At 37.3% G+C, this 57,671-nt stretch carries 56 protein-coding genes, 1 pseudogene and 1 riboswitch (1 of these 58 cut by a window edge); of the genes and pseudogenes, 43 read left to right on the top strand and 14 right to left on the bottom strand.

Annotated elements, in window-relative coordinates:
- Nucleotides 1-1,350: the 5' portion of a DUF2075 domain-containing protein gene (locus HMPREF1477_RS02905; protein ID WP_016475761.1), read on the bottom strand. The gene continues 630 nt to the left of window position 1, outside the view; 1,350 of the gene's 1,980 nt are visible here — the first part of the coding sequence; the start codon lies at nucleotides 1,348-1,350; its stop codon lies beyond the left edge, outside the window.
- Nucleotides 1,351-1,586: 236 nt separating this feature from the next.
- Between HMPREF1477_RS02905 and HMPREF1477_RS02900 the strand changes: the two genes are divergently transcribed.
- From HMPREF1477_RS02900 to HMPREF1477_RS02875, 6 genes are all read left to right on the top strand, one after another.
- A complete protein-coding gene (locus tag HMPREF1477_RS02900) occupies nucleotides 1,587-2,036 on the top strand; it encodes a DUF4236 domain-containing protein (protein WP_016475760.1) in 450 nt (149 codons plus the stop codon).
- 33 nt (nucleotides 2,037-2,069) lie between these two features.
- Nucleotides 2,070-2,804, top strand: coding sequence for a peptidoglycan-binding protein (locus HMPREF1477_RS02895; RefSeq protein ID WP_016475759.1), 735 nt, complete (start codon nucleotides 2,070-2,072; stop codon nucleotides 2,802-2,804).
- A gap of 1 nt (nucleotide 2,805) precedes the next feature.
- The gene (locus HMPREF1477_RS02890) at nucleotides 2,806-3,135 is read left to right on the top strand and encodes a His-Xaa-Ser system protein HsxD (RefSeq protein WP_016475758.1); all 330 of its coding nucleotides are present in this window, start codon (nucleotides 2,806-2,808) and stop codon (nucleotides 3,133-3,135) included.
- The gene (hxsB, locus tag HMPREF1477_RS02885; RefSeq protein WP_016475757.1) at nucleotides 3,135-4,571 is read left to right on the top strand and encodes a His-Xaa-Ser system radical SAM maturase HxsB; all 1,437 of its coding nucleotides are present in this window, start codon (nucleotides 3,135-3,137) and stop codon (nucleotides 4,569-4,571) included. The genes HMPREF1477_RS02890 and hxsB overlap by 1 nt, the downstream gene beginning before the upstream one ends.
- 8 nt (nucleotides 4,572-4,579) lie before the next feature.
- Nucleotides 4,580-5,614, top strand: coding sequence for a His-Xaa-Ser system radical SAM maturase HxsC (gene hxsC, locus HMPREF1477_RS02880; RefSeq protein WP_016475756.1), 1,035 nt, complete (start codon nucleotides 4,580-4,582; stop codon nucleotides 5,612-5,614).
- A gap of 336 nt (nucleotides 5,615-5,950) precedes the next feature.
- On the top strand, nucleotides 5,951-7,246 hold the full coding sequence (locus HMPREF1477_RS02875; protein ID WP_016475755.1) for a hypothetical protein: 1,296 nt from the start codon (nucleotides 5,951-5,953) through the stop codon (nucleotides 7,244-7,246).
- Between the two features lie 122 nt (nucleotides 7,247-7,368).
- Here HMPREF1477_RS02875 and HMPREF1477_RS02870 read toward each other — a convergent pair.
- The 3 genes and pseudogenes from HMPREF1477_RS02870 to HMPREF1477_RS02860 form a co-directional block, all read right to left on the bottom strand.
- Nucleotides 7,369-8,345: pseudogene (locus tag HMPREF1477_RS02870) on the bottom strand (MFS transporter).
- A 91-nt stretch (nucleotides 8,346-8,436) separates the two neighbouring features.
- A riboswitch (ZMP/ZTP riboswitch) is annotated at nucleotides 8,437-8,524 on the bottom strand.
- A gap of 107 nt (nucleotides 8,525-8,631) precedes the next feature.
- Nucleotides 8,632-9,864 carry a threonine/serine exporter ThrE family protein gene (locus HMPREF1477_RS02865; protein ID WP_016475752.1) on the bottom strand — a complete coding sequence of 411 codons (1,233 nt, stop codon included), beginning with the start codon at nucleotides 9,862-9,864 and terminating at the stop codon, nucleotides 8,632-8,634.
- Between the two features lie 14 nt (nucleotides 9,865-9,878).
- A complete protein-coding gene (locus HMPREF1477_RS02860; protein WP_016475751.1) occupies nucleotides 9,879-11,282 on the bottom strand; it encodes a hypothetical protein in 1,404 nt (467 codons plus the stop codon).
- A gap of 215 nt (nucleotides 11,283-11,497) precedes the next feature.
- Between HMPREF1477_RS02860 and HMPREF1477_RS02855 the strand changes: the two genes are divergently transcribed.
- The 4 genes from HMPREF1477_RS02855 (at nucleotide 11,498) to HMPREF1477_RS02840 (ending at nucleotide 13,810) form a co-directional block, all read left to right on the top strand.
- On the top strand, nucleotides 11,498-11,713 hold the full coding sequence (locus tag HMPREF1477_RS02855) for a hypothetical protein (protein WP_016475750.1): 216 nt from the start codon (nucleotides 11,498-11,500) through the stop codon (nucleotides 11,711-11,713).
- 210 nt (nucleotides 11,714-11,923) lie between these two features.
- Nucleotides 11,924-12,412, top strand: a complete 489-nt coding sequence (locus HMPREF1477_RS02850; protein ID WP_016475749.1) for a hypothetical protein — start codon at nucleotides 11,924-11,926, stop codon at nucleotides 12,410-12,412.
- Between the two features lie 380 nt (nucleotides 12,413-12,792).
- Nucleotides 12,793-13,077, top strand: coding sequence for a hypothetical protein (locus tag HMPREF1477_RS02845; RefSeq protein WP_016475748.1), 285 nt, complete (start codon nucleotides 12,793-12,795; stop codon nucleotides 13,075-13,077).
- Nucleotides 13,078-13,372: 295 nt separating this feature from the next.
- Entirely contained in the window at nucleotides 13,373-13,810 is a 438-nt protein-coding gene (locus tag HMPREF1477_RS02840; RefSeq protein ID WP_148529026.1) for a hypothetical protein, read from the top strand.
- A 198-nt stretch (nucleotides 13,811-14,008) separates the two neighbouring features.
- On the opposite strand, the gene HMPREF1477_RS09895 is transcribed toward HMPREF1477_RS02840, so the two are convergent.
- Nucleotides 14,009-14,059, bottom strand: coding sequence for a hypothetical protein (locus tag HMPREF1477_RS09895; RefSeq protein WP_353511575.1), 51 nt, complete (start codon nucleotides 14,057-14,059; stop codon nucleotides 14,009-14,011).
- A 243-nt stretch (nucleotides 14,060-14,302) separates the two neighbouring features.
- Here HMPREF1477_RS09895 and HMPREF1477_RS02835 point away from each other — a divergent pair, with 243 nt between their 5' ends.
- Entirely contained in the window at nucleotides 14,303-14,617 is a 315-nt protein-coding gene (locus HMPREF1477_RS02835; protein ID WP_016475744.1) for a hypothetical protein, read from the top strand.
- A gap of 17 nt (nucleotides 14,618-14,634) precedes the next feature.
- Entirely contained in the window at nucleotides 14,635-15,231 is a 597-nt protein-coding gene (locus HMPREF1477_RS02830; protein WP_016475743.1) for a hypothetical protein, read from the top strand.
- An 89-nt stretch (nucleotides 15,232-15,320) separates the two neighbouring features.
- On the opposite strand, the gene HMPREF1477_RS02825 is transcribed toward HMPREF1477_RS02830, so the two are convergent.
- The gene (locus tag HMPREF1477_RS02825) at nucleotides 15,321-15,794 is read right to left on the bottom strand and encodes an acetate uptake transporter family protein (protein WP_071600940.1); all 474 of its coding nucleotides are present in this window, start codon (nucleotides 15,792-15,794) and stop codon (nucleotides 15,321-15,323) included.
- Nucleotides 15,795-16,137: 343 nt separating this feature from the next.
- Between HMPREF1477_RS02825 and HMPREF1477_RS02820 the strand changes: the two genes are divergently transcribed.
- The 3 genes from HMPREF1477_RS02820 (at nucleotide 16,138) to HMPREF1477_RS02810 (ending at nucleotide 17,943) form a co-directional block, all read left to right on the top strand.
- Nucleotides 16,138-17,130, top strand: a complete 993-nt coding sequence (locus tag HMPREF1477_RS02820) for an AEC family transporter (protein WP_016475741.1) — start codon at nucleotides 16,138-16,140, stop codon at nucleotides 17,128-17,130.
- 188 nt (nucleotides 17,131-17,318) lie between these two features.
- Nucleotides 17,319-17,606, top strand: a complete 288-nt coding sequence (locus HMPREF1477_RS02815; RefSeq protein WP_005382706.1) for a hypothetical protein — start codon at nucleotides 17,319-17,321, stop codon at nucleotides 17,604-17,606.
- Nucleotides 17,596-17,943, top strand: coding sequence for a hypothetical protein (locus HMPREF1477_RS02810; RefSeq protein WP_016475740.1), 348 nt, complete (start codon nucleotides 17,596-17,598; stop codon nucleotides 17,941-17,943). Before HMPREF1477_RS02815 ends, HMPREF1477_RS02810 begins: the two co-directional genes overlap by 11 nt.
- 75 nt (nucleotides 17,944-18,018) lie before the next feature.
- Here HMPREF1477_RS02810 and HMPREF1477_RS02805 read toward each other — a convergent pair whose 3' ends face one another.
- Nucleotides 18,019-18,678 carry an HAD family hydrolase gene (locus HMPREF1477_RS02805; RefSeq protein ID WP_016475739.1) on the bottom strand — a complete coding sequence of 220 codons (660 nt, stop codon included), beginning with the start codon at nucleotides 18,676-18,678 and terminating at the stop codon, nucleotides 18,019-18,021.
- A 112-nt stretch (nucleotides 18,679-18,790) separates the two neighbouring features.
- Here HMPREF1477_RS02805 and HMPREF1477_RS02800 point away from each other — a divergent pair, with 112 nt between their 5' ends.
- Nucleotides 18,791-19,633, top strand: a complete 843-nt coding sequence (locus HMPREF1477_RS02800; RefSeq protein ID WP_016475738.1) for a hypothetical protein — start codon at nucleotides 18,791-18,793, stop codon at nucleotides 19,631-19,633.
- 348 nt (nucleotides 19,634-19,981) lie between these two features.
- Here the strand turns inward: HMPREF1477_RS02800 and HMPREF1477_RS02795 are convergent, their stop codons facing one another.
- Together HMPREF1477_RS02795 and HMPREF1477_RS02790 are read right to left on the bottom strand one after the other, a co-directional pair.
- Nucleotides 19,982-21,289, bottom strand: a complete 1,308-nt coding sequence (locus HMPREF1477_RS02795) for an APC family permease (RefSeq protein WP_016475737.1) — start codon at nucleotides 21,287-21,289, stop codon at nucleotides 19,982-19,984.
- Nucleotides 21,289-22,023, bottom strand: coding sequence for a gamma-glutamyl-gamma-aminobutyrate hydrolase family protein (locus tag HMPREF1477_RS02790; protein ID WP_016475736.1), 735 nt, complete (start codon nucleotides 22,021-22,023; stop codon nucleotides 21,289-21,291). Before HMPREF1477_RS02790 ends, HMPREF1477_RS02795 begins: the two co-directional genes overlap by 1 nt.
- A gap of 221 nt (nucleotides 22,024-22,244) precedes the next feature.
- Here HMPREF1477_RS02790 and HMPREF1477_RS02785 point away from each other — a divergent pair, with 221 nt between their 5' ends.
- Nucleotides 22,245-23,609: a hypothetical protein gene (locus HMPREF1477_RS02785; protein WP_016475735.1), complete on the top strand. Its 1,365-nt coding sequence runs from the start codon at nucleotides 22,245-22,247 to the stop codon at nucleotides 23,607-23,609.
- A gap of 109 nt (nucleotides 23,610-23,718) precedes the next feature.
- Here HMPREF1477_RS02785 and HMPREF1477_RS02780 read toward each other — a convergent pair whose 3' ends face one another.
- The 3 genes from HMPREF1477_RS02780 to HMPREF1477_RS02770 all read right to left on the bottom strand — a co-directional run bounded on the left by HMPREF1477_RS02780 (nucleotide 23,719) and on the right by HMPREF1477_RS02770 (nucleotide 27,273).
- Nucleotides 23,719-25,275 carry a polysaccharide biosynthesis protein gene (locus tag HMPREF1477_RS02780; RefSeq protein WP_016475734.1) on the bottom strand — a complete coding sequence of 519 codons (1,557 nt, stop codon included), beginning with the start codon at nucleotides 25,273-25,275 and terminating at the stop codon, nucleotides 23,719-23,721.
- 3 nt (nucleotides 25,276-25,278) lie between these two features.
- A complete protein-coding gene (gene fba / locus HMPREF1477_RS02775) occupies nucleotides 25,279-26,208 on the bottom strand; it encodes a class II fructose-1,6-bisphosphate aldolase (protein ID WP_005379166.1) in 930 nt (309 codons plus the stop codon).
- A gap of 144 nt (nucleotides 26,209-26,352) precedes the next feature.
- The gene (locus HMPREF1477_RS02770) at nucleotides 26,353-27,273 is read right to left on the bottom strand and encodes an RluA family pseudouridine synthase (RefSeq protein ID WP_016475733.1); all 921 of its coding nucleotides are present in this window, start codon (nucleotides 27,271-27,273) and stop codon (nucleotides 26,353-26,355) included.
- A 146-nt stretch (nucleotides 27,274-27,419) separates the two neighbouring features.
- Here HMPREF1477_RS02770 and HMPREF1477_RS02765 point away from each other — a divergent pair, with 146 nt between their 5' ends.
- The 13 genes from HMPREF1477_RS02765 to HMPREF1477_RS02705 all read left to right on the top strand — a co-directional run bounded on the left by HMPREF1477_RS02765 (nucleotide 27,420) and on the right by HMPREF1477_RS02705 (nucleotide 38,984).
- On the top strand, nucleotides 27,420-29,033 hold the full coding sequence (locus tag HMPREF1477_RS02765; RefSeq protein WP_016475732.1) for a WG repeat-containing protein: 1,614 nt from the start codon (nucleotides 27,420-27,422) through the stop codon (nucleotides 29,031-29,033).
- A 150-nt stretch (nucleotides 29,034-29,183) separates the two neighbouring features.
- The gene (locus HMPREF1477_RS02760) at nucleotides 29,184-29,900 is read left to right on the top strand and encodes a hypothetical protein (protein WP_016475731.1); all 717 of its coding nucleotides are present in this window, start codon (nucleotides 29,184-29,186) and stop codon (nucleotides 29,898-29,900) included.
- 272 nt (nucleotides 29,901-30,172) lie between these two features.
- Nucleotides 30,173-30,667, top strand: a complete 495-nt coding sequence (locus HMPREF1477_RS02755) for a YajQ family cyclic di-GMP-binding protein (RefSeq protein ID WP_016475730.1) — start codon at nucleotides 30,173-30,175, stop codon at nucleotides 30,665-30,667.
- 70 nt (nucleotides 30,668-30,737) lie between these two features.
- The gene (gene cbiD, locus HMPREF1477_RS02750; protein WP_016475729.1) at nucleotides 30,738-31,856 is read left to right on the top strand and encodes a cobalt-precorrin-5B (C(1))-methyltransferase CbiD; all 1,119 of its coding nucleotides are present in this window, start codon (nucleotides 30,738-30,740) and stop codon (nucleotides 31,854-31,856) included.
- On the top strand, nucleotides 31,832-32,458 hold the full coding sequence (gene cbiE / locus HMPREF1477_RS02745; protein ID WP_016475728.1) for a precorrin-6y C5,15-methyltransferase (decarboxylating) subunit CbiE: 627 nt from the start codon (nucleotides 31,832-31,834) through the stop codon (nucleotides 32,456-32,458). Before cbiD ends, cbiE begins: the two co-directional genes overlap by 25 nt.
- Nucleotides 32,455-33,042 (top strand): precorrin-6Y C5,15-methyltransferase (decarboxylating) subunit CbiT, encoded by a 588-nt coding sequence (gene cbiT / locus HMPREF1477_RS02740; RefSeq protein ID WP_005382722.1) that lies wholly within the window; start codon nucleotides 32,455-32,457, stop codon nucleotides 33,040-33,042. The genes cbiE and cbiT overlap by 4 nt, the downstream gene beginning before the upstream one ends.
- 1 nt (nucleotide 33,043) lies before the next feature.
- On the top strand, nucleotides 33,044-33,805 hold the full coding sequence (cobM, locus tag HMPREF1477_RS02735; RefSeq protein WP_005376252.1) for a precorrin-4 C(11)-methyltransferase: 762 nt from the start codon (nucleotides 33,044-33,046) through the stop codon (nucleotides 33,803-33,805).
- Between the two features lie 4 nt (nucleotides 33,806-33,809).
- Nucleotides 33,810-34,931 carry a cobalt-precorrin 5A hydrolase gene (locus HMPREF1477_RS02730; RefSeq protein ID WP_016475727.1) on the top strand — a complete coding sequence of 374 codons (1,122 nt, stop codon included), beginning with the start codon at nucleotides 33,810-33,812 and terminating at the stop codon, nucleotides 34,929-34,931.
- A 29-nt stretch (nucleotides 34,932-34,960) separates the two neighbouring features.
- Nucleotides 34,961-35,650 (top strand): precorrin-3B C(17)-methyltransferase, encoded by a 690-nt coding sequence (gene cobJ / locus HMPREF1477_RS02725; protein WP_016475726.1) that lies wholly within the window; start codon nucleotides 34,961-34,963, stop codon nucleotides 35,648-35,650.
- Nucleotides 35,647-36,435 carry a precorrin-6A reductase gene (gene cobK, locus HMPREF1477_RS02720; protein ID WP_016475725.1) on the top strand — a complete coding sequence of 263 codons (789 nt, stop codon included), beginning with the start codon at nucleotides 35,647-35,649 and terminating at the stop codon, nucleotides 36,433-36,435. Before cobJ ends, cobK begins: the two co-directional genes overlap by 4 nt.
- Entirely contained in the window at nucleotides 36,422-37,087 is a 666-nt protein-coding gene (locus HMPREF1477_RS02715) for a precorrin-8X methylmutase (RefSeq protein ID WP_005376263.1), read from the top strand. The genes cobK and HMPREF1477_RS02715 overlap by 14 nt, the downstream gene beginning before the upstream one ends.
- Before the next feature lie 119 nt (nucleotides 37,088-37,206).
- The gene (locus HMPREF1477_RS02710) at nucleotides 37,207-38,202 is read left to right on the top strand and encodes an iron ABC transporter permease (protein ID WP_005379268.1); all 996 of its coding nucleotides are present in this window, start codon (nucleotides 37,207-37,209) and stop codon (nucleotides 38,200-38,202) included.
- Nucleotides 38,202-38,984, top strand: coding sequence for an ABC transporter ATP-binding protein (locus HMPREF1477_RS02705; protein ID WP_016475724.1), 783 nt, complete (start codon nucleotides 38,202-38,204; stop codon nucleotides 38,982-38,984). The genes HMPREF1477_RS02710 and HMPREF1477_RS02705 overlap by 1 nt, the downstream gene beginning before the upstream one ends.
- A gap of 70 nt (nucleotides 38,985-39,054) precedes the next feature.
- On the opposite strand, the gene HMPREF1477_RS02700 is transcribed toward HMPREF1477_RS02705, so the two are convergent.
- Both HMPREF1477_RS02700 and HMPREF1477_RS02695 read right to left on the bottom strand, forming a co-directional pair.
- Nucleotides 39,055-39,996: an ABC transporter substrate-binding protein gene (locus tag HMPREF1477_RS02700; RefSeq protein ID WP_005379225.1), complete on the bottom strand. Its 942-nt coding sequence runs from the start codon at nucleotides 39,994-39,996 to the stop codon at nucleotides 39,055-39,057.
- A gap of 51 nt (nucleotides 39,997-40,047) precedes the next feature.
- The gene (locus tag HMPREF1477_RS02695; RefSeq protein WP_016475723.1) at nucleotides 40,048-41,049 is read right to left on the bottom strand and encodes a sirohydrochlorin cobaltochelatase; all 1,002 of its coding nucleotides are present in this window, start codon (nucleotides 41,047-41,049) and stop codon (nucleotides 40,048-40,050) included.
- A gap of 390 nt (nucleotides 41,050-41,439) precedes the next feature.
- Between HMPREF1477_RS02695 and HMPREF1477_RS02690 the strand changes: the two genes are divergently transcribed.
- The 13 genes from HMPREF1477_RS02690 to HMPREF1477_RS09820 all read left to right on the top strand — a co-directional run.
- The gene (locus tag HMPREF1477_RS02690) at nucleotides 41,440-42,321 is read left to right on the top strand and encodes a sirohydrochlorin cobaltochelatase (protein ID WP_016475722.1); all 882 of its coding nucleotides are present in this window, start codon (nucleotides 41,440-41,442) and stop codon (nucleotides 42,319-42,321) included.
- A gap of 209 nt (nucleotides 42,322-42,530) precedes the next feature.
- Nucleotides 42,531-43,385 carry a sirohydrochlorin cobaltochelatase gene (locus HMPREF1477_RS02685; RefSeq protein WP_016475721.1) on the top strand — a complete coding sequence of 285 codons (855 nt, stop codon included), beginning with the start codon at nucleotides 42,531-42,533 and terminating at the stop codon, nucleotides 43,383-43,385.
- 92 nt (nucleotides 43,386-43,477) lie between these two features.
- Nucleotides 43,478-44,185 carry a precorrin-2 C(20)-methyltransferase gene (cobI, locus tag HMPREF1477_RS02680; RefSeq protein ID WP_016475720.1) on the top strand — a complete coding sequence of 236 codons (708 nt, stop codon included), beginning with the start codon at nucleotides 43,478-43,480 and terminating at the stop codon, nucleotides 44,183-44,185.
- A 71-nt stretch (nucleotides 44,186-44,256) separates the two neighbouring features.
- On the top strand, nucleotides 44,257-45,630 hold the full coding sequence (locus HMPREF1477_RS02675; RefSeq protein WP_016475719.1) for a cobyrinate a,c-diamide synthase: 1,374 nt from the start codon (nucleotides 44,257-44,259) through the stop codon (nucleotides 45,628-45,630).
- Nucleotides 45,631-45,712: 82 nt separating this feature from the next.
- Nucleotides 45,713-46,255: a cob(I)yrinic acid a,c-diamide adenosyltransferase gene (gene cobO / locus HMPREF1477_RS02670; RefSeq protein WP_016475718.1), complete on the top strand. Its 543-nt coding sequence runs from the start codon at nucleotides 45,713-45,715 to the stop codon at nucleotides 46,253-46,255.
- A gap of 484 nt (nucleotides 46,256-46,739) precedes the next feature.
- Nucleotides 46,740-47,129: a class II SORL domain-containing protein gene (locus tag HMPREF1477_RS02665; RefSeq protein ID WP_016475717.1), complete on the top strand. Its 390-nt coding sequence runs from the start codon at nucleotides 46,740-46,742 to the stop codon at nucleotides 47,127-47,129.
- Between the two features lie 234 nt (nucleotides 47,130-47,363).
- Complete coding sequence (locus HMPREF1477_RS02660) at nucleotides 47,364-48,593, top strand: aspartate kinase (protein ID WP_016475716.1); 1,230 nt, start codon at nucleotides 47,364-47,366, stop codon at nucleotides 48,591-48,593.
- A gap of 8 nt (nucleotides 48,594-48,601) precedes the next feature.
- On the top strand, nucleotides 48,602-48,919 hold the full coding sequence (locus HMPREF1477_RS02655) for a hypothetical protein (RefSeq protein ID WP_016475715.1): 318 nt from the start codon (nucleotides 48,602-48,604) through the stop codon (nucleotides 48,917-48,919).
- Between the two features lie 222 nt (nucleotides 48,920-49,141).
- Nucleotides 49,142-52,048, top strand: a complete 2,907-nt coding sequence (locus HMPREF1477_RS02650) for an insulinase family protein (RefSeq protein WP_016475714.1) — start codon at nucleotides 49,142-49,144, stop codon at nucleotides 52,046-52,048.
- A 101-nt stretch (nucleotides 52,049-52,149) separates the two neighbouring features.
- Complete coding sequence (gene gluQRS / locus HMPREF1477_RS02645; RefSeq protein WP_016475713.1) at nucleotides 52,150-53,097, top strand: tRNA glutamyl-Q(34) synthetase GluQRS; 948 nt, start codon at nucleotides 52,150-52,152, stop codon at nucleotides 53,095-53,097.
- A gap of 53 nt (nucleotides 53,098-53,150) precedes the next feature.
- Nucleotides 53,151-53,525 (top strand): CoA-binding protein, encoded by a 375-nt coding sequence (locus tag HMPREF1477_RS02640; protein WP_016475712.1) that lies wholly within the window; start codon nucleotides 53,151-53,153, stop codon nucleotides 53,523-53,525.
- A 9-nt stretch (nucleotides 53,526-53,534) separates the two neighbouring features.
- Entirely contained in the window at nucleotides 53,535-53,855 is a 321-nt protein-coding gene (locus HMPREF1477_RS02635; RefSeq protein WP_005376372.1) for a co-chaperone YbbN, read from the top strand.
- Nucleotides 53,856-54,216: 361 nt separating this feature from the next.
- Nucleotides 54,217-57,671 (top strand): ESPR-type extended signal peptide-containing protein (locus HMPREF1477_RS09820; RefSeq protein ID WP_016475711.1); only part of this gene is annotated, 3,455 nt, incomplete at its 3' end.

The following is a 57,671-nucleotide window of genomic DNA, read 5'->3' as shown; positions in this document are numbered from 1 at the left end:
TTTGAAGTCATAATCACCTTCAAATCCATCATAGTTTGCAGTTTCTGCTATTTGTAGAGCATTATCAAGCCAAGCTAAATACCCATCTGAACCATTACAACGAAATTGAGATTCTAATGCGCCTTCATAGATTAAAGTGTTTTGTTTTTTACCAAAGTATCGTATTTTATCGATTGTACCGGCATCACTAAAGGTAACACGTTGATTTCTGTCGATAAAAAATACGCTAAAAACAGAGGCATTGATAATTTCTTTGATTTGATCTTCACCTTGGTTTTGGAACATTCCCGATTTTTCACGCAACCTATGTGCTTCATCTACTATTGCGATTTGAAGCTCATTCTTTTTACGTGTATGAAAGGTTCCACTACTTTGGAATAAGGCCTTTATTTCAGATTTTGTATATCCTTGTTGTAACATGGCACTATATACATTTCGTGGCGCTGCATTTGCCGTAATATATTGAGCCATATAGCCTTTATGGATACATTCAGCTAACAAGTTAATGGCAACTACACTTTTACCAGTGCCAGGTCCGCCACGTACTATATATACAGTTTTCTGATTATTCTTAATAGCCTCCAAAGCTGCTTTTTTTATTTGTTCAAACTCTACCTTTTGGTCATCGATTAGAACAAATTCTTTATTGCCTTTTAGCATATTTAAAATAGAATCTTGAAGTGATTTTGATGGTTTTAACTTACCGTGTTCAATGGACTCCATGATATTTGTAGTATCAGCTTTTGGAATATAAGTTTTGATAAAGTTACGTAAGCTATCCATTTGGCCTAGTGTGAACATCGGAGAGATATTTAAGATATCATTATAGATAGGATCACGGAGCTCAGGGGAGATGCTTTCATCAAAATTATGTAAAAAAGCACATGGATGTAGTTCAATAGGTCGAGTTTGTACATCTTCATTGAAATTTTCAATAAGGCTACAGTATGACCAAGCCTGATATGATGGGTGGGTTACTTCATGGATTCCACCACCAAGATAGGTAGATACAATATTATCTTTATCTGTTACTTTGAAAGCTTCGCCCCATTGTTTAAGCTCAACAATGACTACATGCTCTTTATCCTGTTGATCTAGTCCAGTAATAATAAAGTCAACCCGTTTTTGTGTATTTGGAACAATATATTCTATGGCAACACCAGCTAAGTCAGGTATAGCAAAGTCACGCATAACATTAGCCATATAAGATAATGAAGCTTGCCATGAATGAATTTCAGATTCGCCAACACGGCGATATTTTTCTGTTAATGTTTGATGTAACTTTTTTACCAAGACACCTTGTTCAAAGTCTTGGATAAAGGATTGTTTGTTGGATGAGTAAATAATCATAATAATGTCCTTTAAAAGATACTACTGATTGATAAATATATATCAATTCTATTTTACGCTATATTGATATGAATTTAAATTCAATATTTAAATTATCTGAATAGCTCTTTAACTAGTAGATGTTTAATGTTGATTAAGGATGTTTATAATCTATTGATTGTATTTTTACAATGAAAATTAGATAATATAATTAATAATGAATAATCAATGAAGTTGTGTTGTTGGAGTGTTATTAGATGGGTTTCTTTAGATTTCGCCGTTCTATAAAAATCGCACCAGGAATTAAAATTAATTTCAATAAGAAAAGTACAAGTCTTACTTTGGGGCGTAGAGGTGTACATACAACGATAAATAAGTTAGGTGTAAGAAACACTATAGGACTTCCAGGAAGTGGATTATCGTATACTTCATATAAAAAGTTTGATAACAATTCTGCGAACATGGCAGGCGTACCATATACTAAAGTCTGTCCTAATTGTGGTCATAATATGAGAAAGTCATGGATAAACTGTCCTAAATGTGGCTTCAATCTTTTATCTTTGTATAGTCAAACAGAATTAAATAGCCCTGTAAATTCTAGTGAGACGATTGCAAAAAACGATGTTAATCCTAGTAAAACAGAGACTGGGTGTGGCTGTCTAATATTGATTTTTATGGCATTGATCATTTATGGGATTCTAAGTTGATTTATTTTCATGGTTAAAAAAGTGAGGGGTATTATGAAAAAGTCAAAAAAAGCGTGGTTAACATTTGTTACTGTAAGTTCTTGGATATTAGCACAACTAGGATTGCCTACAACGGCTAATGCATGGGATAAGTATAGTGATGATTTAAATACCTTGGACCATAGTAGTGCTATTAATCTAAATAATTTCAAAGGTATGAAGTTTAAATCTAATAATATGGTTCCACACAAACAAATTTTTGATAGCATTGATGGAATTTTTTCTAATGATATAGTTGAAATGGCACATTATAGTCATAGATCACACTCTTCTCACAGATCTCATTATTCACATTATTCCGGTTCTGGTTATACATCAGGTGGTAGTACAAGTAGTTCTGGAAGTAATGATTATGGATATGTAGCACCAGCTCAACCTGTTGATGTTATGTCAATTTCTAATATACAACAGCAACTCAACGATTTAGGTTATTCTGTGGGAACTGTTGATGGACAAAAGGGGCCTAATACAGTTCAGGCAATTAAAAATTTCCAAATAGAATATGGTTTACCTGCAACAGGCATTGTTGATTGGCAAACAGAGGCATATTTGAATAGCACTAATATTAATATTGTCCGTGCAGGGCTACAACGTCATGGATATACATTTTCTTCTGGTAGTGGTCGTACACAAGATGTTGTGGCTGCTATCTATGATTTTCAAGCTAGACATGGGTTACCACAAAATGGTCGTATTTATTTAAAAATGAAACAAGCATTAGGTGTCTAGTATGGCAAATTATTTTATTAGAAAAGAAAATGATTTTGTTTATTTCGTTGAATTAAAGAAAGAATTCTATGAGCCTAAAGCGGTAATGTATGCGGCGAATATGTTTACAGACCAATGTTATATTAAAATTGATGAAGTTGACTTTGACACTGTTGGTGTTTGGTTCAAATTAAAGTTAGAGGCTGATAAAGATAAGTTAGAAAGGTTATTGGGTGACTTTTGTAATGAAGCACTAAAAAAACAGGTTCAAATTGACTTAGATGATAGATTTGGTAAGTTACGAGAAATTATTTATCATAAAGCATTTGATAAAGCAGGAGGGATAGACTAGTGTCAGTACTTCCTGAATTACATTATCTGCCATTTTGGTTTACAGAGTTGTCAAATGGAATAATGGTTCTAGTTAATCAAGGTGGAGAACATTTATTTATAAATCTTGATGACTTCAATCATATTTTAAATAAGGATATTGATAGAAATTCAGATTTTTATTTTGCTTTAAAGGATAAACAGTTTTTAGCAGATGATTACGACCTTGAAATTCAACTTGATGTATTAGCTAACCAATTAAAGAGTAGAAAAACATATTTAGATGATTTTACATCATTACATATGATTGTTGTAACAGCAAGATGCAATTTTAATTGTCGGTACTGTCATGCTAGTAGTGCTAATGAAAAAGAACATGATTTGGATTTAGATTGGCCTACAGCAAAACTTATCGTAAATAAGATTTTTGAATCTCCATCTCCAATTATAAAAATAGAGTTTCAAGGCGGTGAACCGCTATTAAATTGGCCTATCATTCAAGATATTGTAGAGTACGCAGAGATAGTAAACCGTATTGCTAAAAGACAATTAGAATTTGTCATCTGTACTAATTTAACTTTAATTACTAAAGAAATTTTAGAATATTGTAAAAGTCATAATATTGCAATCTCTACATCTCTTGATGGAAATCAAGAAATACAAAACTATAATCGTAAGCCTCGAGGTCCGATAGATGGATATAAGGTATTTGAAGATAAGTTAGCTCTGACCAGATCTATTTTAGGTCAAGATGGTGCCTCTCCATTGCTTACTGTTAGCAAGACTAATTTAAATAGGTTACATCTTGTTGTTGATGAGTATATTAAACATGCCTTTCATGGAATATTTATTCGTGCTTTAAACCCATATGGTAATGCTGTAGATAATGTAAACACTCTAGGCTATTCAACGGAAGAGTTTCTTAAAGCTTATAAGAATGCTTTAAATTATATTATTCAAAAAAATATAGAAGGCTATTATTTCGTAGAGTATTATGCAGCATTATTATTAGAACGTATTTTAACACCTTTTAGTACTGGATTTGTTGACTTACAATCTCCATGTGGCAATATTATAAGTGGTGTTATTTACGATTACAATGGCTATGTTTATGCCTCAGACGAAGGACGTATGTTAGCACGACGTGGAGATAAGCGATTCTGTTTAGGTCATGTGGGAGCTAATACCTGGAATGAGTTATTCAAGGGAAATCTTGCTAAAGAGGTTGTTAAAGCATCCTGTGTTGAATGCTTACCTGAATGTGCGACTTGTGCATATCAACTGTATTGTGGAGCAGATCCCGTACGGTATTATGCTGAAAATGGGACTCTTGAAGGGCATCGACCAAGTAGTAGTTTTTGTCAAAAAACTAAAGGGGCTTTAGACTATATTTTTTACTTATTAAGTTTAAATGATGATAGAATCAATAAAGTCTTTTGGTCATGGATTAATTATTGAGGTTGATAATGTTAAGTACAAAAATTGAAGGTATTAATATCAAACAACCCTATATAGGTAAAGTATCTATAGAAGATGATTTAATTATTTGTAGAAATAGTCAGCTTACATTAACGCTTTCACCCAATGACTTCCTTAATTATGAATCAGGTGATATTGTATCTATTATGCCTGATGGAATTATCTCTATTTTGTATCGTAGTAGTTGGCAAGATTTGACACTCTTTATTACAAATCAATGTAATAGTGCTTGTATTATGTGTCCCCAAGTCTGCGACAATTCTGGTCATTTTTTCAATATGAATTTACAAATACTTGAGCTAAAGCCTGAGAATGTAAAGCATATAGGGATTACTGGTGGAGAACCTACAGTGTTCCCTGATGTAGTTGTTGAGTTACTGCATCGAGTTCATGATATTTACCCAGATACTCCGGTCTCTTTTTTGACTAATGGGCGTGCGTTTAAAAATATGAAATTAGTTGAAAGAATTACGAGTATTGGTCATTCTAAATTGCTTTTTTGTATTCCTTTATATGCAGCAAATTATGAGCAGCATGATTATATAGTTGGTTGTAATGGTGCATTTATTGATACGATTAAAGGGATTTTCAACCTATTTAGAAAGAGGCAGTTAATAGAGATTCGAACAGTTTTGTTCAGTAAAACTATAGGTAATATTAAGCTGTTAGCTGATTATATATCTAGGAATCTACCATTTGTACGACATGTTGCTATTATGGGGATGGAATACAGTGGATATGCAGCGAAAAATAGTGAGGAGTTTTGGATAGATCCATTTGACTATAAGGATGTACTTGAATCGGCATCATTATCATTATATAGACGAGGTATAATGACTTCTATTTACAATATACCTTTATGTTTGTTAACAGAGGGTGTGCGATTTTTAGCAAGAGATAGTATTTCTGCTTGGAAAAAGACATATCCTGTTAGTTGTAATAATTGTGTCATGAAAGAACAGTGTTGTGGTATTTTTGAAACATCTATAAATATAAGTCAACATATAAGCCCCTTGTTATAGTCTATTACTTCTATATGCACCCAATAGTATATATATCGATATTTTATAATCTTCTATAAGCTATTTTAGGAAGTTGACGTATTATTTCTATGTGCTCCCTGATAGAGGTGGCGCTCTCTGAATGTTATTTTATTGATATATATCGTGAGTATTTACGAATATTAAAAAAACAGCATGGCTTAATGGCAAAGTTCCCGAAACATTGAAATAGGATAATAATAAAGAGGTTTCTCTTATCATTTCTATGATAGTAGGAACCTCTTTTGTTATCATTTTATTACTATATAAGTACATTACAATATACAAAATATAGTTAGTGTGTATTGAGGAGAGCTTATGTTTAGAAAATCTTTGTTATTCGGTGGTCTGATTGCTATACTGTGTTTGAGTGGTTGCAGCAATGCTAATGAGTTGCCTGGGTATAATGCAAAAGTTAAGCATTCTAGTGCTGATTTTTATAAGAATGATTTGATGGATAGTATTCTTAATGAACGAATCTATAATGCTACTAGTGTTGCGGAGGTTAGTGATGCGGCTAGATTGCTATATCGTGTTGATGAGATGAATGCTGAGCAGCGTAGAAATTTAAACTATTCTATGTGGCGTGCCCAATATAATGCTGTAACCGAAGTCCATATGCATACTGATAAGGGCGGACTTTCCTATACACTGCCGTTTCCAGCTTTCAAAGGTGGCATACAATCTGCCCCTATTCCAAATGTGAAAGATACTAATACATTGATGTATACATTTAACCATCCTTTTATTTATACTAGTTTAGTTGTGGATAATCATCCGTATGAGCAAAGTGCTCAGTATTTGGGCAAACCCTATAATGAATTGAAGCAAGACTATGTACGTTCTGCATTGCAGGAACAATGGTCACATATGAATCAAGATATGTTTGATATATCCAGTATTGATGGTAGCACTTTCAAAGGGGAAAGGGTTATTAATGGCCGTTGGAGCACCATGAAAACTAAAGGCAATCCTATCTTTGTGGCGAATGATATTTCTTTTGCCTTAAATAATGAGCCTGATACGCAATATGTACTTACCTTGATGGTTAGAGAAGATGGTGAGCGAGGTATTGGTAAACGAGGCATCGAGGATATTATCGCTAATTACATTGTGCCTAATATTACTTCATTAGAACGGTTAAATAAGGATAGTCATTTTGAAAGCTTTAATAACTATAATTATCGGGTATTAAATGATGCCGTTGAGGAAGCATCCGGTAATGAGCATATTAAAATATATAAGGATCCTACAGGTATTTCGCAGATGATAGAAGTATATCCTGTTGAGCATAAGGGGGAAATCTGGGCTAATCTTGTTGACATTGTCACAATCTCTGAAGCACAGTTAAAAACTAGAAAGAATATGCGTAGTGGTAGCCATACGTATATATGGAATGATGGTGTTCCTGGCGTGCTGGTAACATTTGAATATGAAGATGGTACTAGTGAATGGCGATTTAGCACGCAAGATGCACATAATCTTTATATACATACAATCCATTATAAATATGATGCGAATCGAAAGAGTTTGCCAGCACTAGCAGGAATCGCCTCTGATGCGAAGATTTCAAACTTGGGTGATACATATAAGGGCGAAGTAGATTTTTTATGATATAATTGATATCAAAGTGAGGCATAAATGGTTCGGATGCCAGCTCTCGCTTCTCGAATTTTAATATTGAAGAAACGGTCTGACTTCACAGTCGGGCCTTTTTTCATGTTTAAATGTAGGTGTCAGCTGTGAAGGTCCCTCTTGCCATACACTTTTAAGACTATAGCAATTATTGTATTTAATACAAATAAACCTGCAAAGCACACTAAAGCCATGGAATACCCATATCCTGCTTCGTGAAAGTACGATACAATCATGGGACCAGCAATGCCTGCTAGGCCCCAAGCTGTTAAGATACGGCCATGAATGGTAGAGAGTTGGCGTATACCATAAAGGTCTGCAAGATATGCTGGCATACAAGAGAAGCCTCCACCGTAACAGGTGATAATGAGGAGTATTAAAATCTGGAATGTTAATGCACTATGGGTTTGAGACAGTAAATAGAAGGCAATGATTTCCATGATAAAGAATAATATATAAGTTTGTGCTCGTCCAAGGAAATCAGAGATAGTGGACCATGCAATGCGACCACCACCATTGAAAATGCCAATAATACCGACTAGAGAGGCCGCAGCTGCTGGTGTCATGCCAATGGTTTCTTGTGCCATGGGGGATGCTAGCGATAGGAGCCCGATACCGCAGGTAATATTAACAAAGAAGACCCACCATAGAGCACTGAATTGCCATGTTTTCATAGCATCATTAGCTAGCATACCGTGATTATGTACGTACATGGTAGATTTATCTTGATTAGAGCGTGTCGGTTCTTTTGGCGTAGGTGCTTTCAAATAAAGGGAAGAAGCACTCATAACTATAAGATAGGTGATACCAAGGATAATGAAATTATTTACTAAGCCCACCAAAATAACATGGCGAGGAGACCGCTTTTTTTAGGACCAATCTTCTCTGCAAAGGATCCAAGAAAACCTGCAGATAGACCAAGCATTAGAATGGCTAGTGAAAAAGTCCAGGTTGTTTGTGATAAGGTAAATCCCATATCTACCATGATAGGGCGCGTGAGCACGCTCCATGCATACACGCTACCGATGGATATGTGCAGTCCAATAGCTGCAAGTGCGATAAGCCAACGATTTCTCATAAAAAAACTCCTTTCATATACGTGAGATTATCAAAAATTGATAAAGAAGCATTTGCTATGAGATGGCAATAAAAAAAAGACCATCTGAACAAAAGCTTGCCCAGACGGTCGGCTATCACACGATGTGTGCTACTGTGCATGTAGTCAATTCTACGTATCCGTCAGCCCAGTAGGAAGATGAAATAAATATACCAATTGACAATATATTTTGTCGGTGATATAAGTCACTATGTTACTAAACTATTACAGAATGCTTTAATTTACATGAATTTGTTATAGGGTTATATTACTTATAAGTGTGTTTTTTGATTCGTGGTGGTTTTATATGTTTTACAATTACGATAGATATAGCAATTGTAAAAGCTATCAAAAAGGATTCTTTTGCGAAGCTAATGGCAATAGTTTCTTGTCCCATTAGCATATAATAAATGGATCGATAAAAGCTGAGCCCTGGTAGTAAAGGGAATAAGCTAGTCATTAGGAAAACTATAGCAGGGCATTTCCGTTTAACAGCCAATATTCTTGATGCTATGGCGATGATAAAACCACTGATGAATATGGAGAGCATAACATTAGACTGTAGTGAAGATAATGTTAAGAACAAGAACCATGAGATAAATCCTAATATTGTACAATCGATAAAATGTTGTTTAGCTACACGGAATAAGATTGCAAATGCTGTAGTACCAATACCAGCCATTATACTACGCATAAACATAGAGGTTAAGGAATTAGTATCTAAATTAGAGGTATAAAGAGGAATCATTTGTGTGTTGAAGAGTAGTGATTGTACTACTGCGACCCCTACAGCCATTGAAATACAGGTAAGTAACGCGCCCATCATAAGGGTTATTCCTGTATTATAGTTATTCTGGCTATACTCTCTAATAGCATTGACGAAAGGAACTCCGGGAACAATGTCAATCATGGCTCCTAGTAATATAACTGATAGGTTGGAGCCTAATTCAAAGTGGATAAAGAGATTAACCAATAAGGCTATTAGAATACTACCTAAAATGGTAATCAATACATCAGAGCTAAGTATGCGTTTAATCGTACACATATAGACGCCTAATACCAAACCTATAATACCTGCAATTATAGAGTCTGTTATAGAACTACCAATTGCATAGCTAAAGCCCGAAGCTCCTAACGTATAAGCTACTAATCTCCAAAAAAAAGAATAGTCTGACATGGTATCAATTTGATTAAGTTCACTTTCAATCTCCTCAATAGTAATATTTTTTTGTGTGATACGTCGGGAGAGAGCATTAACAGATTCAATTTTGCTGAGGTTAATATCGACTTCAGGAACGTTACAAATACGAGTAATTTCAGTTCCATCAGCTTTCTTAGCAGTTGCAAAAATACCTCTATTGGATACGTAGGCTTCTAAATCTTTAAAATTCATAGCTCGTGCTATGTAGTTCATAGTATCCTCTGTACGACTGATTTCGGCGCCACTGCTAAGTAGTATTTTTCCAGCTTTTAGTATAATTTCTAATTCCACACCTGTCATTATTTCCTCGTTGTTCATTTTACTTCATTGTTATTTATATTGGACTTTTTGATAGGTCTATCTTTAGAAGATTCAGTTGATTTTGATTCTTCCTGTTGTTCTTGTAGAATATTGATATTTTGATGTATAACTTCTTCGTCTATTGAGAGATGCTCTTCCACATAGTCTTTTAGCTCTTGAACTGTTTCCGTATTTGAAAGTATTTCTTTTGCTTCATTATGAATATCTTCTTTAAGAGATTTTGTATCTGCTTGACTAATATCACCTAATGTATGGAATAGTTCGCGTTCTTTTTCTGAAAGATTTTTGTGAGGACTATGTTTTTTTAATGATAAATGGAGCATCTTTCTTCGGAAGAGTTTTTCCATAATGATATCTTTACGATCACGGAGCCAGCCATAAATAAGAATAATTAGGAGTAATAGTCCCATATAACCGAGAATTGGGTAGAGGATACTAATCAAATCTTTAAAACCAAAGAAACTACATATATATCCTATGATTACAACAGAAATAATAACGATTCTCATTATTTTTGTACTACCGTTGGCAAAACGTCTAGCAATAGAATAAAAAAGAGAGAATGCTGTATTAAAAATAAGTGAAAAGACTGTGATTGCATATATATATGCTAGCCAAGGATGAATTTGATTGGCAATAGCAAGAATCGGCAAATCTGCATCTTTTACTGTATCTAGATTTGCAAAAATAGAGATAGCAGCTATAAAAACAACTAATCCGACTAATAGGCCACCACGAGTGCCACCTTTTTCAGCAATACCAATACGAACAACAGAACCACCTAAAATAAAGGCCATAGAAACAGCTGTCATAGCACATAGAGAATAATAATTAATGACAGAAAACCATACATTGCTTGTGGCTGGTTTGATTGTGTGGGCTATAGCCTCTAACGTAGTCCAATCATGACTTTTACCAATAAAAGAGTAACCTGTAATGATGAATATCATAACAATCATGATAGGAGTAAAAACACCTAAAACATTGGTTATTTTGTCAAAGTCCATAAATGATACGGTTATGATTAAAAGTGAGCAAATTAATCCACCAAGCCAAAAAGGGAATCCAAATTGTTGTTCTAAGTTTGAGCCTGCGCCAGCAATCATAACAAATCCCATAATAAAGCTACCCGAGATTAGTACAAAATCAAGTATTCTTGTAATAATAGGATGGGAAATCTGTGTAAAAACTTCTTCATGATTGTCTGCACGATAGTAGCTCCCCAAAGAAAGCATGATTTTACCAAATGCGGCATTTAATAGACCTAGTAATAGAACACCAATAAGACCTATTTGGCCAAAACTTATAAAATATTGTAGAAGATCTTGTCCACTCGAGAGTCCTGCACCTACAATAACACCTATGTAGGCAAATGCAATTTTCCATGATTGTTGCATTATATTTTCCTCCTTTCAAATACATAACTTAATATACAATATAATATTATATCATACTAATGATTCAGTTGATGGAAACCTCACCGCCAATCTCTATAAGATTAGCTAAGACTGGACCCATTTATAGGCCTTAAGTTCAATATAGCGATGTCAAACGTAAAAATTTAAACTATTCTATATCTAGAGCCCAATATAATGCTGTAACAGAGATACATATGCATACTCCAGAAGGTGGGCTGTCTTATACATTGCCATTTACAGCTTTCAAAAGAGAGAATATTATAAATGGTCGTTGGAGCACTATGAAAACAAAGGAGAAACTAAGTTTTGTGGCCAATGATATTTCTTTTGCTTTGCCGAATGAGCCTAATACACAATATGTAATTACGTTATTGGTTAGAGAAGATGGTGAACGAGGGATTATTGCATAGTATTATTTCAGATGCTAAGATTGCAAACTTAGGAGATACCTATAAGGGTGAAGTAGATTTGCTATGATACAATAATAGTAATATGAAATGTACTAAGTCCCAATGAAGTTGATGCGGTTCGTCATAAACTAGATTATCAAGAGGACTATGAGCAGGATTATCCTTTTAAGTAATGTATATATTTGTTTCGTGTGTTGAGGTGTGAATCCTATGGCTACGTGGTCTGGAATACGGCATAAGTTAGAAACAGAATATCTTGCTATCAGCTTGCGAGGGCATATTCAATATTTTGTTACCACTTATAGTAAATCGCCTGATCATGAGGGGCGGGCTGTTATACGATATAATGGTAAGGAAATTATAAAAGGCAATTATTGGAATCAATATGTGAAGGCCCATTTGTTTCCTAAAGATGATACCTATGAACGAAGAATGCATGAAGGTTTTCCGTTCATAGACAATACAGCACTAGAATTAGGCGTATTTGATCAGCGGTGCTTTTATCAGGCTTTTGATGAATTTGAGAATCAAAACATAGATAAGAGCTTGGTTAGTGATAATCTAATTGTACGTATCTTTGCAGTTTTAGATAGACGTGTGGGAAAACGTAGACTCATTGCAATGAGAAATCTCATGGAGGAGCAAGCTCCTGTATTTCAAGAGTTTTATGCTATTCGTGTGCACCATGAAGGTTTATAAATGAAAGCACGGAAGGAAATTGTTCAATTCCCTTCCGTGCTTAGATATGATATAATTTATATCAAAGTGAGGCATAAATGGTTTGGTCGCCAGACTTCGCTTCTAGAATTTAATGTTGAAGAAACGGTTTAACTTCACAGTCGGGCCTTTTTTCATGCGTTAACTCACCGCCAATCCTCGAGTTGATTAGCAAAGATTGGACCCATTTAGGGACCTCACTTTAATAATATATCGATGTCAGTTGTAAAAGTAAATAGATTAGAGGTTCCTAATAGTCACCTAGGTGACCAATAGGAACCTTTTTTGCTTGACTTTCATAAATTCACTCAACTTAATATGTTACAATACGATTAAAACTAGTATTGTATGGAGAGATGTATATGCTAAAGCGATTATTATTAAGTTCTATTATATTGAGTTCTATTGTTTTATCTGCTCAAGCTATCGATATAAATATTCCTGGTGCAGACCCAAGTGTTGCTTTAAATGCTTATGAAAATTATGTCTTTTCAGATGAATATATAAAATTAGATAAGACTAAGATGGTGAGTGAGTCATATGAAGCTAGTAAAAATAAACCGGATATGGTGGAGTATAAAAAATCAAAAGTCCACTATGGTATTAAAGCAAGATTCAGTACAGGGGGCAGATTTTACTTATCCTAGATTAAGAGATTCCTATTGGGAACAAGTTAGCTTTAAAGAAAAACAGTCGAAAGATATATACTGGAGTAATATGATTAGATTTGTTTATGAAAAGGAACTTGATGTTCAATATCGTTTAGGTTTTATTATTGAACCTAAGGCGGATAATCATCCATCTTCAGATATAGCAAATTAATTATTAGTTAACTATGTATTACCATCTATAACTCCATTAGCCGATATGAATACATATTCTAAACAGATAATATCGAATGATACTAATGTATTTTCGTATAGGGTATTAAAAGATAGCTTAGTGAGTGATGAAATATTAGAAGGACATCAAATTAAAGTCTATAATTATAATGATACGATTTTACAGCATGTAGATTATGTTAGCAGACCTACAAGTAATAGTGAGGATCCGTATGGTTATGTTGATGATATACTTTCTTTGGGGCAAGACAGTACAGAGAATTCTAATACTATCAAATTATATCATTACAACTTAGTTTGGAATGATGGTATTCCTGGAATTTTTCTTGAACAAGAATTTTTTGATGGTAGTGGTCTAATGCAATTCATCACACAAAATGATAAAATTAGATTTATTAATGTTATTGAATATGAAAAATTAGATCAAGGTATAACAAAAGCACAGTTACGTAATATGTTAATCGATGTAAATGTATTACAACCACATAGTAAAAACTCTGATGCTATTGACGTATTTAACTTGATTGTAAATAAATAATAGATATTAATAGGGAAAGAAATCACATGAGATTTCTTTCCCTCATTAAATATGATATAATTTATATCAAAGTGAGGCATAAATGGTTTCGACGCCAGACTTCGCTTCTAGTGTTTTAAATTGAAGAAACGGTCTGACTTCTCTGTCGGGCCTTTTTTCATGCCACGATTAGAAAGCTAGCTTTTACCTAGAGGTCAATCACTTTGCAGCCATGATAATGGTCGCTACAAGTATGCCAAAGGAAATCATTAATGATAGCACTTTGTATGTACTCATATTGATCACCGCCAATCTCTAGAAGATTAGCAAAGACTGGACCCATTTAGAGGCCTCAAGTTCAATATAACGATGTCAAGTGTAAAAGTAAATAGATTAGAGGTTCCTAATAGTCACCTAGGTGACCAATAGGAACCTTTTTTACTTGACTTTTAAATTTATATAACCCAATATGTTACAATTAATAATATAGTAGTCATATTGTAGGAGATGCCTATGTTGTACTTAGTTATTGCCGTCATCGTCATTGCATTTATTGCAAAATCTAGATCATCGAATAATCAAACAGATAGTGATGCGGATATAGAGAAACAGAATCGCATATTAGATGAAGTTAATCGTACATACGGAAATATTGAATCGTATGAACCACAATTAGAACCTTCAGATATAGAAGGGATATATTTTAATGAGTTTCGTGAATATGTTGATGCTGAAGGTCGTGTGTTGACTCCAGCAGAGATTGATGAAATCCGGTATAAAGATGATTATAGAGAGGATATTGAACAGGATTATCCGTATCATCGATAATCGTGGAGGGCGTAGAGATGAAACGAATTATATATGCTATCAGCCTTGGGGTATTGCTAGCGACACCAGTGCTTTCACAAGCAATTGATACAACACCAATGATACGTGTTACGAATGAGCATAATGGTCAATATGATGAATCGTTAGATACTTTTACAGAAACAAATTTCTTCGGACCATATCAATTCCGCGTATTAAAGGATGCTATTGAAACAAAAGGCGAAACAAAAGATATTGATGGTAGGGTGTTTAGAACCTCTGATGGGGTATTTATGCATGTTAAGGCAAGATCTATTGATGGTAATAGTATGTCCTTAGATAATGAGATTAAAAATCTTGTTAAAGAGAGAACGATTCCTGAACCTACTGTTAAGATGGTATTGCCCATTAAGGATAGTGTAATAGAGGTTAATAATGATGGTGTGCGCAGTTTACTAGCTGAATTTATGTATGGCTGGCCATTAAAGAATAGGACGGACATGGTATTAGTTACTGATTATGAAGAAACTAGATACTATTATAAATTGCAGTTCTATAGAGATAGATTGCCAAATGGTGTACGCATTGAGCAACTGCGACAAATGATTATGGATGCGCAATTTAGCTATAAATAAATTAAAGGTACATATGTAATGAAAAAGGTCTATATATTACAACTCAGTAATATATAGACCTTTAATTGTATTATCTAGTTTTCAATCAATTATAAGATGCTTTTACCCATAGGGAATATAGTTTTGCCAAATACCTTGTTTACAAGTACGGCACCAGAACCGTAGAAGCCCAAGAGGGAGATGAATAATTCGGACCATGCTGCAAGGGCGAAGAAGCCTGTTTTGCCACCTAAGAATAGGTCTGTTGCAAGACCGAAAAATAGGAAGCAGATTAATAGCATAATAGCGAATACAACCTTGTTGGTTTTCAAAGATGCGATGGTGCCAAAGATAGAGAAGATTAAGAAGCCCACAAAGGCGAATGCTAATTGTGTTACATCGAAACCTTTTTGGATTTCAGGACCGAAGGAGCCCATTTGGATTAACCAAACGCCAGCCATGGCAGACCAGAATAAACCGTATGCACCGAATACAACAGATCCGAAAGGATTATTTTTCTTGAAATCAAAATAACTCGCTATCAATTGTGCTAAAGAGCCTAATAAAACAGCCCAAGGGACAATAACAGATGTTGTTCCTCATTTCTCAATCAACTAACTACAACTATAGGTGCCATGAAAGCACTGCCTCATAAATGTAACATACATCACACTTTTGAATCAATACTATAGGTAATAGTAACAATGCTTAAAATGCATAATTAAATAAGTGAGTATTTACAAGGATAGTTATAAATCGTAGCCGATTTTATTAGTTTAATTCCTCTAAAAATTGGGTATTGCATATGGATTTAACATAATTCTTGACCATTGGAGAAATGTATGCGCACAGTAGATTTTGGTTCAGTTACGAAACTCGGGGGTCTTCTTTTGTGATATACTACATATAAAGTATGTAGGAGGTTATATGGTTTTTCTTATTTCATTACAAAGTATCATGCCTATCGTCTTGCTCATATCTCTTGGATATTTCTTAAAAGGGCGGGGCATGTTTAATGATACATTTAGCTCAAATCTATCGAGGCTCATCATGTCCGTCATTTTGCCGGTCGGCGTATTTATGTCCGTGCTTCACAATGTGCAAACATCGGATTTGTGGGACTTGCGGTATGGATTACTCGTCGTGATGATGACCTATGTAGTGTCATACATCATTGCGTTTATTATGATGAAAATTGTACATGTCCCACGGGGACGGCGCGGTATTTTTATCAATATGGTAGTTAACGATAATTGTTTATTTATTGGACTACCTGTACAGATTGCATTGTTTGGGCCTGATGCATTACCGTTTTTCTTGCTGTATTATATTGGTAATACCATATCTGTATGGATGTTTGGTGTATTCCTTATTGAGGCTGATCCCTTGCCTACGAATGGTGCTAGCCATGGTGAAAGCTTCCGCACCTTGGTACGCAAGTTTTCTTGGAAAAAATTATTGCCACCGCCATTATTGGGCTTTTTCTTGGCATTAGTATTCCTATATGCTCAAATTCCATTGCCGACGGTATTACATAATACGTTAAACTATATAGGGAATATGGTAACACCATTATCCTTGCTATATATTGGTATCGTATTACATGATGCGGGCCTTAAAAGCATGCGATTAAATAAAGACTCCATCGGTGGCATCATTGGCCGTTTTGCTGTAGCCCCATTTATTATGTTCTGCGTTATCTATGCTACCAAATACCTCATGGGCATTACATTGGATCCCGTTGCGGTCGTTACATTCATCGTTCAATCTGCAGGACCGGTTATCGCCGTATTGCCAATCGTAGCGAATGAAGCAGGTTCTGATTTGCCATTTGCCACAGGACTCGTAACCATTAGCTCCGTATTATTCGTATTCGTTATACCCGTTATTATGGAAATATTAACACTGTTTGGGATGTAAAGCTTAATTATTACCACATTATAAGAAGATTTTATTTTTATAATGTGGTATTTTTATTTGAATTTTAAACGTATGTTAGTTTGATGTATAATGGAATAAATAAGGAGTAACAGTTGACCTATAATATTTAAAGAAGCTATTATTAAATTAATAGGGATATATTATTAAATTAGAAAAGAGGTGATTTCATGGCGTTTGTTCCAAAGATAACAGTATCCGAATTTGTAGAGCGTGAAATTAGTATTCGTTATAAACGTTTACCTATAGTTAATTTTGTTAATTTAATAAAATCAGGTGTAGAATTAGGAAAATTTGAGAGATATGTGATTGAATTCTTTAGAGAGGTAAAACCAGAAAATAGACGTAAATTTATGGTAGAACAAAATATTACACCATTCGAAATGGAACAATTATATAACAAAGTAAAGCATATCCCGGCTGTTAGTACTGTAGAAGGATCGATTTATGGAGAGTGAACGGCATGTATTTAATCAGAATATATTTGTGGATGATGATATAGAAATTGTAACTAAGAAGGTTTTCTTTAGAGGTGCATCTTTACATCCTCGGGATTTATACGATTTGGCTACTGTTTATTTAGGATCAAGGAGAAGTGAATTAGTTAAGGCTCTAATTAATATCCCAGAACAGTTACAAGAGTTTCATGATGCTTTACAACGGGTGGGACCAGGATTTTCTTTTTCTGAAGATTATGGTTTAGATTTAGTATTAGATATACCATTAGGGCTTAAGGGCCGAGAGGTGGATATTTGTATAGATTTATGTAATGAGGTTCGTAAATCTTTAGTTTAATTAGATATAATATCATTAATTTTCTAAGAAAACGACTAGTACCATATACATATGTATATGGTACTAGTCGTTTTCTTATGCATTAAGCGCTTCGATAATCGTTACGATATCTTCTGCCTTTCGAGCAATGTGTTTGACGCCTAAATCTTTATGTAATTGTTCGTCTCTAAAGCCCCATGTAACGCCGATGCATAGTAGGCCAGAGTTTTTGGCTGTCGCTACATCTACTTCAGAGTCGCCGATGTAGATGGATTCGTCTTGGGTCGAACCTAATTCTTTTAATGCTTGTAATACCATGTCTGGTGCTGGTTTACGTTGTAATCCAGGGCGTTCGCCGATAGCTACTGGTAAACGATCACCAAAGTATTCCTTATTTAATGGAGTAACACCTTCTTGGATTTTATTAGAAACAATGGCGAGTTTATATCCTTTAGCACGTAATGTGTCTAATACATCAAGCATGCCAGGATATGGGGCTGTGTAATCTTGTAGATGTTCTCCGTAGTATGCTTTAAATTCGTCGAGATAGGTGTTGAATTCAGCCTCCGAAATGGAATCTGGCAGTGATTGACGCATCAAATGTGCAACGCCGTTGCCAAGGGCTGCTTTCACCTCAGGAACCGACCGTTCTGGCAAATCATGAGCGCGCAATACATAATTCACCGCATTGCGTAAATCTGTTAACGTATCTAGCAATGTGCCGTCACAATCGAATACGATAGTTGTATATTTCATGGGAACCTCCAAAATCTATATAATCTTATTCCATTATATGACATGGACCGAGAATTTTAAATTAGTCTATGATACAATTAGTATACTAGTTGAAAATATTTGGAGGATTAGTATGACTGAAATACAATCTTTATTATTGATGAAAGCCACGTTAGAATCCGCAAATCTTCATGGTGTTGAAGCCATGCTCGACGATGATTGCGAATATGTTTCTACGGGACGAGGCATTATTGCTCGTAATAAATGTGAAAGCTTAGAATTTTTAACGGCCATGGTTGATTCCATCCAATCTGACCATGTACCTGTTATCTGTCGTGTTATACATATTACAGAGGTATACGAAGAAGGCGCTTTATTTCATGAGGGCCGTCACGGTTTGACCGTTGCCTATGAAGAGGGCGACCAATACGCGTATATATTGTTTGTTGATATCAATGAGGATGGCCGTATTGACCGCATCGTTTCTAGCCAAGAAAATTATGAGTTTGAATACGATGATCTTCGTTTATCCTTAGATGAAACACCATATCGTTTCCCAATTGTGCCGCACACTGTGAAAGACTGGATTGCAGCCCTAAGCATATGGCTTGAAACAGATAACTTTGATATCGATGATTTCTACCAATTCATCGATGAAGATACGAAGGTAGTGTTCCAAAAAGGTGATGCAGAATCTATTACACTAGAAAATGGCCTCGATGTAGAGGACTACTTTGATCAACTCATGAATCAACACTTTGATGCCGTGCCACACATCATTCGTGATGAAGATGATAATCTTATTTTAGTATATGGTCCTATGAGCCTTATCGTGAGCCTTAACGAACAAGGTGGATTAGCCGTAATCAGCATATACATTGATACGCGAGACGAAGAAGAATCCATTGATGAATACGGTTATATTGAGGAAAATTTAACAGAACCTGTAGAAGAGGAACCTTTTACAGACTATTAATCTGAAAGAGATAGAACAGACCTGTTCTATATCTTTTAGTGGTCTTATATAGGTCGTGTTCAGAAAAAGAACAGGCCTGTACTAATTTTACAGAGGCTGTATATAGGTGTGTTCGGAAATAGAACAGGCGTGTACTAATTTTATAGAAGGTGTATATAGGTGCGTTTAGAAATAGAACAGGCCTGTACTATTTTTACAGAGGCTGTATATAGGTGTGTTCAGAAAAAGAACAGGCCTGTACTAATTTTTCGGGAACCTAATATAGGTATGTTTAGAAATAGAACAGGCCTGTTCTAATTTTAAAGAGGCAGGAGCGAGCTCCTGCCTCTTTTGTATACAAAAATGTAATTAGATATCTTCTTTTTCTTTGATTATACCAGCTTTTTTCTTGCGCCAGTACCAAATGTAGAGTGGAAGAATGACGATACAGCCACCTAGACCCCAAAGTAATTGGTTTGTTTGGGCTTGACCTAGCATCCAAAGGGATGTAGCAATGGCGATGATTGGAACTGTGTAACCACCAGGGATTGTGTAGGACCGTTCTTTATCTGCCCATTTACGACGGAATATAATGACTGCTAAACATGTTGGTAGGTACTGTGTGAAACGGGATACCGCACTAATAGCAGCAAGGGTTGTAAATGAACCGGACCAGGCTAGTAGTACGCTGGCAATAGCGGTGACGATCGCTGCTACATATGGTGCATTGTAGCGATTGCGTTTAGCTAAGGCATTTGGTAACATACCGTCTTCGGCCATGGATGTTGCAATACGAGGTGCGTAATAGGCTTCGGCAAAGTTAATGCCGCCCATAGAAATTAATGTGCCTGCCAATACAATGTACATGCCAATTGGACCTACAATTACATTGAAAGCATCTTGTACTGGTGCTTTTGTGTTAGCAAGGTCAGATCCTAGAACACCAATAGATACGGAAAGTATGGCCACATATAGGACTGATACGAGTAGCATACACATGATAATGGCACGCGGTAAATTCTTTTTAGGATTCTTCATATCCTCTGCGGCAATGGCAATAACCTCAAACCCTGTATAGGCAAAGAAGAGAAGAACGGCTGCTTGCGCAAAAGATCCATCTACATAGGTATCTTGTGGAAATACAGGTGTAAAGTTAGCGCCGTTAATAAAGAATATACCAATAGCGATGAATAGGGCGAGAGGTACTAATTTAGAGATTGTAATCAAGTTATTAACGAACTTAGACACGTTAACACCGAATATGTTTACGATTGTTAAGCCTACGATTAATATAAAGGAAATGACATCCTTTGCAAAATCGCCACTTAAGGCTGGCACTGCTGCACCTAATGCTGTGGCAAAGCCAACGGCCATGGCGGCCCAAGCAATAACGGTTACAATCCATTTAAGGACGCCTACCTCAAATCCCCAAAAGTCACCTAATGCATGTTTGGCATATAGATAGGGACCACCATTACGTGTAAATAGGCTGGCCGCTTCGGCAAAGCATAAGGCAATACATCCTGCAATGACTGCATCAAATAAAAGGACCCCTAAACTGGCTGACCTAATGATGGCATAGGCCTTATTCGGTAATAGGAAAATACCTGTGCCAACGATACCGTTGATACCGAGGAGTACGATACTCCAAAATCCAAATTTACTTTTCTTATCCATTAGTTGGCCTCCTTACTAGCATCTACGAAGGCTTTAAATAATGTTTTTGCATGTACATCTTTCACATGCATCATTTCTGGATGGAATTGAGTTGCTACGAACCATGGACGACTCGTATCTTCTAATGCCTCGACTGTACCGTCCTTGGCACGGCCTGTAACAACTAGGCTTTCACCAATATTCCGGCACGTTTGATGATGATGAGAATTTGTAATCCATGTGGTTGTGCCGATGATTATCGCTAATTTAGAATCAGGTTCAATTTCCACCGTATGCGTAGGTAATGCAGGCGTTTGATTTTGGCTGTGCTTAATCGTGCAATTTTCATCATATGGCAAATCTTGGTACAAGGAACCACCACGATAAACATTTACGATTTGGCAACCGCGGCAGATGGCGAATACAGGAATATTTCGCGCCTCTGCTGCAGCTAGTAAGGCAAAATCGAATTGATCGCGCTCAGGGAACACATCACCAATGCCTCGCAATGGCTCTTCGCCATAATTGAGCGGATACACATCATGACCACCTGTAAGGAGTAGACCATCAATGATATCGATGGTTTCCTTTGCTTGCTCTAAATTTTCTGTAAAAGGAATAATAATAGGGATGCCGCCCGCTTCCTCGATGGAACGGACGTAATCTTGATTGACATACGAACGGATTAAATCGACATATGCACCGCTATTATCGCGTAGCGTATTGCCGGAGATTCCGATTAATGGTTTTTTCATACTATCACCTCAATGTGTAAAATACTGTACATCAAGTACAGTATAATTATAATTCATTTTCCTATAATATACTATAACATATTATGCAAGTAGGAATTGCGTTTGTGTAAATATAGCTAAGACTGGATGATTCTAAAATAAATTTATAGAAAATTGATAAAAAATTAATAATTAGGTATAATGAGTCTTAGAATGTAGAGTATAAATTGAGGAGAGACTGTATGAACTGGAAACGTGTAATAGCATTAGGTTTACTTGGATTAACATTTGGCATGGGGCAGTCCTATGCGATAGATGTAAATATTCCTGGCGCTGATGCATCCATACCTGCTGATGAATATCAGAATTATCGAAAAAATACCTCACAATCTAGACAAATGGATCAAAGAATTGTAGAGAAAGTTACAAGAGATAATACATCGATTCCTAATTATGATATGTCGAAAACACCAATGGATATATATCATACAAGAGAATTAAATCATGGTGTTAGATACTCTAGTACTGTGTTTATCTTAAAAGAAAACGGAGCGAATATAAAATTTACTATACCTCAACCAAGCATTGTAGCTCAGGCTAAGGGAAGTATGGGTAAGCATAAAGAATTAATCAGTGCAGGTGGAGTGATGACCTATAATGGGGAGTGGTATTACGAGTTAAGGCCACAGCCTAAGGGTGATAACTGGGAAGATACGAATATACCATATAGTAAGTTAAATTCTGATGCTATGAAAGAAGTATTTTATAAAAGATATAATCCCATAGCAGGTAATAAAAAAATTAGTGAAAAGGTGTTAGGTGCTAATACTTTTACATATCCAACCGTTGAAAAGGCTACATGGGATTCAATCGTATATAAGAATGATTTGGTAGAAGGAACAATCAATTTTACTATGCCAAAACAGCCGACGGTTTCTTATCATATTGGATATATGCTTCCAAAAGGAGTCGTTAAAAAGATAAGTTCTAAAGGTGATGATGCACTAGTTAAAGCCACTATGAATGGTTTGGCGAATATTGTATTGCCATCGGTAAAACCTGCTAGTGATATATTAGAATATACCTCTGAAGTACATAGAGGACCTTTTACGTTCAGAATTTTAAAAAATAGTAAATCTTTAGGTACAAAAGTCACTAAAAATGGTAGCCAAGTTGAATATTTTAAGTCTGGTAAAATTAAAGAGTCTATTTCCGTAAGACCTCTTTTTAAACGAGACGATCCAAAGAAACAGAATATCATGTATCATTCTCTAATTGGATTTGTTGGTGCAGATCAATTAAATGAAGGTAAGCCTATTCAATTTGCTACTGTATGGAATGATGCTTTACCAGGTGCTTATTATGAAGTTAAGGGTGATAAGGATACTTTGTTTGTGATGACTGTATTTGATGATACACATCTTTATACTCACTATATGGTCAAACCTCATGATGTGCATGTAAGTAATTTTAAATTACGTGATATCGTTCAATATGTAGATTACAAGCATAATAAAGAAGATTATGGTAGATTTAAATTGGGTTTAGGCATGCCAAAGTTTTTAATTGAACGAAATATATCGGAACAATTGAACAAGAAAAAATAAATTATTATGTATTGTGATTCTATATGATTGATTATATTAAGCAATATATTGCTCAGCTAAAAGAGGACCGGCTCAAACGAGTCGGTCCTCTTGCTATTCGTATATGTAATTATCTAAAGAATCTACCAATAAGTGGCATGCTAGCACCATCATTTTTATTAAGTCCTTTTAAGAGAACCATGATGATAACGTAGAGCAATAAGCCTTCGATACCTGTGAGTATGAAGTTCACCCACATTGGTAAAATATCTATTAAGTAGTGGTAGCTCGAGAAGATGAGTACCCCCATGACACCGGCACTGACCACGTTTTTCCATAGAAGGGAAATATCGAGGAAGTAGCCTGTGTATTTTTTGATGTAAATCAAATTGAGTAAGGCTGCAAAGCCAATATCAGCAACGGTTGCCCAGGCAGCACCACCGATGCCGAGCCAAGGAATGGCTGTTAATGTCCAGTTCAGGATGACTTTGATTACTAATGAAATACCCATGTTGATAACTGGAATGCGCGGTTTATTAAGGCCTTGTAAAATCCCTGTTGTAACTTGGTGTACACCGAGGAAGAAGATAGAGAACGCTGTGATTTGTGTTGCCAGTTCTGCCTTAGGTGCATTGTAAATCAACGTAACAGTTGGTGCCGCAAGTACATATAATAGTACCGTAAATGGTACGGTTGCCATAAATGTTAAGCGCATAGAACCAGCAGTGCGTTCGTAAATACCTTCATGATCTCGCTTAGCAAAAGCATGAGAGATGGCTGGTACTATGCTCGTAGCAAGGGCCGCTGTAATAATGGTAGCCAAGTTGATGAGCGGCACTGCCATACCTGTAAGATAACCGAACAGTTCTGTTACTTCATTCATCGGGAAATTAGCGTCTAATAGGCGACGTGGTACGATGAGCAAATCAAGATTGGCCGTTAATGGTAACATGATGCTGGCTAAGGAAATCGGAATGGACAACGATAACAGTCGCGATAAAATTTCCTTGGCCGATTCGCGTGGACCATCATAGCTTTCACCAGTACTACTAGCCTTAGGCAATTTGTAGTAATAGTACAAGAGCACGAGGAAGGCACCAAAGGCTCCGACGCCAGCACCTAGGCTAGCACCGCCAGCTGCAGCAGGTAAACCATATGGCAATAAGATGGCCGCTGCACCTAGCATGACGATAACGCGCAATAGTTGTTCTACGATTTGGCTGACCGCCGTTGGGGTCATCATTTCATAACCTTGGATGTAGCCGCGGAAACAGGAAATCCACGTTACAAAGAATACTGCCGGAGCAAGTGCGATGATTGAGTAGTAGGCACGGCTTTCAGCAATGAGACCGCTAGAGATAAGCCAATCTGCGCCAAAGTACATGGCCAAGCTGGCGATAAATCCCGTAATGGTCAGCATTGTGAAAGAAATATTAAATACTCGTTTAGCACCACCAAAGTCGTGTAATGCTAATCGTTCTGCCGTCAAAATAGAGATGGCAATCGGCACACCTGCGCTCGAAATTTGTAATAGTAACAAATAGATAGGAAAGGCCATCTGGTAGATCCCGATGCCTTCCCCGCCCAAGATACGGGAGAGAAGAATCCAGTTGATACTACCGATGGCTTTCACTACGAAACCGGCAATGGTTAAGATTAAGGTTCCTTTTACAAATCCACTAGCCATAGATTATAGTTTGTGAGAAGAACCTAATACATCTTTAATTTTGTGAGCTACCATGCCTTTAATAGCGTCACGAGCAGGTCCTAAATATTTACGAGGGTCAAATTCGGATGGATTTTGTGCCAAGTATTCGCGTACAGATGCAGTCATAGCAAGGCGAAGGTCTGTATCGATGTTGATTTTGCAAACCGCCATTTGAGCTGCTTTGCGAAGCATTTCTTCAGGTACGCCTTGTGCGCCAGGGATATTGCCACCAAATTCGTTACATTTTGCTACGAATTCAGGCAATACGGAGGAAGCACCATGCAATACGATAGGGAAGTTAGGCAATAATTTACCAACCTTTTCTAAACGTTCAAAGTCGAGGTATGGTGTGCCTTTGAATTTGTAAGCACCATGGCTTGTACCGATAGCGATAGCCAAGGAATCAACGCCTGTTAATGCTACGAATTCAGCAGCTTGTTCTGGGTCTGTGAAGCGAGCATCTGCATCGGATACGTTAACGTCATCTTCGACACCAGCTAAACGACCAAGTTCTGCTTCTACTACAACACCGTGCGCATGAGCGTATTCAACAACTTGTTTTGTAATTTTTACGTTTTCGTCGAAATCGTGATGAGATGCGTCAATCATAACGGATGTGAAGCCGCCGTCTACGCAATCTTTACAGATTTCAAAAGAATCACCGTGGTCAAGGTGAAGAGCGATTGGTAAATTGCTATCTTCCAATGCTGCTTCCACTAGTTTTACAAGATAAATATGTTTAGCATATTTGCGAGCACCTGCAGATACTTGCAAAATAAGAGGGGATTGTTCCTCTTTTGCTGCATCGACGATACCTTGTACGATTTCCATATTGTTAACGTTAAAAGCACCTACTGCGTAGCCGCCTTCATAAGCTTTTTTGAACATTTCCGTAGTCGTTACTAATGGCATGTTGTCCTCCTTGGCTTTATAGCCGATTGTATGTATTTTGAAAGTATTGTCATCAACTTATGATGATACATATCTATTCATTGTTAGTATATCAAGAAACGATATAAAGCACCACAATTTTATAAGGTTTTCTAGATGAATCTGTTAGAGATATAGTAAATCTTTCATATCCGTTGGCAGAGGTGCTCGTAGTTCTACGTATTCTTGTGTCATAGGATGGGTAAAAGCTAGGTACCCAGCGTGTAATGCTTGCCGACGGATATGATCTAAATGACCGCCATATAAATCATCACCAGCTAAAGGAAAACCTAAATGGGATAGGTGAACGCGAATTTGATGGGTCCGGCCCGTATGCAATACACATTGCACATGAGTCAGAACCTGTTGCGTGCTCAAATTTTTATCCATTTGTACAGGCTGGGAAACAATGTGGCGTGCCAATACCGTCACATCAGTACGAGCCGGTTTGCCAATTGATGTGCAACACCGTTCGATGATGCTACCCGGTTTACGTCCGATGGGATAATTAATGGTTAGCGATTGACTTGGCATAGTACCTTCAACGATGGCGTCATAAACCTTTTGAAATTTTGTGCGTTGCTTATCAAAGGCGTGTTGTACTACCGATGTTTTAGCGATGATGACGATGCCCGATGTGTCCTTATCGAGGCGATGGACCGGGTGAAAGTCATGAGCTTGTTCGGTTTCGTCATAATAATAGAGAACGCCATTTGCCAATGTTCCATCGCGTACCGTCGAGGTAGGGTGCATAAGGATACCAGCAGCTTTATTAATGGCGAGGATATACTCATCTTCGTATACGATTTCTAGATCCATTGGGGTCCGTGAAAATTCTTGCTCTGGTGCTAATTTCATAAGTAGATGATCGCCGCCGTGAACTAAGGTATCCCATGTAGCCGGTCGTCCGTTAATGGTGATGATACCATCATTTTTTAGACGCCGTCGCATGCGCTGTGAAATATGCTGTTGTTTTATGATGTGATTCATAGATTGCGTGTGTATATTAGCATCTACAATCAAGTCGATTATGGTTGCTGTTTTCATAGGTCCTATTATAGCAAAAAAATAATGGATGAAGAATTTTTCACAATTTATTGTATATATAAAGGTTCATATAGTATAATTTATATTAATATTTGTTTATAAAATTTTTATATCTAGAGTCCTTTGAGTAATAAGAGGAGAGGCCTATGAAACTCAACAAGAAATCTTTATTAGTCGCATGTGTGTTGGCGGCTATGTCTACAAGTGCTTTCGCAGCATCTACTACAACATCCACTAGTAGTACAACAGTAACAAATCATGATACACCAACATCTACAAGTACGCGTGTAACACGTGAACAACATAGTGCATCCACATCTACTACTAATATTTCTACGACTGAAAAGGTATCTACTAAATCAAGTGGTACAACTGTATCTGTTGGTGTAGGGAAATTAGCTGATTATGTAGCCGTACCAATTATTGGAGCCACTCAAAAATTAGCACCAGAAGCATTTAAGTCTCTTCAAGCAAATATTGATGAGGCCACTGAAAGTAATAGTGGTCTTATTAAACTTGGTCAATTAGCTAAGGTTAAGCAAAATGGTAAATGGGGACTTGTTGGAACCAATGGTCAAGTTCTGCTCGAACCACAATATAAAGAGTTGGACCCATCTTATGCTGAGGATGGAACGTACTTTGTAAAGTCAAAGAAGATTTTAGAACATATTAAAGTAGATGGTACCGTTTTATCAAGTGGTAAAGATGCCTTAGATGAACAGGTTAAACAAATTATCAATCATCATGATGAGACTGTAAACAAGAATCAAAATTCGTCAAATCATAAGGAAACATATGCAAGTGATTCTTATACGGCCGTTTCTGTAAAAGGAAAATGGGGCTTTACTGATGCATCAGGTAATACTGTAATCGCTCCACAATTTAAAGAAGTATATACGAAATTTAGTGAAGATCGTGCTTTTGTAAAAGATGCTAAAGGTAAAACTGTAGCAATTGATGGTACAGGTAAGACTGTATTTGAAGCACCTTCTAATGATATTGATGCATATGATGATGGATTGGCAGAATTCCGACGCCATATAAGCAAGTTTAATCTTGGAGGCTTGTTGAGTATGGCTGTAGGAATAACCCTTAGTAATCATGGCGGAATCTATTATGGTGATGCATGGAACCCTGTATATGATGGTGTAAAGCGCGGTTATATTAATCGTGATGGTAAAATTGTTATCGACAGTAAAAATGATGCAGTTTGGCCAATTACTGCTTACGGTACACTTGTGAAAAATCAAGGTCTTATTGGGTTCGTAAATCGTGAAGGTAATTATATTATTCAACCAGGTAATTATGATTTAGGCGAATTTAGTGATATTAATGGATTGTTAGTACTTATCAATAAAGATAATAAAAAAGCGGGTGTATTTGACGTGGATACAGGTAAACAAGTTATTCCGTTTACCTATGATTCTATTAGATTTGTAAGCCTAACTAATATGGTTGTCGTGAGTGGTGATACTAAACAGTTAATCGATATGACAACAGGAAATGTCATTTTGACTACATCCAAAGATATGGGGATAAACAAATTTAGTGGACCATATACTTGGGTACATAAGACTTCTAGCGATTATAAGCTTATTGATGATAGTGGTAAAGTATTATTTAGTGATAACACAATCACTTCTGCAATGCCTGTTAAACATGGTTTTGCTCCGGTAAAATCTCAAGGTAAGTGGGGAATTGTAAATCTTCGTGGTGAGTGGGTTGTACAACCACAGTATGAGGATATTGAGATTTTATAGATAGATTGTATTATAATAAAAGTTTTTGTATTAGTTATCCTAGTATATTATGTTGTTTAACTACAAATGAAGGAATTCATTAATTTTTCATAATATGCTATACTGTAGTTATAAATTGTCTTGTGAATTTATTTGCTTTTGGAGGAATATATGAAAACATCTAAAGCATTATTAAAACTTTTGGTTGTAGGTTGTCTTAGTGTTTCTTGTGCATTACCACTGACTGCTTCAGCAGAAGATACAAGTGCACCAAGTGCGATGCAAGAATCTGTAGTTAAGACAGAATTACCATCTGGAGTTAATCGTATTCAGTTGTTAAAGAGTGGTGAAACTACGGCAACTGTAAAGACATCATCTGTTGCTGCTGGACATGCGTATATTCCTAAAGATACAAATATAAATTTAGAATTAATCGATCCTATTAGTTCTAAGAAAAGTAAAGAAGGAAATACCTTTAGATTAAAGACCATAGAAAATTTACTAATTAATGATGTAGTTGTTATTCCAGCAAACCAAGAGGTATTAGGGACAATTACAAAAGCAAGAAAGAATGGTATGCTTGGTCGAAAAGGCCGATTGGAATTTAAAATTGATAGCATTAAGACTATTAATGGTGTAAATGTTCCATTAACTGCAGAAGTTAAAGGTAAGGGCCATTCTGATAATGGAGCAGTTGCCGTTGCTGCTGCAGTAAGTTTGGTTGGTGGCTTGTTCATGAAAGGGACTAATATTTACTATGAACCTGGCCAAAAATTTGTAGCTGTTGTATCTACTGATACAGATTTAAATACAACAGTGGAAGATTTGCCTAATGCTATGAATCCAAGTAAACCTACTGGTCAAAATATTGTTTTACCAATTAAATAAAATATAAGTAGTATTAATACCCAATAGTGATAAATTTAAAAATATTGCTATTGGGTATTTTAGTTGATTATATAAAGATAATAGGATACGAAGATAATTATTGTATTTAGATTAATGAAAAATCATCATAATCTAATTATTTGAATTCCTAGTAAATATAGATAATTTACGATATAATTATATAGATGTATTCCATTCAATGAATACGTGGATGATGATGAAAATAATGCGTGAACCCCATGCCCAACGGGTTCAGGTGTAGGAGGTATAAAATGGCTAAAGATTGTTCCTTTGACGTTGTATCCGAAGTGGATATGCAAGAAGTGGATAATGCGGTAAACCAAGCGAAGAAAGAGATTGGTACGCGTTATGATTTCCGTGGTTCTAAAGCTGAAATTAGCCTTGAAGGTGATACCATTAAAATCATCGGTGATGACGAATATAAATTGAACGCTATTATCGATGTATTAAAAGGCAAAATGGTTAAACGTAATGTAGCGGTTAAGAACCTTGATTTTGGTAAGATTGAACCTGCTGCTGGTGCCACTGTACGCCAAGTGATTACTATTAAAAAAGGCATTACAAAAGAAAATGCTAAAGAAGTAGTAAAGGCAATCAAAAATATGAAGCTTAAGGTACAAGCGTCTATCCAAGAGGATCAAGTACGCGTATCTGGCAAGGATAAAGATGATTTGCAAGCGGTTATTCAGATGTTAAAACAATTGGACGTACCGGTTGAATTGCAATTCGTTAACTTCCGTTCCTAATTATATAAGCATAAGAGATAGGGTTAGATTGATTCATTGAATCGCTAACCCTATCGGTGTAGGAGGCGCTATGAGAGTAGAGGACATGAAGGGTGGTTATACGACCGGTTCATGTGCTACGGCAGGCATGAAAGCAGGTCTATTGGCCCTCTTAGAACACGATATTGTGGACAAGGTTGTCATTGAGAATCCGCAAGGTCAATTCATTGAGGTACCTATTAAATCTGTGAAAATCATATCCGAAACAGAGGCAAAGGCGACTGTGATGAAGGATGGCGGTGACGATCCAGATGTGACCCATGGCAATGATGTGGAAACTATGGTGACCCTTGATGATACAGGCAAGCTACGTTTTCGAGCTGGCTTTGGTGTGGGTACGGTTACGAAACCCGGTCTTGCCATGCCCCCAGGACAACCGGCCATTAATCCGGGCCCTAGAGCGATGATGAAACTCGTATTTGAAGAGTTTTGTACGCAAGGTCAAGGTGTGACGGTAACAGTAAGCGTTCCTAATGGTAAGGTGTTGGCTAAAAAGACGTTGAACCATACGCTGGGTATCGAAGGTGGTATATCCATTATCGGTACAACGGGTATCGTTAAGCCGATGAGTGAAGAAGGGTTTAAGAATTCTCTTGTGCCTCAGTTAAAGGTAATGAAAGCCAATGGCTGCGAAACGGCAGTTCTCGTACCGGGGCGTATCGGTCAAGATTTGGCAGAACAAGTGCTCGGTATCCATAAGAACCAAATGGCTGAAACCAGCAACTTCATCGGGTTTATGCTTGAACAAGCCGTTCATATTGGCTTTAAACGAATCTTGATCATCGGTCATATCGGTAAGCTCATTAAGCTTGCTAGCGGAAGTTTTCATACCCATAATCGCATGAGCGATGGTCGCATGGAAAGTATTGTAGCCTATGCAGCTCTTGAAGGAGCATCCCAAGCGGTGTGTGAAGAGTTATTTAATTGTCAAACTACAGAATCTACGTTCCCTATATTAGAACGAGAAGGCCTTACCGGTGTATATCAACGTGTAGTAGACCGCGCATCTATGCGCAGTGAACGATATATTGCCAATGAGGCTGAGGTAGGTATCATTATTACCACATTAAAGGGTGAGATTTTGGCTATGGATAAGCATGCAAAAGAGATAGGAGAGCTAGAACATTGGCACATACCTTGTATATCGTAGGCATTGGTCCGGGCAATCCTGATTATGTGGTGCCTAAAGGCCTTAATTTAATTAAACATGCTACCGTTTTGGTAGGTAGTGAACGCTCCTTGGAGGACTTTAAGGAACCCGGTCAGATTACATATCCTGTAACGGGTAAACTAAGTTGGTTATCCGAACAAATCGAGCGTGAACTTCACGACCATGATGTTGTGGTTATGGTCAGTGGTGACACGGGCTACTATAGCTTGTTGCCATATTTGAAAAAGAAATTCCTTACTACACACATTGAGGTGGTGCCAGGCATTAGTTCTATGACATTTGCCTTTGCACGCCTTAACGAAGTGTGGCATGATGCGGATTTAATGAGCTTTCACGGACGCCAACCAGCGCCTGAAAGACTCGTATATGAAGCGGGGAAAAAGATGGGATTCTTAACGGATCCTGAATATAATCCAGCGCATATTGCGCGTATTTTAATAGATGCAGGATGGCCAAAAGAAACGAGAGCAGCAGCCTTAGAGCGCTTGAGTTACGATGATGAAAAAATCGTAGATTCTACACTAGAGGTATTAACGGAGCTCGAAGGCTTTGGACATTCTGTTATGGTGGTACTAGGATGAGACATTTTTTCGGAATTCCTGATGAGGAATTTATACGCGGTGACGTGCCGATGACGAAATGCGAGATTCGCAAAGCCGTTATGAATGAGGCGCGCATCGAAGAAGATAGCATCGTCCTTGATGTGGGGGCTGGTACAGGTTCGATTTCTATTGAAGCTGCATTAGCGGCACCTAAAGGTCATGTATATGCTATCGAACGTTTTGATAAAGGCATTGAATTGATTCATGAAAATATGAAGAAATTCAATGTCAATAATATGACTGTCATTAAATCCAAGGCTCCGGAGGGTATGGAAGATTTGCCTGAGCTTGATGCGGTTATTATCGGCGGCAGTGCTGGCGGTATGACGGGCATTATGGATGAAGTACAACGATTGTTAAAGGTAGGCGGTCGCCTTGTTGTAACGGCGGTAACGATGGAAACGGGTTATACCATTTTAAAAGAATTGAAAGGTCGTCCTTTCACATACGAAGGGTACCAAATGTCCATTAGCCGCTATCGTAAGGCTGGTCCATATCATTTGTTGGATCCATTGAGTCCAATTTTTATTGTATCTGCAACGCGTATCGCAGAAGGAGAGTAATATGGTTGACGTACATATTGTAGGCGCAGGCCCTGGGGATCCAGAGCTTATTACGCGAAAAGGGTATCGTTTAGTGCAAGAAGCTGACGTTGTTATCTATGCCGGTTCCTTGGTAAACCCTGCTATTTTAGAGGCTTGTAAACCAGGTTGTGAAATTCATAACAGTGCCACTATGAACCTTGATGAGGTATTGGCTGTTATGAAAGCTGCCGTGGCAGATGGCAAAAAGGTTGTCCGTTTACATACCGGTGACCCTGCTATTTATGGTGCTATTCAAGAACAAATGGATGCCTTGGCTGGCATGGGTATTACCTATGAAGTGGTACCTGGCGTAAGTTCGTTCCTCGCTACAGCAGCGGCGTTGAAACAAGAGTATACATTGCCAAATGTATCTCAAACCGTAATTATTACGCGCATGGAAGGCCGTACACCAATGCCTCCAAAGGAAAAATTGCGCATGTTGGCGGCTCATGAAGCGACCATGTGTATCTTCCTTAGCGTTCAAATGCTAGATAAGGTAGTGGCTGAACTCATCGAAGGCGGTTATGATAAAACAACACCTGTAGCTATCGTAGTGAAAGCTTCTTGGCCAGACCAACGCATTATCCGCGGTACATTGGAAACCATTGCGGATATCGTGGCTGAAGAAGGCGTATTACGCCAAGCTATGATCGTTGTTAGTCATGTACTAGACAGCGAATACGAATTATCTAAGCTTTACGATAAGGGCTTTGCTCACATGTATCGTAGTGCTAAGGACTAGTGTGATGAAAGAACTAGAATCTGATTCACCTATGACAGGAGCAAAGAAGAATAGAACCGCTATTCTTTCTGTGTCTGAACGCGGTGCAAGGCTGGGGCAACGCATCAAATCTTTGGTGGCCCCTCATGCGGATTGTTATGAAAAGGAAAATCGCCCTTCTGGTGGTGAGGCTATCTATTTTGATTCTCTCAAACATCACATAGGGCAGATTTTTAAGGATTATGACCAAGTATTATGCATTATGGCACTGGGTATTGTAGTGCGCATGATTGCACCGTATATTGAACATAAATCCAAGGATCCTGCCATCGTCGTAATGGATGAGGCCGGTCATCATGTCATCAGTTTATTATCTGGTCACCTTGGGGGCGCCAACGAATGGACGCAGTCCATTTCGCTGGCCATCGATGCGGACCCGGTTATTACAACGGCGACGGATGTTAATGGATTGCCAGCGCCTGACGTGTTGGCGCGCCACGAGCATCTGTTGGTCGACGATTTTCACACATTAGTGGATGTTAATTCCGCTGTTGTGGCTGGTGAAAGCGTCAACTACTACATCGATGAAACCCTAGTCGATGCTAATCGGTTACGCGATGCTGCTGCATTACATATCGGTACGCATGGCACGGTTCAGGTGGTAGATGTATTTACATTGCCTGAGACTGATGGTGTTCGTCGCGTAGTGATAACAGATAAGGTGATTACTGAGTATCCAGAGCAACTCATCTTACGTCCTCGTACGTATACGATGGGGATTGGTTGTCGCCGAGATACGCCAAAGGAGCTCATACTGGATGCCATTACACAATCTCTACAGAAGCATAAGCTTTCACCAAAAAGCATAGTCACAGCTGCATCGGTTATCGTGAAACAAGATGAAGTGGGCCTATTAGAGGCCGTGAACGAATTAGGGTGGTCTATCTATTTCTACACACAAGAAGAGATAGCACCTGTTATAGAAGAACAGGATTTAAAAGAATCCACATTTGTAAAAGGAACAATAGGAGTAGGAAACGTATGCGAGACAACAGCATTACTAGCGGCCAAGAGCCAAACATTAATACAGCACAAAACGGTGTATCCCAAAACAACGGTAGCCATTGCACAGGTAACATCAAAGTAATCGGCATTGGACCTGGGGACGCTGAATTTATGACACCGCAAGCACGGGAAGCGATTTTAGCGGCAGATCGTGTAGTCGGTTATTTAACATATCTTGATTTGATTAAAGACCTTATCGCAGGTAAACAAACGGTAGGTACAGCGATGATGCAAGAAGTGGATCGTTGCCAACAAGCCGTTGATTTGGCTGTAGAAGGTCACCAAGTAGTAGTTGTATCCTCTGGTGACTCCGGCGTGTACGGCATGGCTGGCCTTGTATTGGAATTGGCTAATAAAGTATCAGCAGACAAACGCCCTTCCGTGGATATCGTTCCAGGTCTTAGTGCTGTCAACGTAGCAGCATCTGTATTGGGTGCACCTTTGATGCATGACTTTGCCGTTATTTCCCTTAGCGATTTGATGACACCTTGGGATTTAATTAAAAAACGTGCTGACCTTTGTGCACAAGGGGATATGGTTATTTCCTTATATAACCCACGCAGTAAAAAACGCGTAACTCATTTAGATGAAGTACGTGAAATCGTTCTAAAATACCGCGACCCTAAAACACCTGTAGGCATCGTGCAAAAAGCAGGTCGTCCAGGTCAACATATGGTAATTTCTGATCTAGAAAACTTCACAAAAGAAGAAGTAGATATGCAAACACTTGTTATCATTGGTAACAGCCAAACTTATGTTGAAAATGGTCGTATGATTACACCTCGAGGCTATAAATTATGATTTGGGTCATCGCTGGTACCTTGGATGGTCGTACCTTAGCGGTAGATATCCAAGAACGGACTGGTGAAGAGGTTCTCGTGACTGTCGTGAGCCAATATGGGGCGGAACTAGCTGCCCATGACGGCATTACGGTTCATACGGGGCGCCTCGATCAAGAGGCTATGCAACAGTTGATTAAGGAGCATAATGTGCGCCTACTCATCGATGCAAGCCATCCGTATGCGGCTATTGTGACCGCAACGGCTCAAGATGCAGCTAAGGCGGTGGGCATTCCTTTTGTTCGGTTTGAACGAAAAGAGGTACCATTGCCAGACTATGATAAGTTGCATATCGTAGTGGATGAAACAGAAGCAGCTAATTTAGCCGGCAAATTGGCAAAGGAAAATAACAATCATGTATATTTGACTACTGGTAGTAAGACGATGCACATCTTTGCTAAATCTGAAGCGTTACAGGACTGTGAAGTATGGACACGTATTTTGCCAACTGCTGAGGTGTTGCAAATGATGGAAGACCTCAATGTGAGTCCTAAACGTATCGTTGCCGTACAAGGTCCATTTTCTTACGATATGAATCGTATTATGTTCCACGATACAAAGGCGAGCGTTGTGGTTATGAAAAACTCTGGCCTCGTAGGTGGTGCTGATACGAAATTACAGGCTGCCATCGACCTTGGCATCCACGTTATTGTTATCGATCGTCCACGGGTGAAACTAGAATGCCCTGTGGTATCATCGAATGATGAATTTTTCAAATTATGGGAGGAAACTAATGGATTACGTTAAAAATCCTAAAGCCATTGAAGATAAAAGTATGGAAATCATTTACGATTATGTAAAGGATTTAGGTTTAACCGATGATGAAGTACGCGTTGTATCTCGTACAGTTCACGCATCTGGTGACGTTGAATATGCTCAACTCGTAAAAATGAGCCCTGACGCTGTTCAAAAAGGTATCGAAGCATTAGACAATGGTGCAGATATTTACACTGACGTAGAAATGGTTCGCACAGGTATTTCTAAACCGGCTCTTAAACTTCGTGGCAATGAAGTACATTGCTTAATCAAAGATGAAAACGTAGCTAAAATGGCTAAAGAATTGGGCGTAACACGTTCTATCGCTGCTATGCGCACATTTGGCAAACAATTAGAAGGCCAAATCGTTGCTATCGGTAATGCACCAACTGCATTGTACGAAGTATTGCGCCTTGCTCTTGAAGAAGGTATTAAACCAGCTCTTATCATCGGTATTCCTGTAGGCTTTGTTGGCGCTGCTGAATCTAAAGATTATTTGATGGAAGTATCCCCAGTTCCTTATATCACTGTAAAAGGTAACAAGGGTGGTAGCCCAATTGCAGCATCCGTATGTAATGCATTGCTTTACACAGATGTAAAACGCAACGATATGCTCTTCGTAGAAGGCAAAGAATCTAAATAAAAAGTAACCCGAATCGTTGCATACTGCTGGCGATTCGGGTTTTACTGTATCTATTATGAGGTTTATATGTATAATACGGGTGCTGATAGCATCATGTATTGGTGAAAGGAGAGGTTACTGTGGACTCTCTGAATGAACGAAAACTCTTTCGCATATCAGTTATTATTGTCTTGGTTATTGCTGTCATAGCTAGCATGATTATCTCGCTGATTTGGGGTTCCACACCGGTTTCACTATCGGAGATTTGGCACACATTGTGGGCTAGTGAGCTAACAGATACAGCATCGCAAATTATTTGGAATATTAGGTTGCCTCGTAATATTGTTGCTGCATTAGTTGGTGCTTGTTTAGCTGTATCGGGTGCCATTTTACAGGCGGTTATGAAGAACCCTTTAGCAGATCCTCAAATTGTTGGGGTGTCATCTGGTGCTGGACTTGCCGGTGTTATTATATTTATTCTTTTCCCTGGCTATGATCATATTGTGCCTCTCGTCGCCTTTATAGGTGCTATGGCTGCGGCGTTGATGGTATATGCTCTTGCTTGGAAGAATGGTGTACGCCCAAGCCGTATCATCTTGGCTGGTGTTGCAGTGGCTGCTTTTTTAGGCTCTGGTATTTCTGCACTACTTGTATTCTATGGAGATCGTGTGCAAGGAGCCTTACTTTGGATGGTAGGGGGCTTGGCTGCACGCAGTTGGCCTCAAGTAGAGGTTCTGTTCCCATACGCGTTAGTCGGTCTTATTTTTGCTTGTTTAGGTGCCAAACGTCTTACTATTTTAAGTTTAGGTGATGAAACAGCAAAGGGGCTAGGCCTTAAGGTAGAACAAACGCGGTTTATTATGACTGCTGTTGCGGCTCTATTAGCAGCAGGTGCCGTTAGTATTGCGGGCTTAATCGGTTTCGTAGGCCTCGTTATACCGCATATGTTACGACTTATCATCGGTAATGATTATGCGTATTTACTTCCCGGCTCTGCATTATTAGGGGCACTCGTCCTCGTTGTTAGTGATACGGTAGGGCGTGTTATGTGGAGTCCAATTGAGGTACCGGTTGGCATTATCATGGCATTCTTTGGGGCGCCATTCTTCTTATATCTATTGAGGAGGGATAACTAATGAATACGGCTATTGATGTAAATCAGTTATCCGTCACTCTCGGAAATCGTCATATTTTACATGATATTAATGTATCTGTCCCTACTGGTAAAATAACGACTTTAATCGGGCCTAATGGTTGTGGTAAAAGTACACTCTTACGGTCTATGATTGGCTATATTCATAGTCCACGTGAATGTGTGACTATTTTAGGTAAACCATTACAGTCGTATTCACAAAATGAATTGGCACGTCAAATGGCGTTTCTGCCACAGGTGCCTAATATGCCAAAGGATATGACCGTAGAAGAATTGGTATATTGTGGACGCTATCCATACCAAATGTGGTGGAAGAATACGGCCAAAGAGGACCGAGAAATCGTTGACTATGCATTAGGTATTACAAAAACGAATCATTTACGGAATCAATTAATTCCATCCTTATCTGGTGGTGAACGGCAACGGGTATGGATTGCTATGGCGTTAGCACAACAACCCAAATTATTAGTGTTAGACGAACCAACAACATACTTAGATATTAACCATCAACTAGAAATCATGGAATTGTTAAAACGATTAAACGATGAACAAGGGTTAACCGTATTGATGGTACTCCATGAATTGACGCAAGCTGTACAATATTCTCATTATATGGCTATTATAAAAGATGGTCATTTAGTGACAGCTGGAGACACGAAAGAAATCGTATCGGATGAACTATTTAGAGATGTATTTTCCGTAGATGTTCAAATCGATACCTTTGATGATAAACAATATGTACGCGTAAAAGGTTTAGTTGAGTAGATGGCTAGACTAATAGTGAAAGAGGGCATTCCCGAAATGGGGAATGCCCTCTTTAGTATGTTAGGATATGTTAAAATGTAACATCAATGCCATATGCTTCTTTCACTAAACGAGCCATAGCCTCAGGTGTTTGTAGACCTGGGTTAAGTAGGAATAGTTTAGATGGTAAGTAGATGACACGGTTGTTTTGTACAGCCTTAAGATTAGCCCATGCAGGATTATCTGTCATAGCTTTCTTCATGGCCTTTGTAATTTCTTCTTCTTTACCCATGGTAACGACGAAGATAATATCAGGGTTATCAGCGGTTAATGTTTCAAGAGAATACGGTACCGTTTTATCTTTGGTTGTACCATCTAGGTGAGATGTTACAACATTTGTCATACCTAATTCTTTGACCATAGATGCAGTTACCGCTTCGTCGGTTTCGGCTGTCACACCTTTACCGGTAGCACGCAATACGGCAATACGTGCAGGTTGTTGATTTTTAATGGCATCCTTAACCTTTTGAATATTACTTTCATAGGTGGCAATAACGGATTTAGCCTTATCTTGATGGTTTGTTAACTCTCCAAGGAATGTTAGCATTGGCACATTATCCTTGATACCATCGTAATTGAAAAGTACGGCTGGAATATTGTTAGATTGTAATTGGGATTCATATTTTTTATGTTGGTTTTCCAAACCCAATACCACATCTGGTTTTAAACCTAACAATTGTTCCATATTTATGTTAGCCGTTTGACCTAATGCAGGTAATGCTTCTAATTCTGGCGCTAGTTTATCTGTTGTGCTAGCTCGGGAAATTGCCTTGCCATCTACTGCGTATAGCATGGACAATACAGAATTTGAAAGAACGGCGATGCGTTGTGGATCCTTTGGTACAGTGTAGGTTTCACCATTAAAGGTAAGTTCCTTCGTAGTAGCAGAAGAGCTGGATGTGGACTTACCACACCCAGCTATTGCTAGTACGATCATGACCAAAGCAAGACTACAGAGTAGTAGTTTTTTCATGATGTACTCCTATGTACGTTATATAACGATACTAGTTAAATTGTAGATTGATTATTTTTGTAATGCGTCCCAAGATTCGTTAGCACGTTCAACGAATAAGTTACGGATGTTAGGATTTTCACCTAAGCCATGGATGTAAGTGTCAACTTTGAAGCCTTCTTTTTCAAGAATGGATTTATGGGATTCTGGTTCTGCACCAGCCATGTCATTATTTGCATGGTCGCCAGCTACCATCATGAATGGCATCAATGTAACGTGTTTAATACCATGTAATTTCAATTGAGGGATAACTTGTTCAAGATTTGGAGTACCTTCTACAGTGTAGATAAATACATTTTTCATACCAAGAGTATGGATACGGTCTTGAATTACAGAATAGTAAGCATTGGAAGGATCTGGAGTACCATGAGCCATGATAAGAAGACCGTCTTCTTTGCCTAATTTAGGGAATTGAGATTGAACAGCTTTTAATGTTTCAATAACTTGGTCAGTTTGGTTTTCTTGACCCATCCAGTACATAAGAGATGTACCAAGTGTCATTTTTTTGAAATTATCTTTGTACAAATTATATACTGCTGCATCGTAGTTGTATTCCATACCAGGAATTACATCAAGGGATGCTAATGCAACGCGAGTGTAACCGTCTTTTTTAAGTTCAGCCAATGCTTCTTCAGGAGTTGGGTAAGTAATACCTTCTTTTTGTTGGATACGATCACGAATAATATGGCTTGTGAAAGCTGTAATTACTTTTGTGTTTGGATGAGCTGCTTTAATAGCATCTACAGTTGCATCGATTGTTTTCGCACGAGTATCTTTATAAGTTGTACCAAAGCTCATAACAACCATAGCATCTTTGTTTGGCAAGTTTTGTAAAGCTTCAGTATTGTGTGTACGAACACCAATTGCAGCAGCTTCTTTTAATGCTGGAGTAGGATCTTTTACTTCATCATTCAATTGGTATGCAGCGTGGCCGAGTACAGGAGCACCAAATGTCAATGCGAAAGCCGCCAATGCAGCAGAAACTGTTAATGCACGTTTTTTTACACTAATCATAAGTGAATCACCTCATTAAACAACATCATCTGACTATGCAGACATAACTATAATCTATGAATTAATCGTAGCAACCTAGGGGATGGATGTCAATAAACCCCATACCTGTACACGTATAAATAATACGATTGTTTTTTATAAAAAATCATAATAAATGAGGAAAAATCTTATGTTTTATAAAAATATTCTTATTGGTTATGACGGTATAATTATAAGTAATTCAATATTTATGATAGGATTTATCACTCTGGTTTATTAAAATAATTATATGATAATATTTCTCATTGACTTTCATACGCCAATCTTGTATTATTAGTACATAGTAGTTGATAACAATTTTCATTTATGAAAATTGTTTCATATATATATATGGGTATATGGAGGTCACATATGAAAGGTATAATCATTGCATCCTTTGGATCAATTTATAAAGAAGCAGTGGAAACATCCATTGGCACTATAGAGTCTAAAGTTCGTTCCTTATATAGAGATGTAGAGGTACGACGTGTATTTTTGTCTGATGCATTAGTGGAAAAGTGGAATGAAAAATATGATGATACGATTGCTTCTTTCACCGACGTCATGCAAGAATTTAGCCGCAAGGGAATTGATGAGGTATATATTCAACCGATTACTCTCGTAGCGGATCAATGCTATCAACAAATGCGTAAGCAAGCACTTAAGTTCTTACATAGCAGTGAATATAATTTCTCTCAAGTTAATATCGGTAAACCCTTATTAACATCGTTAGGTGTTAAAAATTACGCTGATGATTATGAAGCTACATTAGATGGCATCATGCGTCATATTAATACTAAATCTCTTAATAAATCCATTTTATTGATGGCAAATGGTCAAAATCAATTGGAATTTTCCACATTACAATTGAAAGCTATGTATGGTTCTGCTCCTAATGTAGCTGTATTTACCACAAATGGTTTCCCTACATTTAAGCAGGCCTTAACATTGGTAGATAGAATGGGTCATAAAGATGTACTCGTTGTACCATTGGCTTTGATTGGTTCCACTCATTTAATGGATTATCTTGGCGGTGATCGTTCCGATTCTATTTATGCACTTTTGACAGAACAAGGGTACAACGTAGATATTTGGAATGAAGGCCTAGGTGAAAATCCATATGTACAAGATTTATTCTTGAAACATTTGGGTCAAGCGATTCGTATGTCTGACAGAAAACGTAGCTCTCAACGCGAATCATATCAAACTGTTATTCGACCTTCCCGTATAGAAGCACAAGGAATGATTTCCTAATTACTTCTGGTAAGGTTGTATATAAACTCTCTCATAAATACACACTATCTTCAAAAAGCATCCACCTTTAAGGGCGGATGCTTTTTGTTATTCATCTAAATGGGTATGAAAGTTAATTATAATATTACCTTTATACGGGGTACGGTATCCAACTATAGTAATGCGTGTGGTATGATGAATAGTGAATTATATTTGATAAGGAGACCGTTATGAAACAAGCTATATTAGTAGTGGCCTTTGGCTCAACAGTTGATTCCGCTCGTGAACATCAAATTGATGCTGTTGTAAACCGTATTAAAGAGAAATATACAGATTATGAAGTGCGTTTAGCCTTTTCATCGCGTATCATTGTAAAGCGTTTACGAGACCGTGGTATTGAAATTCCTACAGAGCAAGGCGCATTAGATGCTCTCATTGGTGAAGGATATACAGATATTTATGTACAACCATTGCACTTCACTGGTGGTGAAGAATTTGATAAGTTGAAACATAATATTTTAAATCACGAACGGGCACAAGAACTTAATACATTGCGAGTAGGCAGACCATTGGTATACTATATGGGCCAAGAAGAACACCCGAATGATTATCAAATTTTAATCGACACATTTGTTACATCCTTATCCGTCAGCAATGAAGATGGTTTATTATTAGTTGGTCATGGTGGTTTAGGCTCTGGTAATTCTGCATATGGGTATTTGCAATATCAATTGATTCGCAGTGGCCTTAATCATGTTCGTGTAGCCACTTTGGAAAATGCTCCTTATGTAGACGATGTGGCCGTACCTTGGGAATGGCTTGATGGTAAGAAACCTAATAAGATTTATGTGCACCCATTGCTCCTGGTGCTTGGCGATCATGCGCTTAATGATTTATTTGGCGATGAAGAGGATAGTGTAGTCAATGTATTGAAAGAGGCTGGTTATGAAGTAGAAGAAATGCATCATGCCCTCGGTGAATATACAGAAATTCAAGATATCTATTGCCAACATATTCAAGATTGTATCGATGATATATACGGTAAGCGCAGCAGTCATAGACCGGCGATTCCGAATGTGAAATAAGAGTAGACTTTCACAAACATTTTGAATATATTTAATAAATTAGGTATAATAGTAATGTTAATCATATTGAAATATAGAATAGGAGAATCATCATGAAAGGTAAATTATATGGCATAGGTGTTGGTCCTGGGGACTCTGAATTAATGACTGTGAAAGCTGCGCGTATTGTAGGCGAAGCAGACGTTATCATTACACCTAAAACAGAAAAGAAAGATGGTTCTGTAGCCCTTAATATTGCGAAACCATACATTCAAGAACATACTGAAATCGTTCCAGTTGTATTCCCAATGGTGCTCGATGATGCTACACAACAAGAAGGTTGGGAAGAGGCTAAGCGCGTTATCGTATCTTATTTAGAACAAGGTAAAGATGTTGTTTTCTTAACACTTGGCGATCCAATGTTCTATAGTACATATATGTACGTATATCGTTTGATTGAAAATACAGGCTTTGAAATTGAAACAATTCCTGGTATCACTGCATTCTGTGCCATTGGTTCCCATCTTGGCTATCCAATCGTAGAAAAAGAAGAGGTTTTGGCTATCGTTCCAGCCACTGCACCTAAGGAAAAAATTGATGCTGTTATGGCTGTTGCCGATGATGCAGTTATCATGAAGGTGTATAAAAACTTTGACGAAGTGCAAGAAGTATTGTTGAAACACAATATGGCAGATGATGCTGTTATGATTTCTCGCGTTGGCTTGCCTGATGAACAAGTTTTCGTAGGTCTTGATAATATGCCTAAGGACAAGAAATTAAACTATTTGTCCACAATTTTGGCAAAACGTAAAGATCGTTAATTGACTATACTCTGATATCTGAATGCTTTTAGTGAAAGCCGTATAGATAGTATTAATAAGAGGTAATACATATGAATACTGTACCCATTCCACGTGTTGTTATAGCTGGTACCAATTCCGGTGTCGGTAAAACGACTATTGTTGCGGGCCTTCTCGCAGCGTATCGAGCAAGTGGCCATGGGGTGCAATCCTTTAAAGTAGGCCCGGATTATATTGATCCGGGCTTTCATAAAATTGCATCGGGCCGTGAAAGTTACAATTTAGATTCTTGGTTAGTTCCACCGGATACATTGCCATCATTTTTTGCATCCATGGCGGGTGATGCAGACCTAGCCATTATTGAAGGTGTTATGGGCCTCTATGATGGTGGCCGTGAGGGCGTGAGCAGTACGGCTCAAATCGCTAAGCAATTAGGCGCTCCTGTTGTGCTTGTTATCGATTGTAAGGCCATGGGTGAAAGCGCAGCCGCCATTGCCATGGGCTTTAGAGATTATGATAAGGATGTGGACTTTAAAGGGGTCATTTTAAATCGTTTAGGTTCCGATAACCATGAACGAATGGTTCGTGAAGGTATGGAAAAAATAGGCGTTCCTGTTATTGGGGCTATACGTCGTGATGATCGTATGCATTCTCCTGAACGCCATCTCGGTTTGACGCCGGTTACAGAAATTGACCCTACAGAGGCTATTGCTACAATTCAGCATGCTGTGGAATCTATGGTGGATTTAGAGGCACTTTATAAGGTGGCAGCCAGTGCCGCACCTATGCCTGCACCGATTGATGCAACCAAGGGTGTTACAAAACGAACAAAAATTGGCGTTGCTTATGATGAAGCTTTTTCATTCTACTATCCAGCAAGTTTGTCGGCCTTAGAAGCGCAGGGGGCGGAACTAGTTTACTTTAGTCCATTAAAAGATAGCGCTATTCCCGATGTAGATGGCCTCGTATTTGGCGGTGGTTTCCCTGAAATGTTCTTACAGGCTTTATCCGAAAATACGGCTATGAAGGAATCAATCCTTAAAGCCAATCAACGTCATATGCCTATCTATGCTGAATGCGGTGGGCTTATGTACCTATGTGAACACATTCACGATTTTGACGGTAATGTGTTTGATACTGTTGGTGTTGTGCCTGCCAATTGCGTGATGCAACAAAAACTGCAAAAGGTAGGCTATGTAACAGCAACAGCTAAACGCAACACATTACTTGGCAATACCGGAACAACTTTGCATGGTCATGAATTCCATTTCTCCACCATGGAACCAACCATTGAAGACTTTCCATGGGCCTTTCACTTAGAAGGGGGCCGCAAACCTCAGTCCTATGATGGAGGATATGCTACCGATAACGTGTTGGCATCCTATCTACATCTTAACTTTGCGGGTTCTCTTGAAGGGGCCAAGCATTTTGTAGACATGTGTGAAACCTTTGGTCATACTAAATAAATCTATTATATTAGTATTAAATCTTCATATTAACAATAGATGCAGCCCTACATAGTGTGACATAAATAATAGGAGTATAAAAATGAGCGAACGTGGTTTAATTCTCGTCAATACAGGCAATGGTAAAGGAAAAACAACAGCCGCTTTAGGTGTCGTTTTACGCGCTGTAGGACAAGGCTTAAAAGTTTTGATTCTACAATTCATCAAAAGCGGCCATGGCTACGGTGAACTAGAAGGCCTAAAAAAACTGGGGGATACGGTTACTATCAAATCTATGGGCAAAGGATTTATCTATTACAATCGAGATAAGGTAACTGTAGAAGAACTAGAAAAACACAAAGCAGCAGCCCAAGAAGCATGGAAAACACTAGTAGAAGAAGTCAACTCCGACAAATGGGATCTCATCGTTATGGACGAAATCAACAATGCCATTAACTATGAACTCATCGATGTTAACTCCGTTGTAGATATGCTTAAACACAAACCAGAGCGATTACATGTCATCCTAACAGGCCGCTATGCAAAACCTGAAATCATCGACATCGCTGATACAGTGACCGAAATGAACGTTGTAAAACACGCATATGAAAAAGGCATAAAAGCAGCAAAAGGAATTGAGTTTTAATAGGTCGAGGCGAAGCCAATGACCTACAGATGGATGGCGGCGCGTAGCGCCAAACATTCATCAAACTTAAATCGTATCAATTCTATAAATACAAAAGCAGCAAGAGTGTGCGAGGCTTGGCCGATGCACACTCTTTTTGTGATACTTGAAAGTTTTATATGATGTAGCGATAGTAGGCCTCCGGAGGCGACTTTGGCCCTGTCCCGGAGGGACAGACCCGGCCGGTGTTTCCCTCTTACCATGGAGTTTTCCGAAAATTTCCTAGAGTGCTGTGAAGTGATGTGGGCTGTGGCGACTTTTGGCCCTTCCGTTAGGAAGACCCGGCCGATGGAGCCACAGCCCACATCACTTCACAAATAAATAGAAAATTTTCGAAAAAGTCCTTGATTAAACTATATCGAAAATGTATAATATAGTCATAGGCACAAGGTGCTAATATTCTTAGACATTAAGTATGTATATAACTATAACCAGGAGGTTAACTATGGCTGTACATGATTACATTAAATCTGGCGATTTCGCTACTGAAAAACACGTTCCTGTTATCGAAGCTGCTGACAAAGTAAAAGCAGGTGAAGCATTCGACGTAAAATTATCCGTTGGTAAAGACATTGCTCATCCAAACACTGTAGAACATCATATTGAATGGATTAAATTGTACTTCGTAGCTGAAGGCACTCAATTGCCTTACGAAGTTGGCGAATTGTCCTTCAACGTTCATGGTGACGGTGCAACAGCAAACGAAGGCCCTGTACATGCAGTTTCTGCAGGTACATTGGCAGTATCCTTGAAAAAATCTGGTAAATTGATTGCTGTATCTTACTGCAACATCCATGGTTTATGGGAATCTGAAAAAGAAATCGTTGTTGAATAATTAAATATATTCAATTGTAAAAGGCCAGCCTTAGGGCTGGTCTTTTTTTGTGTGAAGCGTATGACACGTTACGAACATTAACTTCTGATTATAAATATAATATATGTCCGCTATAAAAAGAATTTTGTACTTTTATAGTGGAAAAATACCTGTGTATACCTTTACAGTGCGGTTTGTTTTGTGGTAAAGTATATGCATGTTATTTTTTAGTACAATGATAAATGAGGGATAATAGTGGCATTAATCGTCAAAAAGTTTGGTGGCAGTTCTGTTGCAACACCTGAAAAAATATTTAATATCGTTGATCGTGTCCTTCATGAAAAACAAGAGGACGATCGCATTGTAATAGTTGTATCCGCTATGGGCGATACAACGGATGACTTGGTAGCTTTGGCAAAACAAGTAACATCTAAACCATATGGTCGTGAAATGGACCGTTTGTTATCTACTGGTGAACAAGTAACAATTGCATTGATGGCTATGGCGTTTAATGAACGTGGTCAAAAGGCTGTTTCTTTAACCGGTGATCAAGCAGGTATTACAAGTAGTGACAACTTTAATAAGGGCCGTATTTTAGGTGTTGATCCTAACCGTGTGTTCGCAGCATTAGATGCAGGCAATATCGTTGTTGTTGCTGGTTTCCAAGGTATTACTGAATACGGTGATATGGTAACACTAGGCCGCGGTGGTTCTGATACAACTGCTGTTGCTTTGGCAGGTGCTATGAAAGCCAATGTATGTGAAATCTTTACAGATGTAGAAGGTGTGTACTCTACTGACCCTCGCGTAGCAAAGGAAGCTTTCAAACTTGAAGAAGTTACGTATGGCGAAATGCTTGAAATGGCCCGTTTAGGTGCAGGCGTAATGCAACCGCGTGCTGTTGAAATGGGTTTCCGTTATGGTGTACCAATTCATGTTCGTTCTACATTCAGTAATAATACAGGCACAATTATTCGGGAGGATTATACCGTGGAATCTAATAAACACGTAATTACAGGCGTAGCCGATGATACAAATACAGCAAAAGTCGCTCTTGTGGGCGTTGAAAATAAGCCAGGCGTTGCGGCAAAGGTATTTAAAGCTTTAGCAGCAAAAAACGTAGACGTGGATATGATTGTTCAATCTATTCGCTCTGTAGGTGAACCTAAAACAGACCTTATCTTCACAATTGCTCTTGATGATGTAGTATTGGCACGTGAAGTGTTGAGTGAATTACAACAAACTGTTGATATTGAAGCTGTAAACATTGATGAAAACATGGCAAAAGTATCTATCATTGGTGCTGGCATGTTGGGTCAACCAGGCGTAGCAGCTCAAATGTTTGATATCCTTAGCCAAGAAGGTATTAATATTGAAATCATCAGTACTTCTGAAATCAGTATTTCTTGCTTGGTTGCACAAAACCGCGTAAAAGATGCTGTACGCGTTATTCATAATGGTCTTTTGTTAAACGAACGAGGCTAATATACACGATGGATAGTCTACGTACATTTATGGACGAAATGCTCGATGATCAGGGGCGTAAGGAAGGTTTTATTAGCGATTTGTTGGCGAATTTAAAAACACAACCTATCCCCACATTAGAGCAAGCACAGACAGGCTATACAACGGTGAGCAATTTACATGGTATATTTTATAATTATGATGCATCAGAAGTGACCATATCTTATAAGGTAGTACCAGATATGTATGCTCCCTATACATTGAGTTTTCGTCAATTTGAAGTTGTCCTCGAAGGTCTTTTGACAAGTCGACGCAACCAAAAATGGCAAATCAAACAAGATAAATAATAAAACAGGACACTCCTATAAGGGTGTCCTGATTTATTTTGTCTTTATATGAGTCATTTATATCTCATGAATAAGAATAAGTTATAGATAATCTTTGTAATTTGATAATAATTCTTGAAAATTCGTGTAAATCTTCGTAATGTGGTATAATAGATAGTCAATAATAGATTAAGATTTTACATATATATATACATTATAAACAAATTAGAAAGAAGGGTATCTATGGAACTGAATAAAATATATTCCGGTTTTCGCCTTGATCGCATAGAACGTATTGATGAAATCAATGGCACAGCCTATGAAATGAAACATGAAAAATCTGGTGCTCGTCTTATTTATATTGACTCACCAGACACTAATAAAGTATTTAATATTGCCTTTAGAACAACACCTCAAGATAGCACAGGTGTCGCTCATATCATGGAGCACTCCGTGCTCTGCGGTTCCCGTAAATTTCCATTAAAAGAGCCATTTGTGGAACTTGTAAAAGGTTCCTTGAATACATTTTTAAATGCCATGACCTATCCTGATAAAACGATGTATCCTGTGGCAAGTAAGAATGACAAGGATTTCCATAATTTGATGGATGTATACCTCGATGCTGTTTTCTATCCACGTGCCGCAAAGGATCCAGAAATCATGATGCAAGAAGGTTGGCATTATGAGCTTGACTCTGTTGATGATGAATTGACGTATAAGGGTGTTGTATTTAATGAAATGAAGGGGGTTTACTCCTCTCCAGATTCCGTATTAGAACGCGAATTGATGCATTCTTTGTTCCCTGATACAACATATGGCGTTGACTCCGGTGGTAATCCAGATAATATTACGGATTTGACCTATGAAAAATTTAAAAAATTCTATGATGTGTATTATCACCCATCGAACAGCTATATTTTCCTATATGGCACAATGAATATTGAAGAACAATTGCGCTTTATTAACGATGAATATTTGAGCCATTTCGATGCTATCGAAATCGATACTGAGGTGACTGAGCAGGCTCCGTTTAAGGAAGGTAAAGTAATTACGTATCCTTATAGTGTGGGTTCTGATGAAAGCACGGATAATCGCACGTTACATGCTTTCTCCTATGTATTGCCAGACGTAACACCAGAACAAAGCCTTGCTTTTGAAGTGTTAACACATGCTTTATTGACATCTCCTGCAGCGCCTTTAAAACAAGCGTTGGTGAAAGCTGGCATTGGTTCTGATGTATCTGGTTACTACCTAGATAGCATCCGTCAACCAATTTGGGTTGTTCAAGCTAGCGGCTCTAACATGGATAAACAAGGTCAATTACAAGAAATTGTTGAATCTACATTACAACAATTGTGTAAGGATGGCATCGACAAGGAATTGTTAGAGGCTTCTCTTAATAGCATTGAGTTTACCCTTCGTGAAAGTGACTTTGGGGGCCGTCCAATCGGTTTAGCATATGTCATCCGCATGATGGATAATTGGCTATATGGCAAAGATCCAATTGAGTTATTACACTACGAAGAAGCATTAGCTAATATTCGTAAAGGCTTGCAAGGTTCTTATTTTGAGGACTTGGTTCGTCATTCTATATTGGATAATAATCATAAGTCTCTCGTATCCTTATATCCTGAACAAGGCTTGCAAGATAAAAAGGATGCAGAGGTTAAAGAACAGTTAGCAGCTATCAAAGCTTCTATGTCGAAAGATGAGCTAGAAGCTATCGTAGAACAAACAAAACGTCTTAAACTTCGTCAAGAGACACCAGATAGTGAAGAAGCGTTAGCAACTATCCCACTTTTAGAATTATCTGATTTAAGTCCGGAGGTGGAAGATGTAGAGCGTCGTGAAAGTATGATTGGTCATACAAAAATTCATTTTGTTCCGACTTTCACAAAGGGCAACAACTATGTGGCCTACTATTTTAAACTAGATTGTCTTACTGAAGATGAATTATTCTATGCCGATATTTTAAGTGATATCATCGGCCGTGTAGATACATCCAAACGTTCTTATGAAGATTTGGCAAAATTAATCAATCTAAATCTTGGTGGATTAAGTTCAGATATTACAGGTATTAGTAAAGCGGGCAAACGGGATGAGTTTGTACCTCTCATGGTTGTACGTAGTAAGGTGTTACATGCTAAATTACCTGAATTGTGCAATATCGTAAATGAAGTTATTCACGATGCTCAATACACCGATGTAACGCGTCTAACAGAACTTGTACAAGAAGGCAAAGCTATTTGGGATAATGAGGCGTTCCGTAGAGGGAATACTATCGTTAGTCAACGTGTAATGGCTAAGGTATCAAAGGTTGGTAAATTCCGCGATGATGGTAATTTAGGCTATTATCAAAAAATTAGTGAGTTAGCAACTAATCCTGCGGCATTACCATTATTGCCAGAAAAATTGGCCGATGTAGCTCGCAAGATTTTCCGTTCTAATAATGTAGAAATTTTATTCGTAGGTGAAGAACAAGAATTAGCACCATTTACAGAGTTAATGAAACCATTGCTCAGTACTTGGAATGCAGAGGCGTTGCCAAATAATGTGTTATCCATAGAACATACAACGAGCAATGAAGGTATTGTCACAGCTGGTAAGGTTCAATATGTGGCACAAGGTGGTAATTTCATTGATCATGGATTTACTCATGTTGGTGCTATGAGCGTATTAGAAACGATCTTGCGTTATGAATACTTATGGATTCGCATTCGCGTACAAGGTGGGGCCTATGGCGCATTTGCTAATTTCTACGACGATGGCAATATGATTTTCTGTAGTTATCGAGATCCAAATCTTGTGGAAACACTTAATGTGTATAAAGAATTGCCTGAATATCTACGTCAATTTACATTAACAGACCGAGAAATGCGTAAATATATTATCGGTACTATGAGTGGACTTGATTTACCGATGACACCTGCATTGCGTGGACCTCGTGCTATGGGGTTATACTTCAGCGGTGCCAATATTGAAGATAAGGTAGCATTTAGAAAACAAGTCATTGCTTGTAAGCCAGAAGACATCGTAGCTCTTGCAGATGTTGTAGAACCTGTGTTACAGGATAATCATATTTGCTCCATGGGTAACGAACAAAAAATCAAAGATGCTGGTGTTTTTGATAGTATCGTATCCCTTGGCTAATATATAGTTTGTAAACTGAGGTCATCCTCACCATGTGTTAATATAATAATGTATTAATATAATAGTATATTATTAGAGTGCCATATAAGGAGATACTATTTATGAAAGGACGATTCGCACCTAGCCCAACGGGGTATATCCACCTAGGGAATGTGTGGATCGCCCTTTTGTCGTATATATCTACCCGCAATCAGCATGGTATCTATGTGGTACGCATGGAGGATATTGATTTACAACGATCTAAGCGCTCTTTAGGGGAGGCTTTGTTAGACGATTTAGAATGGCTTGGCTTTGAATGGGATGAAGGCCCTCGTGTGGGGGGACCAGAACCATCATATTGGCAGAGTGAACGGTTACCAATGTATGATGAGATTTTGCAACGATTAGAAGATACAGATTTAATCTATCCTTGCTTTTGTAATCGTACTCGCTTACAATCAATTGCTTCCGCACCTCATCGAGGTGAAGTCGTTCATCACTATGACGGGCATTGTCGTAATTTGGATAGTGCTACGGTACAGCTAAAAAAACTTGAAAAGAATCCGTCTATGCGTATTAAGGTAACTGATTCTACTATGGAGTTCAACGACATATACCAAGGTCTACAGCATTTTGTACTGCGTCAAGGTGTTGATGATTTTGTGTTGCGCCGTGGAGATGGGATGTATGCCTATAATTTAGCGGTCGTTCTAGATGATATATCCATGGGGGTTACAGAAATCATTCGCGGTCATGATTTACTGGAAACTACGGCTCAACAAATGTATTTATATAGTATGTTACAGGCTGAGCCACCATGCTATGGCCATGCACCGCTGCTCATTGATAATGACGGACATAGGCTTTCAAAACGGCAGAAAAGTATAACTGTAAAAGAATTGAGAGATAACGGATGGTCAGCAGAGCGTATTTTAGGTGAATTAGCCGTATTAGCAGGATTGATACCTAAATGTGATGCACCAAGTATCTCATTAGAAGCATTACTAGAACATACAGCGCGAACTGAAGAATTACGTTGTGAACATATTGTTTTAAAAAAATCGATATAATATATTGACAGTTTTCGATATTAATATATAATAGTATATAAGAGGTGGTAAGAATGACTATTAAAGATGCGTTAGCTGAAAAAGTTTGGGCTGTAATAGGTGCCACTCATAAAACCGATAAGTTTGGGTATAAGATTTATAAGTGCTTAAAAGAGCATGGATATGAAGTCTATCCGGTTAATCCAAATGTAGAGAGTATCGATGGTGATACTTGTTATCCGAGTCTATCTGCGTTGCCAGTTGTTCCTAGCGTTGTTGATTTTGTAGTACCAGAAGCAGCAGGGCTTGCAGCAATTGATGAATGTAAACAGTTGGGCATTAAGATGATCTGGTTACAACCAGGTGCGGATAAACCCGCAGTCTTGGCTAAGGCTCAAGAGGTAGGTTTGGATTACATTCAAGATTGTGTATTAGTTCAATTGCCTTAGGAGGAAATAATGAGCGAATTAAAAGAGTTAAAAACAGCAGAATATCAAGATCTTCTTAATCAAGGTGGCGTAACAGTTATTGATTTCTGGGCACCATGGTGTGGCTATTGTGTACGTATGATGCCAGTTATCGAAGAAATCGCTGGTGAATTAGAAGGCAAAGCAAACTTTGTAAAAGTTAATGCTGATGAAGAACCTAGCTTGGCTCGTGATTTACAAGTAGAAGTATTACCTACATTTGTAATTTTGAAAGATGGCGAAGTGGTAGATCGTAAAATTGGTTTCTTGCCAAAAGGTGATTTACAAGGCGCTATCGAATCTAAATTCTAATTAGATTAATATATACTAAAATATATAAGGCCTATTAATGTATACATATACATTGATAGGCCTTTTTTATCTGTGTAAATAAAAATACAAGTAAAACTATAAATTAGATATAAAATGAAGAGGAATATTTCTATATCGGAAAAATTTGATAAACAAGGCGTTTTCATGATTTGTGCTGTGTAAAAGCATGAGTAAAATATGAAGCATAAGTTTAACTTATTAAAAAAACGCTTTAATTTTAAAATATCTTGTGCTAGTATTTAATTAGATATTGTGAATATTTAGTGAAGTATATTCCGGTATTTTTCATTTATTTCATCTGTGCGGGGTGAGAGCCGCATAAGTTGGGAGGGAACTTAATATGAATAAGGTATTCAAAGTAGTATGGAGTGCGACTAAGAACGCATATGTAGTAACATCTGAGTTGGCTAAGTCGCATCAAAAAACGGCTACTACAATTGTAGCAGCCATTTTGTTAAGTGCCAGTTTGGGTGGAGGCATTGCTTCTGCATCCACACCTGCAGATTGGTATAGAACTGATCTTATTGGTAGTCAAAAATGGTTAACACCTGGCCAAGGTAGTCAAGCAGTTGAACAACAACCAATTGATTTACATCAACAAGATCAACAACAATGGCAACAAGGTCAACAACAAGACCAACAAAATCAACAACAATGGTCTCAACAACAAAATCAACAATGGCAACAACAAGACCAACAACAATTGGACCAACAATCTCAAAAACAAGGCTCTGGTAAGGTTATTGTTGATTTAACTAATATTAAAAATCAAGTTAACCAAAATACTTACAATATTAACGTATTGAAAGGTAATGTTAACTGCCTTAATAGTAAATTCTATTGTTTAGCTGATAAAGTATCCAAAAATTCATTAGCTATTAATAATCTTAATATAAAAGTTGATACACTTAATAACAGTGTGAAAAACATTGAAAACAAAGTTACAAATAATGTAACTAAAAATGTTATCAACAATGTTACTAACAATGTTATTAATCAAGTAAACAATACTGTAAACGCAAAGATTGATGTTAAAATTGAAGAAAATAATAAGAATATTATTAATCAAGTAAATAACAACATCAAAAAAGAAATTCAAAATAATAACACTACTATTATCAATCAAGTAAATCAAAATATTGATCAAACAATTAATAATAAGATTGAAAATAACAATACAACGATTATTAATCAAGTAAATCAAAATATTGATGCTAAGATTGAAAATAACAATACAACAATCATTAATAAAGTAGATCATAATATTGATGCTAAGATTGAAAAGAATAATACTTCTATCATCAATACAGTGAACAAAACTATTAATGAAAGTATTCAAAATAACAATACAGTTATTAATAACAACATTAAAAACGAAATCAATGCTAATAATGTAGAAATCAATAAGACTATTAAGAATGAAATTAATGCTAATAACACTGTTATTAACAATAATATCAAAAATAGCATTGAAGCTAATAATGTTGAAATTAACAAAACCATTGTTAATAAGATCAATGAAAATAACGTAAAAATCGATCAAAATATCGCTAATGTTAAAAATGAATTACAAGCGAATATTAACAAGGTAGATGTTAAGGTTGATGCTAATAGCAAAGCTATTAACAACTTGACTGTTAACGTTAACAATAACAGCAAGTCTATTGCTGACTTGTCTAAACAAGTTAACGAAAACACTAAAAATATTACTTTCAACAATACCATTGCGATAGAAAACCGTAAACTTATCGGCGATAACAAAAAAGACATCAATGATAATAAAAAAGCAATCGAAGAGTTGAAAGGTAAAGTTGGTACTACTATCAACAACATCAACACAACAATTGATAATAAGATAAGTGAAAACAACACTAAGATTATTAATCAAATCAATAAAGATGTAGACATTAAAATTGATAATAGTAAAACAAATATTATCAATACAGTAAACACTAATATTGATAATAAAATCAACGCTAATAACACCGTTATTAACGCTAACATTGATAATAGCATTAAACAAAATAATGTCGAAATCAATAAGACAATCAAAAATGAAATTAATGCTAACAACACAACTATTATCAATAAAGTGAATGCTGATGTTGATGCTAAGATTAATAATGTCAACACTACAATTAACAATGTGAACACTAAGGTTGATGGCAATACAACTAAAATAGAATTTAATAATAATCGTATTAATACTATTCTTGACGCTATGGGCAACCATGAAGGTCGTTTACAAGCTGTAGAAAATGATGTTAAGAACATTAAAACTGATTTGAGCAATACTACAAATCAAGTCAATATCAATACAAAAGATATTGCTGATTTGAAGGGTAAAGTTGGTCAAAATATTGGTAATGTTCAAGTAGATATCAACAATATTAAAAACGATATTACAAACATCAATAAGAAGATTGATCAAAACGATATTGCTATCAATACAAAAGTAGATAACAAAGTTAATGAAATCAATACTAAGATTGACAATAAAGTAATTGCTATTGATCAAAAAATTGATAACAAAGTAACTGAAATCAATGCAAACATTGATAATAATGTAAATATTATTAACAAGAAAATCGATAACAATGTAAATGTTATTAATACAAAAATTGATAATAATAATATTACTATCAACAAAAAAGTTGATAATAAAGTAAACGAAATCAATACTAAGATTGATAATAAAGTTAACGAAATTAATGCTAAGATTGATAAGAACGATGTAACTATCAATACAAAGGTAGATAATAAAGTTAATGAAATCAATGCTAAGATTGATAATAAAGTAACTGAAATCAACACAAACATTGATAACAAGGTTAATGAAATCAATACGAAGATTGATAACAATGTTATCGACTTGAGCAAAAAAATCGATGCTAATATCGTTGATGTTAACAAGAAAATTGATGCTAATACAACAGCAATCAATAATGTTAATGTCCGTGTAGATGGTGTTAAAGGTGATGTAGCTGGTCTTACTAAACGCGTAGATCGTCATGACGAACGTTTAGACTACTTGCATGACAATATTGTAGATAACTCTACACGTATTAGTGCTAACGAAGATGATATCAAGAAATTGAAAGGTCAAATTGGCACAACAATCACTAATGTGGAAAATACAATCAATGCTAAGATTGAAGCTAACAATACAGTGATTAGAAATGATATCAATACTGCAATCACTAACAACAATACTACAATTCTTAATAAAGTTGATAAAAATATCGATGTTAAAATCAATGAAAATAACACAACAATCCTTAATAAGGTTGACAAAAACATCGATGTAAAAATCAATGAAAATAACAAACAAATCAACAACACAATCAATACTAAGATTGGTGAAGTAAATGTTAAGATTGACGGTGTTAAAGGTGATTTAAATGGTCTTAAAGGCGACTTGGATGGTCTCAAAGGTCGCGTAGATCGTCATGATCAACGTTTAGATTACTTAGAAGGCAATATTGTAGATCACTCTACCCGCATTAGTGTTGTTGAAGATACTGTAAAGGTTAATACTACTAACATTGCAAACAATACTAAGAATATCAATATCAATGCTAAAGCTATCGATGAATTGAAAGGTAAAGTAGGTCAATCCTCTACTGTTATCAACGATATTAAAAACCAAATCACTAATATCAATGGTAAGGTAGAAAATAACACTACTAACATCACAAATAATACTAAGAACATCGCTGTAAACGCACAAGCTATTGTAGATAATAGTAAACGCATCAATGAAACAAATGTTAAGGTAGAAAATAACACTACTAA

Source organism: Veillonella sp. HPA0037 (assembly GCF_000411535.1).
GTDB lineage: Bacteria > Bacillota > Negativicutes > Veillonellales > Veillonellaceae > Veillonella > Veillonella atypica.
This window is presented reverse-complemented; position numbering and strand designations above follow the sequence as displayed.

What these genes read in the sequence shown, in the direction of transcription:
- HMPREF1477_RS02900 (WP_016475760.1), top strand. Translation starts at nt 1,587, where the DNA reads ATGGGTTTCTTTAGATTTCGCCGTTCTATAAAAATCGCACCAGGAATT.
- HMPREF1477_RS02895 (WP_016475759.1), top strand. Translation starts at nt 2,070, where the DNA reads ATGAAAAAGTCAAAAAAAGCGTGGTTAACATTTGTTACTGTAAGTTCT.
- HMPREF1477_RS02890 (WP_016475758.1), top strand. Translation starts at nt 2,806, where the DNA reads ATGGCAAATTATTTTATTAGAAAAGAAAATGATTTTGTTTATTTCGTT.
- hxsC (WP_016475756.1), top strand. Translation starts at nt 4,580, where the DNA reads ATGTTAAGTACAAAAATTGAAGGTATTAATATCAAACAACCCTATATA.
- HMPREF1477_RS02875 (WP_016475755.1), top strand. Translation starts at nt 5,951, where the DNA reads ATGTTTAGAAAATCTTTGTTATTCGGTGGTCTGATTGCTATACTGTGT.
- HMPREF1477_RS02865 (WP_016475752.1), bottom strand. Translation starts at nt 9,864, where the DNA reads ATGACAGGTGTGGAATTAGAAATTATACTAAAAGCTGGAAAAATACTA.
- HMPREF1477_RS02860 (WP_016475751.1), bottom strand. Translation starts at nt 11,282, where the DNA reads ATGCAACAATCATGGAAAATTGCATTTGCCTACATAGGTGTTATTGTA.
- HMPREF1477_RS02855 (WP_016475750.1), top strand. Translation starts at nt 11,498, where the DNA reads ATGCATACTCCAGAAGGTGGGCTGTCTTATACATTGCCATTTACAGCT.
- HMPREF1477_RS02850 (WP_016475749.1), top strand. Translation starts at nt 11,924, where the DNA reads ATGGCTACGTGGTCTGGAATACGGCATAAGTTAGAAACAGAATATCTT.
- HMPREF1477_RS02845 (WP_016475748.1), top strand. Translation starts at nt 12,793, where the DNA reads ATGCTAAAGCGATTATTATTAAGTTCTATTATATTGAGTTCTATTGTT.
- HMPREF1477_RS02835 (WP_016475744.1), top strand. Translation starts at nt 14,303, where the DNA reads ATGTTGTACTTAGTTATTGCCGTCATCGTCATTGCATTTATTGCAAAA.
- HMPREF1477_RS02830 (WP_016475743.1), top strand. Translation starts at nt 14,635, where the DNA reads ATGAAACGAATTATATATGCTATCAGCCTTGGGGTATTGCTAGCGACA.
- HMPREF1477_RS02820 (WP_016475741.1), top strand. Translation starts at nt 16,138, where the DNA reads ATGGTTTTTCTTATTTCATTACAAAGTATCATGCCTATCGTCTTGCTC.
- HMPREF1477_RS02815 (WP_005382706.1), top strand. Translation starts at nt 17,319, where the DNA reads ATGGCGTTTGTTCCAAAGATAACAGTATCCGAATTTGTAGAGCGTGAA.
- HMPREF1477_RS02810 (WP_016475740.1), top strand. Translation starts at nt 17,596, where the DNA reads ATGGAGAGTGAACGGCATGTATTTAATCAGAATATATTTGTGGATGAT.
- HMPREF1477_RS02805 (WP_016475739.1), bottom strand. Translation starts at nt 18,678, where the DNA reads ATGAAATATACAACTATCGTATTCGATTGTGACGGCACATTGCTAGAT.
- HMPREF1477_RS02800 (WP_016475738.1), top strand. Translation starts at nt 18,791, where the DNA reads ATGACTGAAATACAATCTTTATTATTGATGAAAGCCACGTTAGAATCC.
- HMPREF1477_RS02795 (WP_016475737.1), bottom strand. Translation starts at nt 21,289, where the DNA reads ATGGATAAGAAAAGTAAATTTGGATTTTGGAGTATCGTACTCCTCGGT.
- HMPREF1477_RS02790 (WP_016475736.1), bottom strand. Translation starts at nt 22,023, where the DNA reads ATGAAAAAACCATTAATCGGAATCTCCGGCAATACGCTACGCGATAAT.
- HMPREF1477_RS02785 (WP_016475735.1), top strand. Translation starts at nt 22,245, where the DNA reads ATGAACTGGAAACGTGTAATAGCATTAGGTTTACTTGGATTAACATTT.
- HMPREF1477_RS02780 (WP_016475734.1), bottom strand. Translation starts at nt 25,275, where the DNA reads ATGGCTAGTGGATTTGTAAAAGGAACCTTAATCTTAACCATTGCCGGT.
- fba (WP_005379166.1), bottom strand. Translation starts at nt 26,208, where the DNA reads ATGCCATTAGTAACGACTACGGAAATGTTCAAAAAAGCTTATGAAGGC.
- HMPREF1477_RS02770 (WP_016475733.1), bottom strand. Translation starts at nt 27,273, where the DNA reads ATGAAAACAGCAACCATAATCGACTTGATTGTAGATGCTAATATACAC.
- HMPREF1477_RS02765 (WP_016475732.1), top strand. Translation starts at nt 27,420, where the DNA reads ATGAAACTCAACAAGAAATCTTTATTAGTCGCATGTGTGTTGGCGGCT.
- HMPREF1477_RS02760 (WP_016475731.1), top strand. Translation starts at nt 29,184, where the DNA reads ATGAAAACATCTAAAGCATTATTAAAACTTTTGGTTGTAGGTTGTCTT.
- HMPREF1477_RS02755 (WP_016475730.1), top strand. Translation starts at nt 30,173, where the DNA reads ATGGCTAAAGATTGTTCCTTTGACGTTGTATCCGAAGTGGATATGCAA.
- cbiD (WP_016475729.1), top strand. Translation starts at nt 30,738, where the DNA reads ATGAGAGTAGAGGACATGAAGGGTGGTTATACGACCGGTTCATGTGCT.
- cbiT (WP_005382722.1), top strand. Translation starts at nt 32,455, where the DNA reads ATGAGACATTTTTTCGGAATTCCTGATGAGGAATTTATACGCGGTGAC.
- cobM (WP_005376252.1), top strand. Translation starts at nt 33,044, where the DNA reads ATGGTTGACGTACATATTGTAGGCGCAGGCCCTGGGGATCCAGAGCTT.
- HMPREF1477_RS02730 (WP_016475727.1), top strand. Translation starts at nt 33,810, where the DNA reads ATGAAAGAACTAGAATCTGATTCACCTATGACAGGAGCAAAGAAGAAT.
- cobJ (WP_016475726.1), top strand. Translation starts at nt 34,961, where the DNA reads ATGACACCGCAAGCACGGGAAGCGATTTTAGCGGCAGATCGTGTAGTC.
- cobK (WP_016475725.1), top strand. Translation starts at nt 35,647, where the DNA reads ATGATTTGGGTCATCGCTGGTACCTTGGATGGTCGTACCTTAGCGGTA.
- HMPREF1477_RS02715 (WP_005376263.1), top strand. Translation starts at nt 36,422, where the DNA reads ATGGATTACGTTAAAAATCCTAAAGCCATTGAAGATAAAAGTATGGAA.
- HMPREF1477_RS02705 (WP_016475724.1), top strand. Translation starts at nt 38,202, where the DNA reads ATGAATACGGCTATTGATGTAAATCAGTTATCCGTCACTCTCGGAAAT.
- HMPREF1477_RS02700 (WP_005379225.1), bottom strand. Translation starts at nt 39,996, where the DNA reads ATGAAAAAACTACTACTCTGTAGTCTTGCTTTGGTCATGATCGTACTA.
- HMPREF1477_RS02695 (WP_016475723.1), bottom strand. Translation starts at nt 41,049, where the DNA reads ATGATTAGTGTAAAAAAACGTGCATTAACAGTTTCTGCTGCATTGGCG.
- HMPREF1477_RS02690 (WP_016475722.1), top strand. Translation starts at nt 41,440, where the DNA reads ATGAAAGGTATAATCATTGCATCCTTTGGATCAATTTATAAAGAAGCA.
- HMPREF1477_RS02685 (WP_016475721.1), top strand. Translation starts at nt 42,531, where the DNA reads ATGAAACAAGCTATATTAGTAGTGGCCTTTGGCTCAACAGTTGATTCC.
- cobI (WP_016475720.1), top strand. Translation starts at nt 43,478, where the DNA reads ATGAAAGGTAAATTATATGGCATAGGTGTTGGTCCTGGGGACTCTGAA.
- HMPREF1477_RS02675 (WP_016475719.1), top strand. Translation starts at nt 44,257, where the DNA reads ATGAATACTGTACCCATTCCACGTGTTGTTATAGCTGGTACCAATTCC.
- cobO (WP_016475718.1), top strand. Translation starts at nt 45,713, where the DNA reads ATGAGCGAACGTGGTTTAATTCTCGTCAATACAGGCAATGGTAAAGGA.
- HMPREF1477_RS02665 (WP_016475717.1), top strand. Translation starts at nt 46,740, where the DNA reads ATGGCTGTACATGATTACATTAAATCTGGCGATTTCGCTACTGAAAAA.
- HMPREF1477_RS02655 (WP_016475715.1), top strand. Translation starts at nt 48,602, where the DNA reads ATGGATAGTCTACGTACATTTATGGACGAAATGCTCGATGATCAGGGG.
- HMPREF1477_RS02650 (WP_016475714.1), top strand. Translation starts at nt 49,142, where the DNA reads ATGGAACTGAATAAAATATATTCCGGTTTTCGCCTTGATCGCATAGAA.
- gluQRS (WP_016475713.1), top strand. Translation starts at nt 52,150, where the DNA reads ATGAAAGGACGATTCGCACCTAGCCCAACGGGGTATATCCACCTAGGG.
- HMPREF1477_RS02640 (WP_016475712.1), top strand. Translation starts at nt 53,151, where the DNA reads ATGACTATTAAAGATGCGTTAGCTGAAAAAGTTTGGGCTGTAATAGGT.
- HMPREF1477_RS02635 (WP_005376372.1), top strand. Translation starts at nt 53,535, where the DNA reads ATGAGCGAATTAAAAGAGTTAAAAACAGCAGAATATCAAGATCTTCTT.